49 protein-coding genes and 2 tRNA genes are annotated in these 50,712 nt (G+C 71.4%); 32 read left to right on the plus strand and 19 right to left on the minus strand.

Translation table 11 applies throughout. The features are described from left to right. Nucleotides 1-239 precede the first annotated feature (239 nt). Together ACWF79_RS27630 and ACWF79_RS27635 are read left to right on the plus strand one after the other, a co-directional pair. Nucleotides 240-374 (plus strand): DLW-39 family protein, encoded by a 135-nt coding sequence (locus ACWF79_RS27630; RefSeq protein ID WP_003958712.1) that lies wholly within the window; start codon nt 240-242, stop codon nt 372-374. A 429-nt stretch (nt 375-803) separates the two neighbouring features. After that, nucleotides 804-2,126, plus strand: a complete 1,323-nt coding sequence (locus ACWF79_RS27635; RefSeq protein ID WP_453730911.1) for a hypothetical protein — start codon at nt 804-806, stop codon at nt 2,124-2,126. A 9-nt stretch (nt 2,127-2,135) separates the two neighbouring features. On the opposite strand, the gene ACWF79_RS27640 is transcribed toward ACWF79_RS27635, so the two are convergent. Both ACWF79_RS27640 and ACWF79_RS27645 read right to left on the minus strand, forming a co-directional pair. Continuing rightward, nucleotides 2,136-3,476, minus strand: coding sequence for a protein kinase domain-containing protein (locus ACWF79_RS27640; RefSeq protein ID WP_453730871.1), 1,341 nt, complete (start codon nt 3,474-3,476; stop codon nt 2,136-2,138). 67 nt (nt 3,477-3,543) lie between these two features. Continuing rightward, nucleotides 3,544-4,092, minus strand: a complete 549-nt coding sequence (locus ACWF79_RS27645; RefSeq protein ID WP_362005411.1) for a helix-turn-helix domain-containing protein — start codon at nt 4,090-4,092, stop codon at nt 3,544-3,546. 129 nt (nt 4,093-4,221) lie between these two features. Between ACWF79_RS27645 and ACWF79_RS27650 the strand changes: the two genes are divergently transcribed. From ACWF79_RS27650 to ACWF79_RS27660, 3 genes are all read left to right on the plus strand, one after another. Next, nucleotides 4,222-4,294: transfer RNA gene (locus ACWF79_RS27650), tRNA-Ala, on the plus strand. Between the two features lie 151 nt (nt 4,295-4,445). After that, nucleotides 4,446-5,705: an MFS transporter gene (locus tag ACWF79_RS27655; protein WP_453730872.1), complete on the plus strand. Its 1,260-nt coding sequence runs from the start codon at nt 4,446-4,448 to the stop codon at nt 5,703-5,705. A 177-nt stretch (nt 5,706-5,882) separates the two neighbouring features. Next, on the plus strand, nt 5,883-6,257 hold the full coding sequence (locus tag ACWF79_RS27660) for a DUF6344 domain-containing protein (RefSeq protein ID WP_453730873.1): 375 nt from the start codon (nt 5,883-5,885) through the stop codon (nt 6,255-6,257). A gap of 71 nt (nt 6,258-6,328) precedes the next feature. Here ACWF79_RS27660 and ACWF79_RS27665 read toward each other — a convergent pair whose 3' ends face one another. Next, nucleotides 6,329-7,081, minus strand: a complete 753-nt coding sequence (locus tag ACWF79_RS27665) for a DUF5324 family protein (RefSeq protein ID WP_453730874.1) — start codon at nt 7,079-7,081, stop codon at nt 6,329-6,331. 168 nt (nt 7,082-7,249) lie between these two features. Between ACWF79_RS27665 and ACWF79_RS27670 the strand changes: the two genes are divergently transcribed. Continuing rightward, nucleotides 7,250-7,798, plus strand: coding sequence for a peptidylprolyl isomerase (locus tag ACWF79_RS27670; RefSeq protein ID WP_453730875.1), 549 nt, complete (start codon nt 7,250-7,252; stop codon nt 7,796-7,798). 157 nt (nt 7,799-7,955) lie between these two features. Further along, a complete protein-coding gene (locus tag ACWF79_RS27675) occupies nt 7,956-8,822 on the plus strand; it encodes a rhomboid family intramembrane serine protease (protein ID WP_453730876.1) in 867 nt (288 codons plus the stop codon). 283 nt (nt 8,823-9,105) lie between these two features. On the opposite strand, the gene crgA is transcribed toward ACWF79_RS27675, so the two are convergent. After that, nucleotides 9,106-9,360, minus strand: a complete 255-nt coding sequence (gene crgA, locus ACWF79_RS27680; RefSeq protein ID WP_362005428.1) for a cell division protein CrgA — start codon at nt 9,358-9,360, stop codon at nt 9,106-9,108. 151 nt (nt 9,361-9,511) lie between these two features. Here crgA and ACWF79_RS27685 point away from each other — a divergent pair, with 151 nt between their 5' ends. From ACWF79_RS27685 to ACWF79_RS27710, 6 genes are read left to right on the plus strand one after another with little or no spacing between them, the layout of a single operon-like run. Next, nucleotides 9,512-10,279 (plus strand): DUF881 domain-containing protein, encoded by a 768-nt coding sequence (locus tag ACWF79_RS27685; protein ID WP_453730877.1) that lies wholly within the window; start codon nt 9,512-9,514, stop codon nt 10,277-10,279. Between the two features lie 15 nt (nt 10,280-10,294). Then, nucleotides 10,295-10,966, plus strand: a complete 672-nt coding sequence (locus ACWF79_RS27690) for a class E sortase (protein ID WP_453730878.1) — start codon at nt 10,295-10,297, stop codon at nt 10,964-10,966. A 56-nt stretch (nt 10,967-11,022) separates the two neighbouring features. Beyond that, the gene (locus tag ACWF79_RS27695) at nt 11,023-11,193 is read left to right on the plus strand and encodes a hypothetical protein (RefSeq protein ID WP_361600656.1); all 171 of its coding nucleotides are present in this window, start codon (nt 11,023-11,025) and stop codon (nt 11,191-11,193) included. Beyond that, nucleotides 11,190-11,828, plus strand: coding sequence for an aminodeoxychorismate/anthranilate synthase component II (locus ACWF79_RS27700; RefSeq protein ID WP_453730879.1), 639 nt, complete (start codon nt 11,190-11,192; stop codon nt 11,826-11,828). Before ACWF79_RS27695 ends, ACWF79_RS27700 begins: the two co-directional genes overlap by 4 nt. Continuing rightward, nucleotides 11,825-12,988: a class E sortase gene (locus ACWF79_RS27705; protein ID WP_453730880.1), complete on the plus strand. Its 1,164-nt coding sequence runs from the start codon at nt 11,825-11,827 to the stop codon at nt 12,986-12,988. Before ACWF79_RS27700 ends, ACWF79_RS27705 begins: the two co-directional genes overlap by 4 nt. Nucleotides 12,989-13,033: 45 nt before the next feature. Continuing rightward, nucleotides 13,034-13,708, plus strand: coding sequence for a class E sortase (locus tag ACWF79_RS27710; protein WP_453730881.1), 675 nt, complete (start codon nt 13,034-13,036; stop codon nt 13,706-13,708). A 138-nt stretch (nt 13,709-13,846) separates the two neighbouring features. On the opposite strand, the gene pknB is transcribed toward ACWF79_RS27710, so the two are convergent. From pknB to ACWF79_RS27740, 6 genes are all read right to left on the minus strand, one after another. Then, the gene (pknB, locus tag ACWF79_RS27715) at nt 13,847-15,871 is read right to left on the minus strand and encodes a Stk1 family PASTA domain-containing Ser/Thr kinase (RefSeq protein ID WP_453730882.1); all 2,025 of its coding nucleotides are present in this window, start codon (nt 15,869-15,871) and stop codon (nt 13,847-13,849) included. Between the two features lie 153 nt (nt 15,872-16,024). After that, nucleotides 16,025-17,491 carry a peptidoglycan D,D-transpeptidase FtsI family protein gene (locus ACWF79_RS27720; protein WP_453730883.1) on the minus strand — a complete coding sequence of 489 codons (1,467 nt, stop codon included), beginning with the start codon at nt 17,489-17,491 and terminating at the stop codon, nt 16,025-16,027. Then, the gene (locus ACWF79_RS27725) at nt 17,488-18,918 is read right to left on the minus strand and encodes an FtsW/RodA/SpoVE family cell cycle protein (protein ID WP_453730884.1); all 1,431 of its coding nucleotides are present in this window, start codon (nt 18,916-18,918) and stop codon (nt 17,488-17,490) included. The genes ACWF79_RS27720 and ACWF79_RS27725 overlap by 4 nt, the downstream gene beginning before the upstream one ends. Nucleotides 18,919-18,944: 26 nt before the next feature. Continuing rightward, nucleotides 18,945-20,450 carry a Stp1/IreP family PP2C-type Ser/Thr phosphatase gene (locus tag ACWF79_RS27730; RefSeq protein WP_453730885.1) on the minus strand — a complete coding sequence of 502 codons (1,506 nt, stop codon included), beginning with the start codon at nt 20,448-20,450 and terminating at the stop codon, nt 18,945-18,947. A gap of 164 nt (nt 20,451-20,614) precedes the next feature. Continuing rightward, a complete protein-coding gene (locus ACWF79_RS27735; protein WP_453730886.1) occupies nt 20,615-21,136 on the minus strand; it encodes an FHA domain-containing protein FhaB/FipA in 522 nt (173 codons plus the stop codon). Between the two features lie 10 nt (nt 21,137-21,146). After that, nucleotides 21,147-22,013: an FhaA domain-containing protein gene (locus tag ACWF79_RS27740; RefSeq protein WP_453730887.1), complete on the minus strand. Its 867-nt coding sequence runs from the start codon at nt 22,011-22,013 to the stop codon at nt 21,147-21,149. Nucleotides 22,014-22,528: 515 nt separating this feature from the next. Here ACWF79_RS27740 and ACWF79_RS27745 point away from each other — a divergent pair. The 3 genes from ACWF79_RS27745 (at nt 22,529) to ACWF79_RS27755 (ending at nt 25,221) form a co-directional block, all read left to right on the plus strand. Then, nucleotides 22,529-22,615 (plus strand) — tRNA-Leu (locus tag ACWF79_RS27745). 227 nt (nt 22,616-22,842) lie between these two features. Further along, nucleotides 22,843-24,522: a sensor histidine kinase gene (locus ACWF79_RS27750; protein WP_453730912.1), complete on the plus strand. Its 1,680-nt coding sequence runs from the start codon at nt 22,843-22,845 to the stop codon at nt 24,520-24,522. Nucleotides 24,523-24,561: 39 nt separating this feature from the next. Then, nucleotides 24,562-25,221 carry a response regulator gene (locus tag ACWF79_RS27755; protein WP_453730888.1) on the plus strand — a complete coding sequence of 220 codons (660 nt, stop codon included), beginning with the start codon at nt 24,562-24,564 and terminating at the stop codon, nt 25,219-25,221. Here the strand turns inward: ACWF79_RS27755 and ACWF79_RS27760 are convergent. Then, a complete protein-coding gene (locus ACWF79_RS27760; RefSeq protein WP_453730889.1) occupies nt 25,218-25,745 on the minus strand; it encodes a MarR family winged helix-turn-helix transcriptional regulator in 528 nt (175 codons plus the stop codon). The genes ACWF79_RS27755 and ACWF79_RS27760 overlap by 4 nt on opposite strands. A 117-nt stretch (nt 25,746-25,862) precedes the next feature. Here ACWF79_RS27760 and ACWF79_RS27765 point away from each other — a divergent pair, with 117 nt between their 5' ends. The 4 genes from ACWF79_RS27765 to ACWF79_RS27780 all read left to right on the plus strand — a co-directional run bounded on the left by ACWF79_RS27765 (nt 25,863) and on the right by ACWF79_RS27780 (nt 29,968). Beyond that, nucleotides 25,863-26,948 (plus strand): hypothetical protein, encoded by a 1,086-nt coding sequence (locus tag ACWF79_RS27765; protein WP_453730890.1) that lies wholly within the window; start codon nt 25,863-25,865, stop codon nt 26,946-26,948. 116 nt (nt 26,949-27,064) lie between these two features. Then, nucleotides 27,065-28,513: a DUF2252 domain-containing protein gene (locus tag ACWF79_RS27770; RefSeq protein WP_453730891.1), complete on the plus strand. Its 1,449-nt coding sequence runs from the start codon at nt 27,065-27,067 to the stop codon at nt 28,511-28,513. A 234-nt stretch (nt 28,514-28,747) separates the two neighbouring features. Further along, nucleotides 28,748-29,569, plus strand: a complete 822-nt coding sequence (locus ACWF79_RS27775) for a hypothetical protein (protein WP_453730892.1) — start codon at nt 28,748-28,750, stop codon at nt 29,567-29,569. A gap of 54 nt (nt 29,570-29,623) precedes the next feature. Further along, nucleotides 29,624-29,968: a rhodanese-like domain-containing protein gene (locus ACWF79_RS27780; protein WP_453730893.1), complete on the plus strand. Its 345-nt coding sequence runs from the start codon at nt 29,624-29,626 to the stop codon at nt 29,966-29,968. A 35-nt stretch (nt 29,969-30,003) separates the two neighbouring features. Here the strand turns inward: ACWF79_RS27780 and ACWF79_RS27785 are convergent, their stop codons facing one another. The 6 genes from ACWF79_RS27785 to paaA form a co-directional block, all read right to left on the minus strand. Continuing rightward, a complete protein-coding gene (locus ACWF79_RS27785) occupies nt 30,004-31,137 on the minus strand; it encodes an acyl-CoA dehydrogenase family protein (RefSeq protein ID WP_453730913.1) in 1,134 nt (377 codons plus the stop codon). Nucleotides 31,138-31,228: 91 nt separating this feature from the next. Further along, nucleotides 31,229-32,317 (minus strand): 2Fe-2S iron-sulfur cluster-binding protein, encoded by a 1,089-nt coding sequence (locus ACWF79_RS27790; RefSeq protein WP_453730894.1) that lies wholly within the window; start codon nt 32,315-32,317, stop codon nt 31,229-31,231. After that, nucleotides 32,318-32,842, minus strand: a complete 525-nt coding sequence (gene paaD / locus ACWF79_RS27795) for a 1,2-phenylacetyl-CoA epoxidase subunit PaaD (protein ID WP_453730895.1) — start codon at nt 32,840-32,842, stop codon at nt 32,318-32,320. It abuts the gene before it with no gap. Further along, nucleotides 32,836-33,576: a 1,2-phenylacetyl-CoA epoxidase subunit PaaC gene (paaC, locus tag ACWF79_RS27800; RefSeq protein ID WP_453730896.1), complete on the minus strand. Its 741-nt coding sequence runs from the start codon at nt 33,574-33,576 to the stop codon at nt 32,836-32,838. Before paaC ends, paaD begins: the two co-directional genes overlap by 7 nt. Next, nucleotides 33,573-33,860, minus strand: coding sequence for a 1,2-phenylacetyl-CoA epoxidase subunit PaaB (gene paaB / locus ACWF79_RS27805; protein ID WP_362005482.1), 288 nt, complete (start codon nt 33,858-33,860; stop codon nt 33,573-33,575). The genes paaC and paaB overlap by 4 nt, the downstream gene beginning before the upstream one ends. Beyond that, the gene (gene paaA, locus ACWF79_RS27810) at nt 33,857-34,894 is read right to left on the minus strand and encodes a 1,2-phenylacetyl-CoA epoxidase subunit PaaA (protein ID WP_453730897.1); all 1,038 of its coding nucleotides are present in this window, start codon (nt 34,892-34,894) and stop codon (nt 33,857-33,859) included. Before paaA ends, paaB begins: the two co-directional genes overlap by 4 nt. A 113-nt stretch (nt 34,895-35,007) precedes the next feature. Between paaA and ACWF79_RS27815 the strand changes: the two genes are divergently transcribed. The 3 genes from ACWF79_RS27815 to ACWF79_RS27825 are packed head-to-tail and all read left to right on the plus strand — an operon-like array spanning nt 35,008 to nt 37,678. After that, nucleotides 35,008-35,763 (plus strand): DUF5819 family protein, encoded by a 756-nt coding sequence (locus ACWF79_RS27815; RefSeq protein ID WP_453730898.1) that lies wholly within the window; start codon nt 35,008-35,010, stop codon nt 35,761-35,763. Next, nucleotides 35,760-37,010 (plus strand): HTTM domain-containing protein, encoded by a 1,251-nt coding sequence (locus ACWF79_RS27820; RefSeq protein ID WP_453730899.1) that lies wholly within the window; start codon nt 35,760-35,762, stop codon nt 37,008-37,010. The genes ACWF79_RS27815 and ACWF79_RS27820 overlap by 4 nt, the downstream gene beginning before the upstream one ends. Then, complete coding sequence (locus ACWF79_RS27825; RefSeq protein WP_453730900.1) at nt 37,007-37,678, plus strand: TrmH family RNA methyltransferase; 672 nt, start codon at nt 37,007-37,009, stop codon at nt 37,676-37,678. Before ACWF79_RS27820 ends, ACWF79_RS27825 begins: the two co-directional genes overlap by 4 nt. 60 nt (nt 37,679-37,738) lie before the next feature. Here the strand turns inward: ACWF79_RS27825 and paaN are convergent, their stop codons facing one another. Continuing rightward, nucleotides 37,739-39,433, minus strand: coding sequence for a phenylacetic acid degradation protein PaaN (gene paaN / locus ACWF79_RS27830; RefSeq protein ID WP_453730901.1), 1,695 nt, complete (start codon nt 39,431-39,433; stop codon nt 37,739-37,741). 189 nt (nt 39,434-39,622) lie between these two features. On the opposite strand from paaN, the gene ACWF79_RS27835 reads away from it, so the two are divergent. After that, nucleotides 39,623-41,305 (plus strand): 3-hydroxyacyl-CoA dehydrogenase, encoded by a 1,683-nt coding sequence (locus ACWF79_RS27835; protein ID WP_453730902.1) that lies wholly within the window; start codon nt 39,623-39,625, stop codon nt 41,303-41,305. Then, on the plus strand, nt 41,302-41,895 hold the full coding sequence (locus ACWF79_RS27840; RefSeq protein ID WP_453730903.1) for a TetR/AcrR family transcriptional regulator: 594 nt from the start codon (nt 41,302-41,304) through the stop codon (nt 41,893-41,895). Before ACWF79_RS27835 ends, ACWF79_RS27840 begins: the two co-directional genes overlap by 4 nt. Before the next feature lie 33 nt (nt 41,896-41,928). Here the strand turns inward: ACWF79_RS27840 and ACWF79_RS27845 are convergent, their stop codons facing one another. Next, nucleotides 41,929-42,453, minus strand: coding sequence for an Lrp/AsnC family transcriptional regulator (locus ACWF79_RS27845; RefSeq protein ID WP_453730904.1), 525 nt, complete (start codon nt 42,451-42,453; stop codon nt 41,929-41,931). Nucleotides 42,454-42,630: 177 nt separating this feature from the next. Here ACWF79_RS27845 and pdhA point away from each other — a divergent pair, with 177 nt between their 5' ends. The 7 genes from pdhA to ACWF79_RS27880 all read left to right on the plus strand — a co-directional run bounded on the left by pdhA (nt 42,631) and on the right by ACWF79_RS27880 (nt 50,654). Beyond that, nucleotides 42,631-43,791 (plus strand): pyruvate dehydrogenase (acetyl-transferring) E1 component subunit alpha, encoded by a 1,161-nt coding sequence (gene pdhA / locus ACWF79_RS27850; RefSeq protein WP_453730914.1) that lies wholly within the window; start codon nt 42,631-42,633, stop codon nt 43,789-43,791. Further along, complete coding sequence (locus ACWF79_RS27855; protein ID WP_453730905.1) at nt 43,791-44,819, plus strand: alpha-ketoacid dehydrogenase subunit beta; 1,029 nt, start codon at nt 43,791-43,793, stop codon at nt 44,817-44,819. Before pdhA ends, ACWF79_RS27855 begins: the two co-directional genes overlap by 1 nt. Further along, on the plus strand, nt 44,819-46,171 hold the full coding sequence (locus ACWF79_RS27860; RefSeq protein WP_453730906.1) for a dihydrolipoamide acetyltransferase family protein: 1,353 nt from the start codon (nt 44,819-44,821) through the stop codon (nt 46,169-46,171). The genes ACWF79_RS27855 and ACWF79_RS27860 overlap by 1 nt, the downstream gene beginning before the upstream one ends. 141 nt (nt 46,172-46,312) lie before the next feature. Then, on the plus strand, nt 46,313-47,182 hold the full coding sequence (locus tag ACWF79_RS27865) for an NTP transferase domain-containing protein (RefSeq protein ID WP_453730907.1): 870 nt from the start codon (nt 46,313-46,315) through the stop codon (nt 47,180-47,182). Continuing rightward, entirely contained in the window at nt 47,179-48,585 is a 1,407-nt protein-coding gene (locus ACWF79_RS27870) for a molybdopterin molybdotransferase MoeA (protein WP_453730908.1), read from the plus strand. The genes ACWF79_RS27865 and ACWF79_RS27870 overlap by 4 nt, the downstream gene beginning before the upstream one ends. Continuing rightward, nucleotides 48,524-49,648 carry a potassium channel family protein gene (locus tag ACWF79_RS27875; protein WP_453730909.1) on the plus strand — a complete coding sequence of 375 codons (1,125 nt, stop codon included), beginning with the start codon at nt 48,524-48,526 and terminating at the stop codon, nt 49,646-49,648. Before ACWF79_RS27870 ends, ACWF79_RS27875 begins: the two co-directional genes overlap by 62 nt. Nucleotides 49,649-49,658: 10 nt before the next feature. Continuing rightward, entirely contained in the window at nt 49,659-50,654 is a 996-nt protein-coding gene (locus ACWF79_RS27880; RefSeq protein WP_453730910.1) for an NAD(P)H-quinone oxidoreductase, read from the plus strand. Nucleotides 50,655-50,712: the final 58 nt, after the last annotated feature.

The following is a 50,712-nucleotide window of genomic DNA, read 5'->3' on the forward strand; positions in this document are numbered from 1 at the left end:
CAGACGACGCGCGGAGCGTGTTGGGCGAGGTCCCGGAATCCCCATGATCGACCTGATAAGGATGAGGCCACAGGTTCAAATCCTGTTAGCCCCACATCGAAGATCGGCCCGGACGGTTCACCCGTTCGGGCCGATTGCTTTTGGCGGGACGTGCCCGGCCTAGGTCACCGATCGGTATCGGTCCATGTGTAGAGTGGGCGTCAGAAGTCTCCTACGTCAACGAAAGACGAGGTCGCGCGGTGAAGAAGCTTCTCCTGGTCGCACTGGCCGCCATCGGCGGGCTCCTCGTGTACCGCCAGATCCAGGCGGATCGCGCCGAGCAGGATCTGTGGACGGAGGCGACCGACTCCGTGCCCGCAGGTTCGGGTGTCTGAGTCGCACATTGCTTGAGGGCGAAGCCCCGGCCGCGTTCCAGCGGCCGGGGCTTCGCGCTGTTCCGGGGGTTCGGGCGCTGTTCCAGGACCGTGACGACGACACTCTTGAGTTCACCCGAGCAAATCACTACGTTGCGAGAGCAAAATCTGACTCGGGAGTCACGATCCTCCTGCGGATCGAGGTCGCTGTGGAGTCCACGGGGCCCGAGACAGCGGCGGGACGGGCGGGGCAGGATGGGCCGTCACCGAGGCCGCCGGAGCGGGCGGCGCAACGGTCGTACGGATCGCGGGGGCCGTGTTCCTCGTGAGGCGCGTACGGGGCGGGACAGCGACAGACACGAGGAGAGGCGCGTGAAGACGCAGCGCGTGGGGGTTCGGGCGGACGGGGCCGGCGGTTCGCCTCGGGCGGGTCGGCGTTGGGCGGCGGCGCTGGGCGCGACGGTGTGCGCGGCCGTGCTCACGGCCTCGGCGCTCCCCGGAACGGCGTGGGCGGCCGGTGAGGGTCCGTACGGGTTCGACGGTGGTGCCGAGCCGATCAAGGGCGCCGCCACCAGTGCGGACGCACGGCAGTTGACGGCGGGTCAGAGCTACCGGGACGCCATCAAGAAGGACGGCAAGCTCTACTACCGGGTCGACCTCGACGACAAGAAGAACGCGTACGTCTCCGTGGTGGCCGTGCCGAAGCCCGGCGGCAAGCCGGAGTACGGCGACGGCATCAAGGTGACCCTGCAGGACGGCTCCGGCGCGCAATGCGGCTACCAGGACTCCACCTTCGAGTCGGCCGCCTTCACCCGGCCGCTCGCCGCGTACGCCCACCGCACGATCGAGGCCGACAGCTCCACCTGCCAGCAGGCGGGCGCCTACTACGTGCTGGTCGAGCGGACCTCGAAGGCCGTCACCACGCCCGACGACTGGGAACTGGAGATCCGGTACGTCCCCGAGCCGGGCGTGAAGCAGACCGGCCCGACCACACTCCCCGAGAACTGGCCCTCCGCCACACCCCCGCCGCCGACGGGCGGGCCGCAGAAGCGGCAGGGCGGCGCCGGCTTCCACGACGCCACCTCGCTGCGCCAGGGCGAGTGGCGCGCCGACATCAAGCCCGGTCAGACGCTCTTCTACCGGGTGCCCGTCGACTGGGGGCAGCAGATCTTCGCCAGCGCGGAGCTCGGCAGCAGCCCCACCGGCGCCACCGGGTACGTACCCAACGCGCTGGTGCTCTCGCTCGACAACCCGGCCCGCGGCCATGTCGACCAGGACACCGTCAGCTACGACGGCAAGCCGGCCACGCTGGCGCTCGACCCGCACCGGCCGGTCGCCTTCGAGAACCGTTACGCCTCCAACAGCTACACCAACGCCCTGCGGTTCGCGGGCTGGTACTACCTGACGGCGACGCTCAGCCCGGAGATCGTCAAGGAGTACGGGGACAAGCCGGTGCCGCTGATCCTGCGGGTGAACGTCACCGGGACGGCGAAGGCGGGCCCCGCGTACGACGGTGACGCGGGCCCCTTCAAGGTCACCGCCGACGACCGGGACGCGGCCGCCAGCGGGGCGAGCGGGGCCGAGGCGCAGACGGACGACGGCATGGTCCTGGTCGCGGCGGCCGGGTTCGGCGCCGGAACGGTGCTGCTCGTCGGGCTCGGCGTCTGGACCCTCGCGGGGCGGCGACAGGCCAGGAGGGACGCGGCGCGGGGCGCGTCACAGGGTGGACCGCAGGGCGGGCCGCCGCAGTTCGGGCCGCCGACGGCCTGGTAGCCGCGCCGGTCAGGTCTGGGTGAGCGCCCAGATGCCGACGGCGAAGCAGACCAGCGCGAGGAACAGCACCGGGACCGCCACCTTCGGGGGCGGTCCCGGTCGCTTTGCCGGGGCCGCCGCGAGGACGGAGGGTGCCGGCTGGGTGGGAACCTGTCCGGCCTGAGCGGTGTACTGAACCGTGGAGGCGTGGGGGCGCGACACCGCGGCCGTCGGGGGGTGGGCGAAGTCCGTGGCGGCGGGAAGGGGGGAGCCCGCGTGGGCGGAGGAGGCGGGGGCCGGCTGTGCGGGCGGCGGGGGCAGGTGGAAGCTGCCCGTCTCTGAAGGGCTCGGCAGGGGCCGCTGGGGCTGATCCGGTGCCTGCTCCGGACCCTGGTGGGGGTGTGGTGGTACGTCCACGGGAGCGGCGGTCGGCGTGTGTGGGGGCGCGGCCGGGGCCTGGGGCTGTGGGGCCGGGTCCTTGGGGGCCGGAGTCTCGGGGCCGTTCGGGCCGAAGCCGGCGGGCAGCGGGCCGATCTGGTCGAAGACCTCGACCGGCTCCTCGTCCGGGCGGGGCTCGGGCAGCATCTCGATCGCCGCGGTCAGCGCCTTGCGTACGCCCGTGGCCGTCTTGAAGCGGGCCTGCGGGTCCGGCTGGAGCAGGCCGGCCAGGACCTGCCACAGCGGCTCGGGGATCCCCTGCGGGGCTCCCGGCGTCCCGTGCGTCATGAAGTACTCGATCAGGGCCCGGGAGTCCGGCTTCTGGCCCTGGAGCAGATAGAGCGCGACCAGGCCGACGGCGAAGAGGTCGGCCGGGAAGTCCGGCTCCGCGCCGAGCATCTGCTCGGGCGCGAAGTAACCGGGCGTCCCCACCACGTAGTTGGTCTCCGTGAGGCGGGGCTCGCCCTTGCGCATCGAGATGCCGAAGTCGGACAGCCGCAGATGCGGCCGCCCGGTTCCGGTGACGTCGAGCAGGATGTTCGCCGGCTTGATGTCGCGGTGCACGACCCCCTCCGCGTGCACCGCGGCAAGTCCGGAGAGCAGCTGGTCCAGCAGGGTGCAGACGAAGCGCGGCGGCAGCGGGCCGTAGTCGCCGATGACGTGCGCCAGAGACCCGCCGGCCACCAGATCCATGGTGAACAGCACCTTGTCGTCGTCGGCGGCCCAGCTGGCCGGGGCGAGGACGTGGGGGTGGTCGATCCGGAGGGCCTGCTCCCGGACGAAGCGGAGCAGCGTGTGGGCGTCGCTCTGCTGGAGCACCTTGGCCGCCACGTACCGGCGGCGCCGGTGGTCCCACGCCCGCCAGACCGCTCCGACACCGCCCCGTCCGATCGGGTCGACCAGTTCGTACCGACCAGCGAAGACCTCACCCATTGCGCTGCGCCCGCTCCCCGTCGTGCCTCGTCGGGCCGGCAGTGGACGCCGGACCGGCTGCTCTGCGTCAGTTCTGGTGCGACTCGTAGTGGGCGACCGCGTCGGCGGTGCGCCCGGCGCCGTACACCCGGAGGAACTCTGCCAGTTCCGGGTGGGCGGGGGCGAGGGAGTCGGCCGCATCGATGATGTCGCCGGCGGCCGCGACCGAGCGCAGCAGCGACTGGATCTCGCGGACCACCCGGCGCACGGTCGGCGCACCGGAGCTGGTGGTGGTCTGGCTGGTGCCGGTGAGCACGGAGCCGCCCTGGGACTTCTTGATCTCGTCCATGCGGTCGGTGGCCTCGGCGGCGCTGACACTGCCGTCGGCGACCTGGCCGGCGAGCTCCTGCAGAGCCTGGACACGCTGGACGACGGCCGGGTTGCCGATCTTGGCTCGCTGGCCGCTCATCAGCTGGGAGAGCATGGGTGCCGACAGTCCGAGCACAGCCGCGAGCCGGGCCTGATTGAGGCCGAGATCGTCGATCAGTCGACGGAAGAGCGCCCCCAGCGGCTCTCCGTACCAACTGCGCTGAAGCTCGCGGGCTCTTGCCGTGGCTTCTTGCTGCACTGCGTCCATTACGTCTCCCCATCCCTTAGGTTCGCCACTGCGAACCTCGATCAGCATCTTACGGAGCGTGGTCGCCGACCGGGAGTCCCAATCCTTTTGCGGGAAAGAGGGGGTGACCCGGTACTCTGTTCTCGTTCCGGGGCCTTAGCTCAGTTGGTAGAGCGCTGTCTTTGCATGGCAGATGTCAGGGGTTCGACTCCCCTAGGCTCCACCGGACAAGCCCCTCCGAGCCGTGGAAACGCGGCGCGGAGGGGCTTTTGTCCGTGCCCCGTCGACCCTGTCGTGCGCCCCTTGATTGGCCCACGATCAGGGGGCCGCATTGGACCTGCCCCGCTGGGCCACCGGGCCCTAGCGTCGTGTCCATGGCGAACCCTTCCTCCCCGGTACCGCAGGCTTCCCGGGCTCCCCGCGCGCTGCTCCTCGCCCAGCTGAGCAACGCGATCGGCGACGGCGCCTTCTACGTCACCTCCGCCCTCTACTTCAGCCAGATCGTCGGCCTGTCCGCCGCCCGGATCGGCATCGGCCTCACCCTCGCCTGGGCCGTCGGATCGGTCGCGGGAGTCTGGCTCGGGCACCTCGCCGACCGGCGCGGACCGCGCACCACCGCCGTCCTGCTCGCCCTCGCCACGGCTGCGGCCGTCGCCTCGTTCCTCCTCATCCGCTCCTTCGTGCCGTTCCTCGTCGCCGCCGCCGTGTACGCCACCGCCCAGAGCGGCCTCGCCGCCGCCCGCCAGGCGCTGCTCGCCGGGCTCGTCGAACCCTCGGCCCGTACGGAGGTACTGGCAAGGCTGCAGTCCACCCTCAACGCGGGGCTCGCCATCGGCGCGGGCCTGGGCGGGCTCGCCCTGCACGCCGGCACGCGCACCGCATACCTCTCCGTCTTCGCGCTGGACGCGGTCGGCTTCCTGGTCTGCGCCCTGCTGCTGCGCGGACTGCCCTGTGTGGCACCCGCCCCGGCGGCGGCCGTCGGCGAGCCGCGCCTGGCGGTGCTCCGCGACCGCCCGTACGCGCTGCTCACCCTCCTCAACGCGCTGATGCTGCTGCGGCTGCCGCTGCTCAGCCTCGCCCTGCCGCTGTGGATCGTGCAGCGCACCGCGGCGCCCGGCTGGATCGTGTCGGCGCTCTTCGTCCTCAACACCGGTGTCGTGATGCTCTTCCAGGTGCGGACGGCGCGGAAGGTCACCGGCCTTCCCCAGGCCACGCGCGCGGTGGGCCGGGCCGGTGTCGTCATGCTCGCCTCGTGCGCCGTCTTCGCCGCGACGGCCGCCGGCCTCGGGCCGTGGACGACCGTGGGTGTCCTCGTCCTCGGCGTGGCGCTGCAGGTGGTCGCCGAGATGCGCCACTCCGCGGGTTCCTGGCAGATCGGGTTCGCCCTCGCGCCCGCGGGCCGGATCGGCCAGTACCAGGGCTTCTACGGCACCGGCGTCCCCGTGGCGCGGACCCTCGGCCCGTTCCTGGTCACGGCGCTTCTGGTCACCTGGGGCGCGCCCGGCTGGCTGGTGCTCGGCGGGATCTTCCTGCTGGTCGGGGCGGTCACCGGGCCCGCCGTGCGCTGGGCCGAGCGGTCCCGCACGCAGGCGCCCGCGGCACGGGGCGCGACGGAGCTGCTCGGCGCGCATTGAGCCGGACGAGTGGTGTTCATCGGAAGAACTGCGCGCGGACGGCGTCGCTCCGGGACATCCGGATCCGCGTCCCCATCATGAGGAATGTACGAAAAACGCGCAATCCAAAATGAACCATCCGAGAACCTGACGAACACCACGACCGTCTTGAGCACCACGTCACGAAAGCGAGGGGCCATGGCCACCGCCAAGGTCAAGCAGTTCTGGACCGCCTTCATCTCCGTACTCTTCGCCCTGCTCGCCTCCGTCGGCCTGGCGTCCACCGCCGCCGCCGCGCAGGCCCCCGCCGTCCAGCAGCCGGAGGAGCCGGCCGCCGCCCCCGCCCCGGCCGGAGCGCGCAGCGCCGTCTCCGTACCGGCCCAACGGGCCGCGTATCAGTGGCCCACCACGGTGCGCGAGCGCTCGCTGCCGCCCACCATCAAGCAGCGCATCGGCGCCGAGGCGCACAACTCCTCGCCCTCCGTACGCCACCTGCGCGCCGACGCCCCGACCGAGACGACGCTCGCGGACCAGACGGAGCTGTCGGGCCTGGCGCTCGCCGCGGCGGCCTAGGGCGCGGGGAGTCGAGTCGCTCCTCCCCACGTCCACCGCCGCACGCCACCCGTACGCGGAGGAAGCCCCCGTCAGCGACGCTCGTCGCGATCCGGGTCCACCTCCCCCTCGGCTTCGGCCTCCTTGGCCTCCACCTCGGGATCGAGAGCTCCACTGCCGTCGACGGACGACAGCGGCGAGGTCCGGGACGACGGTTCCGCGAGACTCTCATCGACCTCGGTAGGAGCGGGCGGTTCGACCAGCCAGTCCGGGTTGGCCTGCTTGTCCCACCACTTCCACGCACAGAACGCGCCGGCGGCCACCACGCCCAGGACAGCGAGTCCCGTGGCGACACGTCCGGCCCTGGCACGGCGCTCGTGCTTGCGCACGAGCTTCTCGATCTCCCTCGGTGTCACCTGACCGCGCAGCGCGGCCCAGGCGGCCACCGAACGCGATCCGGCCTCGTCGAGAACGGGACCGGTGGCGGCCACCGCCTGCTCGACACGCGGAACGGTGTAGTCGGCCGCCTGACGGGCGGCCTTGCGGGTGACCTGCGCGGCGCGATGCGCGGCGTCGTCGACCCGCGGCGGTACATGAGGTGCGACATGGCATCGGTACTGCACACGAGCTTGCTTACGGGCCTGCTGAGCGGCCTGTGAGACCTTCGGCCCGAGCCGGACACGTGCCTCGTGCGCATAGCGCGCGGCCTGGTCCTTGGCTGTGCCGGCGTACTGAGCGGCCTGCTCCTTGGCCGTGTCCGCATAGGGCGCCACCACTTCCGCGGCGTGCAGCACGCTGTCCTTGGCCGAATCGGTCGCCGCGCGCACGCTGTCCATCCGGGTCACGGGATCCTCCTACTCGGTGGTGTCGCTTTTTCGCCTTTCCACCCTTTTCGAAATCATGCCTGCCCGATCGCGGTCCGGCATGCGGGGCGGGCATCCGGGGCATACCCACGACGCTTCCGTGCGAGGATGCGATGCGCGTCAGTGTGCAGACTTACGGGAAGGCGGGCCGTGGCCGAGCAGCTCTACGCCACTCTCAGGACCAGCAGGGGTGACATCGAGATCCGGCTGCTGCCGGACCACGCCCCCCACACGGTCAGGAACTTCACCGAACTCGCCCGGGGCGAGCGGGAGTGGACGCACCCGGCGACCGGCAAGGTCGCCGCGGACCGGCTGTACGACGGCACCGTCTTCCACCAGGTCATCGAGGGCTTCATGATCCAGGGCGGGGACCCGCTGGGGAACGGCACGGGCGGACCGGGCTACGAGTTCGCCGACGAGTTCCACCCGGAGCTCTTCTTCGACCGTCCTTATCTCCTGGCCATGGCCAACGCCGGGCCGGGCACCAACGGCTCGCAGTTCTTCATCACCGTCGGCGCGACGACCTGGCTGAACCGCAAGCGCACGATCTTCGGCGAGGTCCTCGACGCGAAGAGCAGGAAGGTCGTCGACGCGATCGCGTCGGTGCCGGTCAACCCGAACACCAAGCGGCCGCTGGACGACGTGGTCCTGGAGTCGGTCCTCATCGAGACCCGCACCCCCGCCGTACCGCCGAGCTGACCCCTCGGCCCACCTTGGCCGACCGGGCCCGCCGGCCCGTCCCCGTCGACCGGGCCGGCCGCCCCGCCGGTCGATCAGGGAACCTTTCCGCTCCGCCCGTCCGTACAGGTAAGGCGGGGCGCTGCCTCGCCGCCCCATCTCCTCGGGAGGGACCTCCATGGAGCCGCAGTCCGGCCTGCCGCGCTGTTACCGCCATCCGGACGTCGAGACAGGCATCCGCTGCACCCGCTGCGACAAGCCGATCTGCCCGCAGTGCATGGTCTCGGCGTCCGTCGGCTTCCAGTGCCCGGACTGTGTGCGCGGCGGCTCCGGCACGGGGCACGCGCCCGACGCCAACCAGCCCCGGACGCTCGCCGGCGGCCGGGTCGCGTCGGACGGACGTCTCGTCACCAAGATCCTCATCGCGATCAACCTCGCCCTCTTCATCGCCGTCCAGGTGGCCGGCGACCGGGTCGTGGACGAGCTGTCGCTGATCGGCTACGCCTTCAGCCCGCCGCTCGGCGAGGTGGTGGGGGTTGCCGACGGAGAGTGGTACCGGCTGCTGACCTCGACCTTCCTCCACCAGGAGGTCGCGCACTTCGTCTTCAACATGCTGGGACTCTGGGTCATCGGCGGCATCGTCGAACCGGAGCTCGGCCGGATCCGGTTCGCCGCGCTCTGTCTGCTCTCCGGACTCTCCGGCTCCGCCCTCGCCTATGCGGTGGCCGCGCCGAACCAGGCCTCGCTGGGCGCCTCCGGCGTCGTCTTCGGCCTGATCGGAGCCTGGGCGGTCCTCACCCGGCGACAGCGGTACGACATGCGGCCGGTGGCCCTCTTCGTCGCTCTGTCGCTGCTGCTGACCTTCACCCGACCCGGGATCTCCTGGGAGGCGCACATCGGCGGACTCGTCGGCGGAGCGCTGGTGGCCTACGGTCTGCTGCACGCGCCGAAGGCCCGGCGGAACGTCGTGCAGTACGGCGCCTGTGGACTGGTGCTCCTGATCGATCTGGGCATGGTCCTGGCTCGCTCAGCCGCGCTCACCTGAGCGACGAGGGCTGTGGACGAGCTTCTGGCGAAGCTTTCCCCAGAGTTATCCACAGTGCGTGGTGGATCTTGTGCACCTCGTGGAGAACGACCGCGCCCCCCGCTCCTGAGCTGGCCTTTTCCAGCAGGAGCGAGGGGCGTCGTGGATGCCGGGCGGCGCCGCCGCAGTCACACCGGCGTCAACCCGGCCTGAGTTATCCACAGATCTTCGTAAGTTATCCAGTGCTGTGCACAACGCTGTGGATAAGTTCAGGGCAAGGCTTGACGGGCGCGTCGGGCGCCCGCTACTTCCACTGCGTGGAGACGCCGAACCCGGCCGCGATGAACCCGAAGCCCACCACGATGTTCCAGTTGTTGAGGGACTTCACCGGCAGCGAGCCGTCGGTGACGTAGAAGACGACGATCCACACGAGCCCGATCAGGAACAGCGCCAGCATCACCGGAGCCACCCAGCTGCGGTTGGTCAGCTTGATGTTGGTGGCCTGCTTGGCGGGCGGGGGCGTGAAGTCGGCCTTCTTGCGGATACGTGACTTCGGCACGAGGGACTCTCCTGTCGATGCGCTGCGTGACCGCGCAGGGAACTGTGGCTGGCGCCGGGGTGGGACGGCTGGGTGACGTAGGAGGACCACTGCGTCCCCCGGGCGTCCGTTAGCGTAGTGCTTCCACGGCACCGAAGGGGATCAGGGTACGTTGAGCAATTCTGCCGACTCTTCCCCCGGGCCGGGTCGACCCACCAGGTGGCGCCCCGTCCGGGTGCTCACCGCTGCTGTCTTCGCGCTCGCCGGGCTCATCTTCGTGACCAGCTTCAACACCGCGAAGGGCACGAACATCCGGACCGACGCCTCCCTCCTCAGGCTCTCCGACCTGATCCAGGAGCGCAGCCACAAGAACGCCGGCCTGGACGAGTCCACCGCCGCCCTGCGTGACCAGGTCGACTCCCTCGCCGCCCGCGACGACGGCTCCACGAGCGCCGAGGACAAGCGGCTGCACGCCCTGGAGGCGGCCGCCGGGACCACCGAGACGTCCGGGGCGGGCCTCACCGTCACCCTCAACGACGCCCCGCCGAACGCCCAGGCCGCCCCCGGCTACCCCGAGCCGCAGGCCAACGACCTCGTCATCCACCAGCAGGACCTCCAGGCGGTCGTGAACGCGCTCTGGCAGGGCGGCGCCCAGGGCATCAAGGTCATGGACCAGCGGCTCATCTCGACCAGCGCCGTGCGCTGCGTGGGCAACACCCTGATCCTCCAGGGACGGGTCTACTCACCGCCGTACAAGATCACCGCCGTGGGTGACCGGGGAAAGCTGGCCAAGGCGCTCGCCGCTTCGCCGGCCGTGCAGAACTACCAGCTGTACGTGAAGGCCTACGGGCTCGGCTGGAAAGTCGACGAGCACAAGGCGGTGACTCTTCCCGGCTACTCCGGCACAGTGGATCTCCACTACGCGAAGCCGGTGAGCTGACGCCTGGGGGACCCGATGCGGCTGATCGTCAGGACGTTCAGCGAGCTGTGCCTCACCGTCGGGACCCTGATCGTCCTCTTCGTCGGGTACCTCATGTTCTGGACCGGCGTGCAGGCCCAGAGCGCGAGCGCCGGGCAGATCGACACCCTGGAACGGCAGTGGGTGGACCGCCCGGTGGCCGACACCGCCCCGGCACCGCCGGCTCCGAAGCCGTACACGGCCGGCCGGGGCATCGCCGTGATGTACGTCCCCCGGCTCGGCAAGGACTGGGAGTGGCCCGTCCTGGAGGGCACGTCCCCGGCCGTCCTCAAGAAGGGCCTCGGCCACTACGCCGCCACCGCCCGCCTCGGTGAGACCGGCAACTTCTCCGTCGCCGGCCACCGGCGCACGTACGGAGATCCGTTCAAGGACTTCCCCCGGCTGCGGCCGGGTGACGCGGTCGTCCTCACCGACGGCACCACCTGGTTCACGTACCGCGTCGAACGCGCCCCGTACCGGACCGTCCCCACCGACGTCGGCGTGATCGACCCCGTCCCGCGCAGGTCCGGCTTCGACGGTCCGGGGCGCTATCTCACCCTCACCACCTGCGAGCCGGAATGGGGCAGCAGCCACCGGCTGATCGTCTGGGCGCACCTCGACGCCACCCAGCCTGTGACGCAGGGCAAGCCACCGGCTTTGGCGGGCTGACCCCTCAACGATCCTTCGGACCCGTACTCTGGTGCCCGTAACGAACGGAAGGGGCAGTGGACGTCATGTACGGCTGGATCTGGCGGCATCTGCCGGGCAACGCGTGGGTCCGGGGCATCATCTCGCTCGTCCTCGTCCTGGGAGTCGTGTACGCCCTCTTCCAGTACGTGTTCCCCTGGGCGGAGCCTCTGCTTCCGTTCAACGATGTGACGGTGGACGGCCAGTGAGCGCGCGGATTCTCGTCGTCGACAACTACGACAGCTTCGTCTTCAACCTCGTTCAGTACCTCTACCAGCTCGGCGCCGAGTGCGAGGTGCTGCGCAACGACGAGGTCGAGCTGAGCCACGCCCAGGACGGCTTCGACGGCGTCCTGCTCTCGCCCGGTCCGGGCGCGCCCGAACAGGCCGGTGTCTGCATCGACATGGTGCGCCACTGCGCGGCGACCGGGGTGCCGGTCTTCGGTGTCTGCCTGGGCATGCAGTCGATGGCCGTGGCGTACGGCGGTGTCGTCGACCGCGCCCCCGAGCTGCTGCACGGCAAGACCTCGCTGGTCACGCACGAGGGCCAGGGGGTCTTCGCGGGCCTGCCGTCGCCGTTCACGGCGACCCGCTACCACTCGCTGGCCGCCGAGCCCGCGGCGCTGCCGGCCGAGCTGGAGGTCACGGCGCGCACGGAGGACGGCATCATCATGGGCCTGCGCCACCGCGAACTCGCGGTCGAAGGTGTGCAGTTCCACCCCGAGTCGGTGCTCACGGAGCACGGCCACCTGATGCTCGCCAACTGGCTGGAGCGGTGCGGCGACAAGGGGGCGGTGGGCCGGTCGGCGGGGCTCGCGCCGGTGGTGGGCAAGGCCGTCGCGTGACGGCGGGGTCGCCGTGGTTCCGGGCGACGAACCTGCCGGAAGAGGAGCAGGAGCCCGTACCGCCGCAGACGCAGGCGATACCGGGGCCCGTGGCGGGGTACGAGGCGCCGGTCCACGAGGACCCGGCGTACGCGTACCAGCAGGAGTACGCGTACGAGCCGATACCGGACGCCGGGGCCGTACCGGACCCGGTCGGTGGCCCCGCGCCGGCCCCCGAGAGTCCGTACGAAGCGCCGCAGGAGGCCTACGAGGCCCCGTACGAGCCTCGGGACGAGACGATGGCCCTGCGGACGGTGGAGTCCTCCGGGGCGCCTGAGACGCCCGTGACGCCGCTTCCCGGCCCCGGCAGGGCCGAACGCCGACGCGCCGCCAAGGGCAAGGGGAAGGGCCGCCGTGGTGGACCGGCGTCCGCGCCGCACGCCGAGGGCCCCGCCACGCCCGCCGCGCCGATGTCCCGCGTCGAGGCCCGGCGCGCCGCGCGCGCGGCCAAGGACAGCGTCGGCGTCGTCGCCAGCCGGGTCGTGGGCGAGCTGTTCATCACCTTCGGCGTCGTGATGCTGCTCTTCGTCACGTACCAGCTGTGGTGGACGAACGTACGCGCCGACCAGCAGGCGAACCAGGCCAAGGGGCAGATCGAGGACGCCTGGACCAAGGGCAGGGCGCCGGGCGCCTTCGAGCCGGGACAGGGCTTCGCCATCATGTACATCCCCAAGCTGGACGTGGTCGTCCCGGTCGCCGAGGGCATCAGCAAGCCCAAGGTCCTGGACCGGGGCATGGTGGGCCACTACAGCGAGGGCACGCTGAAGACGGCGATGCCCGGCGACAAGCAGGGCAACTTCGCGGTGGCCGGGCACCGCAACACGCACGGCGAACCGTTCCGGTACATCAACCAGTTGAAGCCCGGCGACCCGATCGTCGTGGAGACGCAGGACGCGTACTACACGTACGAGATGGCCAGCATCCTCCCGCAGACGGCGCCGTCGAACGTCGCGGTGATCGACCCGGTGCCCAAGCAGTCCGGCTTCAAGGAGCCGGGACGCTACATCACGCTGACGACGTGTACGCCCGAATTCACCAGTACGTACCGCATGATCGTGTGGGGCAAGATGGTCGAGGAACGCCCGCGCAGCAAGGGAAAGCCGGACGCGCTCCTAGGCTGAGAGCCGATCGACGAACGACCCCACACCTCAGGACAGGACGACGCAGTGGCACGTGCGCGCAACTGGATCGCCGGAGTCATCAGTGTCTTCGGTGAACTCCTCATCACCGCGGGCCTGGTGCTCGGTCTCTTCGTCGTCTACTCCCTGTGGTGGACGAACGTCCTGGCCGACCGGGCCGCCGACAAGGACGGCGACCAGGTCCGCGACCAGTGGGCGGCCGGCCCCGGCGCCCTGGACACCAAGGACGGCATCGGCTTCCTGCACGTCCCGAAGATGGGCGGCGACGAGATACTCGTGAAGAAGGGCACCGACAGCAAGACGCTGAACAACGGTGTCGCCGGCTACTACACGGAGCCGGTCAAGTCCGCCCTCCCCCAGGACAAGCAGGGCAACTTCACGCTTGCCGCGCACCGCGACGGGCACGGGGCGAAGTTCCACAACATCCACAAGTTGAAGAACGGCGACTCGATCGTCTTCGAGACCAAGGACACCTGGTTCGTCTACAAGGTCTACAAGAGCCTGCCGGAGACGACGAAGTACAACGTGGACGTCCTCCAGCCGGTCCCGAAGGAATCGGGCAAGTCGAAGCCGGGCCGCTACATCACGCTGACGACCTGCACGCCGATGTACACCTCGGACTTCCGCTACATCGTCTGGGGCGAGCTGGTCCGCACGGAGAAGGTCGACGCCGAGCGCACACCGCCGGCCGAACTGCGCTGACCCGGGCGGGTACGCGGAGAGCCCCGGCATCCTTCCGGATGCCGGGGCTCTCCCCTTGTGTGCTCGCGGCTGCGGCTTCAGGCCGAGGAACTGCCGACCAGTCGCAGGCCTGCCGACTGATCGCCGGCGCCCTGCCGACTAGTCGAAGAAGCCGCCGCCGTTGCCGCCGTTGTTGCCGTTGCCGTCGCCGCCACCACCGGTCGTGAAGACCGTGACGGTCTGCCCGGTGGTGACCTGGCTGCCCTCCGGCGGGTTCGTGCCGAAGACCGTGGCGTCGCCCTTGTCCGAGCCCTGCTGCTGCACGACCAGGCCCAGGGCCTCCAGCTGCGCCTTCACCTCGTCGAACTTCTTGCCCGTCAGACCCGTCGGAATGGTCGTCTGCGTCTGCTGCGGGCCCTTCGAGACCCTCAGCGTGATCTGGACGTCCTTGGGCTGGTTGGTGTTGCCGTTCGGCGTCATCCCGAGGACCGTGCCGGCGGGCTGCTGCGAGTCCTCGTCCTGGCGGGCGACGTTCTCGAAGCCGAGCGTCTTGAGGTCCTGGATGGCCTGGTCGACGTTACGGCCGGTGACGTCGGGCAGCAGCGACTTCCCCTGCTTCGCCACCGTGATCGTGACCTCGGAGTTCTGCTCCGCCTTGGAGCCGCCCGTCGGGTTCTGCTTCAGAACCTTGCCCGGGTCCTCGTCGGACTCCTCCTGCTTGACGACGACCTTGAAGCCCTTGTCCTTCAGGAGCTGCTCCGCGCTCTCCTGGGACTTCTCCAGCACGTCCGGGACCTCGATCTGCGGCGCGCCCTCGGAGACGACGACGGAGATCGTCTCACCGACGGTCATCTTCGCCGTGCCGTCGGCCGCCGGCGTCTGGCTGCAGATCTTGCCCTTCGGCTGCTCGCACCGGTCGGTGCTCGACTGGACGACCTTCACCTGGGCGTTGAGCGCCGCGTTGTTGGCCTCCGCCATCGTGTGACCGACCAAGGAGGGGACCGTCACCTGCTGCGGATCCTTCTCGGTGTCGAAGATCGAGCGGCCGATGAGGATCGCGCCGACCAGCACCAGGATGCCCGCGAGGACCAGCAGGATCGTCGAGGTGTTCGACTTCTTCTGACGGCGGCGGTCCGGGCGGTCGTCGTAGCCGTAGCCGCCGTCGTCCGGGTTCATCGGCGGCAGCATGGACGTCTGGCCCGCCGCGTCGGTCTGGCGCAGCGCGGTCGTCGGCTGGTCGTCCGGGGCGTAGCCGCCGTAGCCGTTGCCGTAACCGCCGCCGTACGCCGCCGCGCCCATCGCCGCGGCAGCCGCGACGGGCTGGCCGTCGAGGCAGGCCTCGATGTCGGCGCGCATCTCGTCGGCGGACTGGTAGCGGTAGTCGGGGTCCTTGACCAGCGCCTTCAGGACGATGGCGTCCATCGAGGGCGTGATCTCGGGGTCGAAGTTGCTCGGCGGCTGCGGCTCCTCCCGTACGTGCTGGTAGGCGACCGCGACCGGGGAGTCGCCGACGAACGGCGGCCGGACGGTCAGCAGCTCGTACAGCAGGCAGCCGGTGGAGTACAGGTCGGAGCGGGCGTCGACCTGCTCGCCCTTGGCCTGCTCCGGGGAGAGGTACTGGGCCGTGCCGATCACCGCGGCGGTCTGCGTCATGGTCATGCCCGCGTCGCCCATGGCGCGCGCGATGCCGAAGTCCATGACCTTGACCTGGCCGGTGCGCGTCAGCATGACGTTCGCCGGCTTGATGTCGCGGTGCACGATGCCGGCGCGGTGGGAGTACTCCAGCGCCTGGAGGATGCCGACGGTCATCTCGAGCGTCCGCTCGGGCAGCAGCTTGCGCCCGGAGTGCAGCAGCTCACGGAGGGTCGAGCCGTCGACGTACTCCATCACGATGTACGGGATGGAGACCCCGGAGCCCGCGCCGGCGCCGCCGTCGTACACCATGTCCTCGCCGGTGTCGTAGACCGCGACGATCGCAGGGTGGTTGAGCGAGGCGGCCGACTGGGCCTCACGGCGGAACCGGGCCTGGAAGGACGGGTCGCGGGCGAGGTCGGCCCGCAGCGTCTTCACGGCGACGGTGCGGCCGAGCCGGGTGTCGTGGGCGAGGTAGACCTCTGCCATGCCACCACGGCCGAGCACCGAGCCCAGCTCGTACCGGCCGCCGAGGCGACGCGGCTCTTCCATAACTGATCCAGCCCTCTCCGTCTGTCCCGACCGCACCCGTGTGTGGTCCGGCGGTGTGCTGTTCGCGCAAAGGCTACCGGCCACGGGAGGGCGATCCGCCCGTGACCGCTACCTGATACCTGACCGGTACCTGGCCGGTGCCAGGCCGCAAGGTCAGCTCCTGCTCTTCAGTACCGCCTTCATCACGTCCTTGGCGATCGGTGCGGCGAGGCCACCACCGGAGATGTCCTGGCGGTCCGTGCCCGCGGCGTCCTCGACGATGACGGCCACCGCGACCGGGGAGCCCTGGTCGGTCTTCGCGTACGAGATGAACCAGGCGTAGGGACGCTTGGCGTTCTTCTCGCCGTGCTGGGCCGTACCCGTCTTGCCGCCGACCTTCACGCCGTCCATCTTGACGTCGGCGTTGCCGCCGGTGCCGTCGCTGACGACGTTCTCCATCATCTGCTGGAGCTTTTGCGCGGTCTCCGCGGAGACCGGGCGGCTCATCTCCTCCGGCTCGTTCTGCTTGAGCACGTCGACGTTCGGGGACTCGAGCTTGTCGATCATGTACGGCTTCATCAGCTTGCCGTCGTTGGCGATCGCGGCCGTGACCATGGCCATCTGGAGCGGGGTGGTCGCGGTGTTGAACTGGCCGATGGAGGAGAGCGCGTTCTCGCTTCGCTCCATGTCCTTGTCGTAGACCGAGGCGGCCGAGCGGACGGGCGTGAACTGCTCGGCGTTGAAGCCGAACTTCTCCGCCATCTCCGTCATCTTCTCCAGGCCGACCTCGTCACCGAGCTTGGCGAAGACCGAGTTGCAGGAGACCTCCAGCGCCTGGTTCAGGCTGGCGTTCTCACAGCCACGGGCGTGGTTCTTCATGGGAACCCGGGTGAGCGGGAGGTTGTACGGCTCCGGCGTGTCCGTCGGCGCGTTGATGTCCGTGACCTTGCCGTTCTCCAGCGCCGCGGCCGCCGTGACGACCTTGAAGACGGAGCCGGGCGGGTAGATCTCGCGCAGCGCACGGTTCTGCTTCGGCTTGTTCTTGTCGTTCTCCAGGGCGACCCAGGCCTTCTCGTCCTTCGCGGAGTAGCCGGCGAAGGTCGAGGGGTCGTACGACGGAGTGGACGCGAGGGCGAGGATCTTGCCGGTCTTCGGTTCGATGGCGACGACCGCGCCCGTCTTGTTGCCGAGGCCCTCGAAGGCGGCCTTCTGAGCGGCGCCGCTCAGCGTCGTGACGACATTGCCGCCCTTCTTCTTGTCACCCGTGAACATCGACAGGGTGCGGTCGAAGAAGAGCCGGTCGTCGTTGCCGGTGAGGATGCCGTCCTCGATCTTCTCGATCTGGTTGGCGTCGTACGCCTGCGAGGCGTAGCCGGTCACCGGCGCCCACATCGGGCCGTCCGTGTAGGTGCGCTTGAAGCGGTAGTACGGGTCCTGGGAGTCGATCGAGCCCGTGATCGGCTTGCCGTCCACGATGATGTTGCCGCGCTCGTTGGCGTACCGCTCGATCTGCACCCGCTTGTTACGCGGGTGCGCGTTCAGCTCGTCGGCGCGGACGTACTGCAGCCAGTTGTCCCGGATGAGCAGGGCGAGGACCAGCAGGCCGCAGAAGATCGCGACCCGGCGCAGGGGCTTGTTCACGGACGGACCACCTGGGTCATCTCGGCGTCGGGGGACGGTGCGGGGGCGGGCGCGGGGCGGCGCGCGGTGTCGCTGATCCGGATCAGGATGCCGATCAGGGCCCAGTTGGCGATCACGGAGGAACCGCCGTACGCGAGGAACGGCATCGTCATACCGGTCAGCGGGATGAGCCCCATCACACCACCGGCGACGACGAAGATCTGCAGCGCGAACGCGCCGGAGAGGCCCATGGCGAGCAGCTTGCCGAACGGGTCTCGGGCCGCGAGGGCGGTGCGGACGCCGCGCTCGATGATCAGGCCGTACAGCAGCAGGAAGGCCATCACGCCCGTCAGACCGAGCTCCTCGCCGACGGTGGCGAAGATGAAGTCGGAGTTGGCGGCGAAGCCGATCAGGTCCGAGTTGCCCTGGCCGAGGCCGGTGCCGAGGATGCCGCCGGAACCGAACGACATCAGCACCTGGGACATCTGGTCACAGGCGGCGGCCATGTTCGATCCCTCGGGAGCCGTCTTGAGGCATCCGAAGGGGTCGCTCCACGCGGCCACACGGGACTGGACGTGTCCGGCGAACGAGGCCACGCCGACGGCGCCGGCGACGGACATCAGCAGACCCATGACGATCCAGCTGGTCCGCTCCGTCGCCACGTACAGCATGATCACGAACATGCCGAAGAACAGCAGCGACGTACCGAGGTCGTTCTCGAAGATCAGGATGAGGAGGCTGACGGCCCAGATCGTCAGGATCGGGCCGAGGTCACGCCCGCGCGGCAGGTAGAGGCCCATGAAGCGGCGGCTGGCCAGGGCCAGCGCATCGCGTTTGACCATCAGATAGCCGGAGAAGAAGACCGCCAGGACGATCTTGGCGAACTCACCGGGCTGGATGGAGAACCCGCCGACGCTGATCCAGATCTTGGCGCCGAAGACGTCCGCGCCGAGGCCCGGGACCAGCGGCAGCAGCAGCAGGACGAGCGCCGCGACCATCGAGATGTACGTGTAGCGCTGCAGGACGCGGTGGTCCTTCAGGATCAGCAGCACGCCCACGAACATGGCGATGCCGATCGCCGAGTACAGCATCTGGTTCGGCGCGTCCGGGCTGAACGTCTTGTACCGGGCGATGATGCGCGGCGACTGGTCGAGGCGCCAGATCAGCACCAGGCCCAGACCGTTCAGCAGCGTCGCGAGCGGCAGCAGCAGCGGGTCGGCGTACGGGGCGAACTTGCGCACCACGAGGTGCGCGACGGAGGCGAGCAGGCCGAGGCCGAGGCCGTAGCCGAGCATGCCGGAGGGCACCTCGCCGTCGATCGCCAGGCCGACGTTGAGGTACGCGAAGACCGGGATGACGACGGCGAACGCGAGCAGCGCCAGCTCGGTGTTCCGGCGGCTCGGCGCCTCGATCGCGCCGATGGTGGTCGTGTTGGTGACAACGCTCATGGTGGTGAAAGGCCCCCTACGGGTGCTTACTGCTTGCCGCAGTTCGAGGCCAGCTTCTGCTCGTCCTCCGTGAGGGTGGGGCCCGGGGAGGGAGCGGCTGTGGTGGGCTTGGAGTCGGGGGTCGAACCGTCGGCGGGCGGCTTGCTCGCCTGGTCGGCGGCCTTCTCGGCGGCCTCACGGCGCTGCTCGGTCTTCTTGCAGGCCGAGGCCTGCGCCGAGAGCTCCGCGATCTTCGTCTCGGCCTTGCCGAGGCTGCCGCCGGCGATGGTCTCCTCGACCTGCTTCCGCTGGTAGGGCGGGAGGTACTTGAGTTCGATCTCGGGGTGGTCCTTCTCCACGTCCGAGAGCGAGACCCACGCCAGGTCCTGGCTGATGCCCCGGTAGAGCGCGACGTGCTGGTCCTTGGAGCCGACGTAGTACTGCGTCTGCGTCCAGCGGTAGCCGCCGTACAGACCGCCGCCGACCACCGCGAGCGCCAGGGACAGGAAGAAGATCCGCTTCAGCCACTTCAGGCCGGTGCGCGGCTTCTCGAACTTCTCGTACTTGTCGAAGTCCTCGTCCGTGTACTGCCCGAACGAGCCCTGCGGCGGCATCCCGCCGTACTCGTGGTCGTCTCCACTGCCGGGCGGACCGAAGCCCTGGGGCGGCTGACCGCCGGGCTGCTGGTGCGGCCCCGTGCGGCCCAGGCCGGAGGCCCGGCCGGCCGGGGTCTGCATCGCGCCGCCGTCGGACTGCTGCACCTGGTTCTCGGCGACCGCGCCGACGATGACCGGGGTGTCGCTGAGCTGTCCGGCGAGGGTGTCGCCGCCGTCGACGTCGAGGACGTCGGCGACGATCACCGTGATGTTGTCGGGGCCGCCGCCGCGCAGCGCGAGCTGGATCAGCTCCTGCACGGTCTCCTGCGGGCCCTGGTAGCTGGCGAGGGTGTCTTCCATCGTCTGGTGGGAGACGACTCCGGACAGCCCGTCGGAGCAGATCAGATAGCGGTCGCCGGCCCGGACCTCACGGATCGACAGATCCGGCTCGACGTGGTCGCCGCTGCCGAGCGCGCGCATCAGGAGCGAGCGCTGCGGGTGCGTCGTGGCCTCTTCCTCGGTGATCCGGCCCTCGTCGACGAGCCGCTGCACCCACGTGTGGTCCTGGGTGATCTGCGTGAGCACCCCGTCCCGCAGGAGGTAGGCGCGCGAGTCGCCGACGTGCACGAGACCGAGGCGCTGGCCCGTCCACAGCAGGGCGGTGAGCGTCGTGCCCATGCCCTCCAGCTGGGGGTCCTCCTCGACCATCAGCCGCAGCTGGTCGTTGGCGCGCTGCACCGCGGCGCCGAGGGAGGTGAGGATGTCGGAGCTGGGCACGTCGTCGTCGAGGGTGACCAGCGTCGAGATCACCTCGGAGGAGGCGACCTCACCGGCGGCCTGGCCGCCCATGCCGTCGGCGATGGCGAGCAGCCGCGGACCGGCGTAGCCGGAGTCCTCGTTGCCCTCGCGGATCATGCCCTTGTGCGACCCGGCGGCGAAGCGCAGTGACAGGCTCATGCGCACCTGCCCTGTCGCCGCTGCCTCGGGGTACAGCCGGTCTCGAGCCACACTGCCCACCCTCCGGTCGGGAGCCCGTGCCGGGACGTGGCCCGGGCCTGACGGTCCGCCGCGCGGTCCGTCCCGGCCCGCTCGCTCCGCTCGCGCTCATTCATGACGTAGCACTACTTCCGCAGCTCGATGACGGTCTTGCCGATGCGGATCGGCGCGCCCAGCGGAATCGGCGTGGCGGTGGTGAGACGGGTCCGGTCGAGATACGTGCCGTTGGTGGACCCGAGATCCTCGACGATCCACTGGCCGTCCCGGTCCGGGTAGATCCTGGCGTGCCTGCTGGAGGCGTAGTCGTCGTCCAGCACGATCGTCGAGTCGTGGGCGCGCCCGAGCGTGATGGTCTGCCCCTGCAGGGCGACCGTCGTGCCGGTCAGCGTCCCCTCGGAGACGACGAGTTTGGTCGGGGCGCCGCGGCGCTGGCGGCCGCCGCCCCCGTTCTGCTGTCCGCGCTGCTGCGGCGGCTGGGCCGCCTGGCGCGCGTTCTGCTGCGGACGGGCGTCCTGGCGGCGCGAACCGCGCTGCGTGACACGCGTGCCGAACAGGTCGCTGCGAATGACCTGGACGGCCACGATCACGAACAGCCACAGAACGGCCAGGAAACCCAGCCGCATGACCGTCAGGGTCAGCTCTGACATTGCCCCCGCTTCACCCTTCGGCTTGCCGGTAAACGATGGTGGTGCTGCCCACGACGATCCGCGAGCCGTCGCGGAGCGTAGCGCGGGTGGTGTGCTGCCCGTCCACCACGATGCCGTTGGTGGACCCGAGATCCTGGATCGTCGAGGGCGTTCCGGTCCGGATCTCGCAGTGCCGGCGGGAGACGCCGGGATCGTCGATCCTCACGTCCGCGTCGGTGCTGCGGCCAAGGACCAGAGTCGGGCGGGAGATCTGATGGCGGGTGCCGTTGATCTCGATCCACCGGCGCACCTGTGCGCCGGAGGCAGGCATGGGGCCGGGGCCACCGGCCGCGGGACGGCCGACGGAGGGCGCCTGGCCGGGCGTGTGGCCGGGCCGCTGGCCGGCCGCGCCCGGCGGCGGGGCCGCGGGCATCGGCGGAGCGCCGACCGGGGGGTAGCCGTAGCCGCCCGGCGCGTGGCCGCCCGGCTGGGGGCCCGCGGAGGGGGACTGCTGCTGTGACGAACTCGACGCGAGCGTGCGACTGCGGACCCGGTACAGACCGGTGTCGAGGTCGTCGGCCTTCTCCAGGTGGACCTTGATCGGCCCCATGAAGGTGTACCGCTGCTGCTTCGCGTAGTCGCGGACCAGACCGGCGAGCTCGTCACCGAGCTGGCCCGAGTACGGGCTGAGGCGATCGAAGTCCGGCGTGCTCAGCTCGACGATGAAGTCGTTGGGGACGACGGTCCGCTCGCGGTTCCAGATCGTCGCGTTGTTGTCGCACTCACGCTGGAGAGCGCCCGCGATCTCGACGGGCTGGACCTCGGACTTGAAGACCTTGGCGAAGGTGCCGTTGACCAGACCTTCGAGCCGCTGTTCGAAACGCTTCAGGACTCCCATGGGGCACCTCCTCCGTCGTTGTCGTCCTGGTACTGCTTACTGATCGTATCCACGCGTCGGGAAATCGGCTGGTTCCCCTTCTCTGCCCTGTGGACGAGTGTCACCTCTCACAGACCTTCCCCACGGATCGTAGAGGCGGCCCCTGGACAGTGTCCCGCACCCGGGGAGCAAGCAGGAGGAGTGGGGCCGGGCGGTGGGGTCGGTCCGTCCCGTTCCTCCCGTTACCCGTCCACTCTTCGTCTTCTCTTCGCCCGGCCGCTTCTCCCCGTCCTCGGCCGCCCGTCCCTTCCTCGTCCCTTTCTCCCCTTTCCTCGCGCCTCCATCCCGTCTCCATCGCGTCTCCCTCCCGTCTCCCTCCCTGCGTCCTTCTCCCTTGCTCCTCCGCTCCCTGTGTCCCTGTTCGTTCGCGGAGGGGGTCAAACAACGGATGTGAATCCACCGTCTGCGACGTGCTAATCTTCAGATGTCGCCAGGCGATCGCACCGAAAGGTGAGGGAGCCCGGAGCACACCCAATGCGCGGGTGGCGGAATAGGCAGACGCGCTGGATTCAGGTTCCAGTGCCCGCAAGGGCGTGGGGGTTCAACTCCCCCCTCGCGCACCAGACGGAAGCCCCGTAGGTCATCGACCTACGGGGCTTCCGCGTTGTCCGCCTCACTGTTGCGCCGGGTGGGGCGGGGCGGTGTGAGTGATGCGACGTTCGTCGTTGGGGAGCGCGACGAAAGAGAGCCGCGGGTGAGGTGCGCCGCTGCCTAAGGTGCGAGCGTGGACGCGACTTCGAAGATCAGGGCAGGGATCGGCGCCGCGTGGGACTGGTTCGCGGCACCCGGGATGTGGTCGCGGCGCAGGACCGCCGGCGAGGCGGTGCTCGCCGTCGTGATGGGGCTGCTCGCCGCAGGCACCGACGAACTGCTGGGCGGCGAGGGGTGGCGGCTCGCGGTGGTGGGCCTGGCGGCCGCCGCGCTGTCGCTGCTGCGCCGCCGGCTGCCCGTGGCTGTGCTCATCGTCACGGGAGGCTGCGCACCGGTCGTGCCCGGCTTCCTCGTCCTGCTGATACTCGTCGGCTGGTCGTCCGGCCGGTACATCGCCGGGGCCGGACGGGCGCTGATCGCCTACACCGTCGCGTACGTGTTGAACGTCTCGGCGAGCCTGGTCGAGATCTGGGACCTGCACCGGACGCTGACCATCGTCTTCATGTCGACGCTCTACTTCCTGGCGACGACCCTGGCGCCCGGCCTCGCCAACCGGTACTGGACGCAGCGCAGGACCCTGCTCCACGCCCTGCAGGAGGGCAACGCCCAGCTGCTGCGCGAGCGCGCGATGGTGGTCGGGCAGGCCCGGCTTCTCGAACGGCAGCGGATCGCCCAGGACATGCACGACAGCCTCGGGCACCAGCTCGCGCTGATCGCCGTCCACACCGGCGCCCTGGAGGTCGACCGGGAGCTGACCGACCGCCAGCGGGAGGCCGTGGGGGTGCTGCGCAACGCGTCGGTGACCGCGATGCACGAGCTGCGCGAGGTCGTCGGCATCCTGCGCGACGGCGTCCACGCCGGGCCGGAGACGGCGGCGGCCCTGCCGGCGGGGGCGGGCGACGGGTCGGGACGGGCGGCGCGGGGAACCGCCGGTATCGAGGGGCTCGTCCACGCGTCGCGGGCCGCGGGGAACCGGGTGGAGCTGCGGCGGCGCGGGGAGCACCGGCCCCTGCCGCCGGCCGCCGACCACGCCGCGTACCGGATCGTCCAGGAGGCGCTGACCAACGCCTACAAGCACGCGCCGGGCGCGCTCATCGACGTCGAAGTGCGCTACGAGCCGGACTCCCTGGTCGTGGAGATCGTCAACGAGGCGGCCGAGAAAGCCCCGGAGGGGGTGGTCAGCGGGGGACAGGGGCTGACCGGGCTGCACGAGCGGGCCCGGCTCGTCGGAGGCATCGTCCACGCGGGGCCGGTGGACGGCGGGGGGTTCCGGGTCGCCGGGATGCTGCCCTACGGGGTGGTGGAGGCAGCGCCTTTGGTCGATGCGGCCGACGACTTCCGGCAGCAGTCGACGAAGCCCCTGGTCGGCCACCGTGGTGGGGTCGCGGTCGGACAGGCCGACTGGACGGTCACGGAACGGGAGCTGGCGATGGCGATGCGCGGGGGCAGGAACACGGGCGGCGGGGTCGCGCTGGGATGCGGGATAGCGTTCGCGGCTCTGGTGCTGCTGCTGGTGGCGGGCGGCTTCGGCATCTACTTCCTGGTCGGATCCGTGGAGAAGGGCATGATCGAACCGGCCGAGTACGACGCCGTCACGGTCGGCGCCCCCGAGCAGGAGGTACGCGACCGGCTGCCGTCCGGCGACACCATCGCCACCACCGGACTGCACGGCAAGGGCCCCAAGGAGCCCGAAGGATCGAAGTGCCTGGTACTGATGTCCTCCGAGATGGGGAGCGACATGGAGTCCGAGCCGGTTTTCCGGTTCTGCTTCAAGGACGGCAAGCTGATCGAAAAGAAGTCGTACGAGGTCACGCGCTAGTGCTGACCCGCCCGAACCGGTAGCCGTTGGGGAGTAGCTGTGGCAGGGCAGCGCATCAGGGTCGTGATCGCCGATGACGAGCCGCTGATCAGGGCCGGGATCCGGATGATCCTCACCTCGGACGAGGCCATCGAGGTGGTCGCGGAGGCGGCGAACGGCAGGGAGGCCGTCGAGCACGTGCGCGCGCACGTCGCCGACGTCGTGTTGCTCGACATCCAGATGCCAGTGCTCGACGGACTGTCCGCGCTGCCGGAACTGCGCCGCGTGGCGCCCTCGACGAGGGTGATCGTGCTGACGACGTTCGGCGAGCGGGAGAACGTGCTGCGGGCCCTGGAGCACGGGGGCGCCGGGTTCCTGCTCAAGGACACGGCACCGGCCGAGCTGATCCGCGCGGTACGGGCCGCGGCGGCGGGAGACGCGTATCTCTCGCCCGCCGCCACCCGTCACGTCGTGGAACAGCTGGCCTCGGGCCGTGAGGTGGCCCGCGCGGAGCAGGCCCGGGGGCGGGTCGCGGCGTTGAGCGAGAAGGAGCGTGAGGTCCTCGCCCTTCTCGGCGAGGGGTTGTCCAACGCGGACGCGGGGCGCCGCCTGCACATGAGCGAGGCCACGGTGAAGACGTACGTCAGCCGGATCCTGGCGAAGCTGGGCTGTGAGAACCGGGTGCAGGCGGCGCTGCTGGCACGGGACGCCGGGCTCTAGGCCTCGGTCGTCGAGGCGCGCCGGTCGCTCGGGTCGCTCGGGGCACTCGAGGCGCCAAGGGCGCTGGGGCCGGTGGTGGGGAGGACCGCGGTGCCCGCGGCGTTGTAGCGGAGCAGGTACGAGGCGAAGCGGGCGAGGTCCTCGGCCGACCAGTCCTTCAGACGCTCCTGGTAGGCGGCATGACGGCTCGCCTGAGTGGCCGCGAGCACGCGGCTGCCCGCCGCGGTGGGATGCAGGACCTGGACCCGGTGGTCCTCCGGGTCCGCTCGGCGTTCCACCAGGCCGAGCTTCTCCAGGCTGCCGATCTGACGGCTGACCGTCGACTTGTCCAGCAGGTAGTGGGCGGCGAGGTCCGTGGCCCGGCAGCCCTGCTGGTCGTCGATGTGGGCGAGCAGGGTGTACGACACGAGCGGCAGGTCCGGATGGAGCCGGGCGGCCGTGGCGCGGGCGCGCCGGGCGAAGGCCGTCAGCTCCCGCTGGATGGTGTCGACGGAGGCCTCGCGCGGGCCGTCGCCGTCGGTCATGGTGCGCTCCGGGGGTCGTTCACCGGTTCTGTGGGTTCAGTTGCAGAGTACAACCTCCAATTCTAGGTGTATGGTACAAGCGTATTCAGTTGTAAAAACCAACCATGGAGGTGCTCGGTGTCCGCAGGACTCCCCTCCGCATCCGCGGGAACGGCGTCGACAGGTGCGCTGCGCCATGTGCTCGGACATCTGCTCACCCCGCTGCTGATGTGCGTCGGCATGGGGCTCGCCTACCTCGGCGCGTTCCACGCCCCCCACCCCCACGACCTGCGCGTCGACGTCGTCGGCTCCGGGCCACCCGCCCAGGTCCTCGCCCAGACCCTCCACGACAAGGGCGACGGCGCCCTCGACGTCCGTACCGTCCCCGACCGGGCGACCGCCGTCGCCGCCCTGCGCCGGCAGACCTCCTACGGCGCCTACCTCCCCGGCACCCGCCCCGAACTGCTCATCGCCTCGGCCTCCTCCGACACCAGCGCCATGGCCGTCGAGAAGGTCTTCACCCAGGTCGCCGCCGGACAGGACGCACCCCTGAAGGTCACCGACGTGGCCCCCGTCTCGGACGGCGACCCCACCGGACAGGGCGTCTTCTTCCTCCTGGTCGCGCTCAGCATCGGTTCGTACGCGTCCGTCGCCGTCATCGGCGGCGCGGGCGCCGTCCTGCCCCTGCGCGTCCGCGCCCTGCTCGCCGCCGGAATGTCCCTCGTCGTGAGCGTCGTCGGCGCTGCCTTCGCCGGACCCCTCTTCCACCTCGTCGACCAAGGACTCGGCGGACTCTGGGCGATGTCCTGGCTGTACTCGGCCGGCATCCTGCTGATCGGCGTCGGACTCCACACCTTCCTGCGCCGCTGGACCACCCTCGGCGTGATGGTCCTCTTCGTCATGCTCAACTTCACCAGCTCCGGCGGGATCTACCGACCCGAGCTGCAGCCCGGCTTCTTCGGCGCCCTGCACGCCTTCTGGAACGGCGCCGGATTCGTCGAAGGCGTCCGCAGCCACGTCTACTTCGACGGCAACGCCCTGGGCGGACACCTCCTGGTCCTCGTGCTCTGGCTGCTCGCCGGCGTGGCTATCACGGTGTGCGCGGGCCTCGCCGAGGCACGCCGCCGCCCCGCAGCGGAGCCCGAGGCCGAGGCCGAGCAGGAACGTGAGCGCGGAATGGAGCAGGAACGGGAGCAGGAAATGGAGGAGGCCGTCGCGGTCTGAGCGTTGTCCACAGGCCGTTGTCCACAGGGGAAGACGGGCCGTCGAACCCGGCGGTACCGTCATCCCCGTTGATGTTGAACAGCACAGGACAGCACGAAGTCGGGGGAGGGCGTCTCATGGGCGAGATCCGGTCAGCGGTACCGGGACAGCGAGACACGGACGGCGGGCGCGTTCCACACGTGCCCGGATTCGCCCGGCGAGCCGCAGCGGGGGTCACCAACTCCCCGAAGAAACAGGGCAAGCACCTGCGCACGCGCGTCCCGCGCGCCACCCACGACACCCTCGCCCTCGCCGCGGACCGGCCCGACGCCCTCCGCGCCGTCGAGGACTCCAGCCGCGACCGCGTTCCGGAGCTCGCCCCCATACGCGTCGGACGCATGGCCGCGAGCCCCTTCGCGTTCCTCCGCGGCTCCGCCGGACTCATGGCCCACGACCTCACAGGCTCCCCGGTCACCGGCGTCGCCGCCCAGATCTGCGGCGACGCGCACGCCGCCAACTTCGGCCTCTACGGAGACGCCCGCGGAGGTCTCGTCATCGACCTCAACGACTTCGACGAGACCGTCGTCGGCCCCTGGGAATGGGACCTCAAGCGACTGGCCACCTCCCTGGTGCTCGCCGGACGGGAGACAGGCGCCGACGAGGACACCTGCCGCGCCGCCGCTTTCGACGCCGTCGGCGCCTACCGGCGGACCATGCGCCTGCTGGCCAAGCTCCCCGCCCTCGACGCCTGGAACGCCATCGCCGACGAGGAGCTCGTCTCCCACACCGACGCCCGCGACCTGCTCGGCACCCTCGAACGCGTCTCGGCCAAGGCCCGCAACAACACCAGCGCACGCTTCGCCGCCAGATCCACCGAGTCCGTGACCGACGCCGACGGCGGAGGCCGCCGGTTCGTGGACGCGCCGCCCGTCCTGCGCCGGGTCCCCGACGAGGAGGCGGCCGCGGTCGCCGCAGCGCTCGGCTCCTACCTGCACACCGTCTCGGAGGACCGGCTGCCGCTGCTCGCGCGGTACGCCGTCCACGACGTCGCCTTCCGCGTCGTCGGCACCGGCAGCGTCGGGACCCGCTCGTACGTGGTGCTGCTGCTCGACCACCGCGGCGAAGCGCTCGTCCTCCAGGTGAAGGAGGCGCGTGCCTCCGCCCTGCTCCCGCACCTGCCGGCCGTCGGCTTCACCGTCCCGGACGCGGGGCACGAAGGCCGGCGCGTGGTCCTCGGGCAGAAGCGGATGCAGGTCGTCAGCGACATCCTGCTGGGCTGGACCACGGTCCAAGGACGACCGTTCCAGGTGCGCCAGTTCCGTAACCGCAAGGGCAGCGTCGACCCGGCCGCGCTCACTCCCGACCAGCTCGACGACTACGGCCGCATGACCGGCGCGCTGCTGGCCCGCGCCCACGCCCACAGCGCCGACCCGCGCCTCATATCGGGCTACTGCGGCAAGAGCGAGGAGCTCGACGAGGCCATCGCGTCCTTCGCCGTCGCCTACGCCGACCGCACCACGGCGGACCACACCGACCTGGTGACGGCGATACGCGACGGTCGGATAGCGGCCGAACTCGGAGTGTGACGGCTCGGTGACGGCGGCCCAGTGACGGGTCGACCTGCTCGGGCGCCGGTCTGTCCGGAGGCCGGCCTGCCCGGAGGCCGGGACGCCGGGCGGGCGGGACGTCGGGCGGGCGGGACGCCGGCCTGCCCGGGCGACGGGTAGACCCGGGCGACGGGCCACGGGGGTGGGGCATCGGGGGTGGGGGAGGGGGGAGGGAGGGGGGAGGCCCCCCCCGAGGGACCGTAGGCTGGTGGGGTGACCGACCGGAGCGAGGACGTGGGCGTGGACCAGGACGAGCGGCCTGAGGCTCGGCTGGAGAAGGCCGTGCGGGTGGCCGAGCAGGCGCTGATCGAGTTCGAGATCGCCGTGGAGACCTTCCGCGTCGAGGTCGACAACTTCTCCCGGCTGCACCACCAGAAGCTCGGGCCGATGTATGCGCGGCTCGACGAACTGGACGCGCAGATCGCCGAGGCGCGGGCGGCCCGGACTGGAGACCCCGAAGATCTGCGGCGGGCGCAGGAGGCGCGGGCGGTCGTCATGCCGATGCCCGGCGTCGAGGAGCTCTTCCACGACTGGATCGACTCCGAGGGGCTCTCCCCCGAGGCCGCGGCGATGCTGACCGAGCAGCCCGTGCAGCCGCCCAAGCGGGTCCGGCCCGGTGAGGAGGCCCGGAAGCTGTATCGCGAGCTGGCCCGGCAGGCTCACCCGGACCTGGCGCGCGAGGAGGACGAGCGCAAGCGGCGCGAGGAGTTCATCACCCGGGTGAACGCCGCCTACGCCCGAGGTGACGTGGCGTTGCTGCGCGAGCTGTCCGCCGAGTGGGCGGCCGGTCCGGTGACCGAGGCGGAGCGGCTCAGCGAGAGCGAGGAGCTGTACGCGCGGCTGGAGTGGCTGTCGCAGCGCAAGGAGCTGCTGACCCTTGTCGCGCGGGAGCTGGAGGAGAGCGCGATCGGCGCGATGCTGAAGATGGCGCCCGACGACCCCGATCAGCTCCTTGAGGAGATCGCCGAGCAGCTGCTCGCGCAGGTCTCCGAGCGGGAGGGCGAGCTGGCCGCGCTGGCGCGGCCGGTGCAGTAGGTTTCCACAAGGCTCGATCCCTTCGAGCCGTTCGTACGAGAGAAGGCCTGTCCCATGAACTTCGCCCCGCTCCCCTCGGTGGACGTGGCTTCCGTGCCGGCCGACGCCCTGGTGCTGGACGTCCGTGAGGACGACGAGTGGGCGGCCGGGCACGCCGAGGGTGCGCTGCATGTGCCGATGAGCGACTTCGTGGCGCGCTTCGGTGAAGTGACCGAGGCGGTGGCCGACGGGCGTCGGGCGTATGTGATGTGCCGGGTGGGTGGCCGGTCGGCGCAGGTCACGCAGTATCTGGTGCAGCAGGGGATCGACGCGGTGAACGTCGACGGCGGCATGATCGCCTGGGACGAGGCCGGTCGGCCGGTGGTGACGGAGGCCGGATCCCCGGGCTTCGTGGCCTGATCCGTTTCCGGCCCGGGGCTCGGTCCTGGGGCTGATCAGCCGAGGGGGTGGGCGGCCAGCAGGTCGCCCAGGGCTTCTTCGTGCGCGGCGGCCGGGCCGAGGGCGAGTTCGAGCTGTTTGGCCCAGGCGTGGTAGCGGTGCAGCGGGTAGTCGGTGTCGGCGCCGAAGCCGCCGTGGAGGTGCTGGGCGGTCTGCACCACGCGGCGTACGCCTTCCGAGGCCCAGATCTTGGCGACCGCGATGTCCGCGGCGGGCGGGAGGGGGCCGCCTGCTCCGGTGCTGATGCGCCAGGCGGCCTGCCAGAGGGTGACCTCCATGGCGCGCAGGTCGATGTAGCGGTCGGCGGCCTGGACGGCGACGGCCTGGAAGGTGGCCACGGGGTGGCCGAACTGTTCGCGTTTGCCGGTGTATTGGCTCGTCATGGCGAGGACGTTCTCGCCGAGCCCGAGGGCGAGGGCACAGGTGCCGGTGGCGAGGACGCCGCGGAGCCAGTCCCAGGCGCCGTCGGTGTCGATGACGTCGGCGGTGTCGAGGCGTACGGAGTCCAGGTGTAGTTCGGCGAGGAGTTCGCCGCTGGTGGAGAACTGCGCGGCCAGGGTGAGGCCGGGCTGGGTGCGGGGGACCAGGGCGAGGACGGTCTGTCCTTCGGCGGTGTGGGCGGGGACGGCGATCCTGTCCGCTCCGTGGGCCCAGGGGACGGCGCTCTGCAGGCCGTCGAGGATCCAGTGGGTGCCGTCGAGGTGGGCGGTGACGGCGAGTTCGGCGGGGTCGTGGCCGGTGTGCCCGTTGGAGGCGGCGGTGAGGACGAGTTCGCCGCGGCCGACGCGGGGGAGGAGTTCTGCCGCGGTGCGCGGGTCGGCGTAGCGTTCGACGGTCATGGCGACCGCGCTGGTCTCCAGGAGGGGGACGCGGGCGAGGACGCGGGCGGATTCGCGCAGGACGAGGCAGAGGGCGATGGTGTCGAGTCCGGCGCCGCCGTGTTCGGGGGCGAGGACGAGGCTGAGCAGGTCGGCGCCGGCGAGGCGGGACCAGAGCGGGCGGTCGAAGTCGTCGGCGACGGCTCCGGGGGTGAGCGCGGGGCTCGGTACGGCGTCGGGGGTGACGCCGGAGAAGACCGCTTTGGCCGCCTCGACGGCCGCCTGCTGTTCCTCGGTGAAGGTGAAGTCCACGGCCATGCCCTCCCGTTGCCTGTCTGACGGATCGTCAAGATAGAACAGGTTCTAGTGGAAGGGAATGGGTGCGGGGGACGGTCAGGGACGTTCAGCGGTCGAAGTCCAGCTCCACTTCGGAGGTGGCCGGGTGGGACTGGCAGGCCAGGACGTATCCGGCTTCGGTCTCCTCCGGTTCCAGCGCGAAGTTCCTGTCCATGCGCACCTCGCCGCCGACGAGGAAGGCGCGGCAGGTGCCGCATACGCCGCCCTTGCAGGCGTAGGGGGCGTCGGCGCGGGCGCGGAGCACCGTTTCGAGGAGCGTCTCGCCTTCCTGTACGGGCCAGTTGCCGGAGCGGCCGTGCAGGGTGGCCGTCAGCGTGGCGTGGACGGGCGCGGCGGTGGTGGAGGCCGGGGCCGGTGCCGATCCGTCGTCGACGTGGAAGATCTCCTGGTGGATCCGGGAGCGGTCGACGCCGAGTCCGCGCAGGGTGCGTTCGGTGGCGGTGACGAGGCCGAAGGGGCCGCACAGGAACCAGCCGTCGATGTCGTCGACGGGCAGCAGCGCGGGGAGCAGTTCGGTCAGCCGCTCCTGGTCGAGGCGTCCGGAGGGGAGGCCTGCCTGCTGTTCCTCGCGGGAGAGGACGGTGACGAGCTGGAAGCGGTCGGGGAAGCGGTCCTTGAGGTCGGCGACCTCGTCCAGGAACATCGTGGAGGAGGCGGTGCGGTCGCTCCGGACGAGGCAGAACCGGGCGTCCGGTTCCTGGGCGAGGAGCGTGGCCGCCATCGACAGGACCGGGGTGATCCCGCTGCCGCCGACGACGGCGGCGAAGTAGCCGGGGCGGGGCGTGAGGGTGAAGCGGCCCTTGGGCTCCATGACCTCGACGGTGTCGCCGACGGCCAGTTCCTTCAGGGCGTAGGTGGAGAACTCTCCGCCGTCGACGAGCCGGATGCCGACGCGCAGGACCGGGTCTTCGCCGATGGGGGCCGCGGGCGTGCAGATCGAGTACGTGCGGCGGATCTCCTCGCCGTCCCGGGCGGTGCGGCGCAGGGCGAGGTGCTGGCCGGGGGTGTGGCGGTAGGCGTCGCGCAGCTCGGGCGGTACGGCGAAGGTGACGGCGACGGAGTCGTCCGTGAGCTGCTCGACCGCACTCACCCGCAGAGGGTGGAACCCGGCCCGTCCGGCGCCTTGGGACACCATCTACAACTCCTTGAAGTGGTCGAACGGTTCGCGGCAGGCCGTGCAGCGGCGCAGCGCCTTGCACGCGGTGGAGGAGAAGCGGCTGAGCAGCTCGGTCTCGGTGGAGCCGCAGTGCGGGCAGCGGATCGCCAGGGTGAGGGGGACGGGGCCGCCGGCCGGGCCTTGGGGGCGGGGCGGGGCGATGCCGAATTCGGCGAGCTTGCGCCGTCCTTCGTCGCTGATGTCGTCGGTGGACCAGGCGGGGGTGAGGACGGTGACGACGGAGACCTCGGGGACGCCGTGTTCGTGCAGGGCGTGCTCGATGTCGGACGACATCGCCTCGATGGCGGGGCATCCGGTGTAGGTCGGGGTCAGCTCGACCTCGACGCGGCCGGGGCCGAGGATCTGGACGCCGCGCAGGACGCCGAGTTCTCCGAGGGTGAGGACGGGCAGCTCGGGGTCGGGGACGGCGCCGGCGATCCGGCTCAGCTCCCGCTCCAGGTCGGTGGTCTCCCGGTCGGTCAGGTCGGTCACGGTGGTCACCATGTCGCCCCCGGGTGGCTGCGGTGCAGATGCTGCATCTCGGCGAGCATCCGTCCGAAGGGCTCGGTGTGCAGGCCCTGCCGGCCGGCTCCCGCGCGCCAGCCGCCGGTGTGGGGGCCGCTCGGGACGGTGAGGGTGGCCTGCGTGAGGACGGCGGTGACGGACTCCAGCCAGGCGGCCCGCAGGGCCTCGTGGTCCACGTCGAGACCGGCGACGGGCTGGAACAGCTCGCCGGTGTAGCGCCAAAGGGCGTCGCAGGCGCGCTGCATGCGGTCGTGGCTCTCGGGGGTGCCGTCGCCGAGGCGGAGGGTCCAGTGCTCGGCGTGGTCCTGGTGGTACGCGACTTCCTTGACGGCCTTCGCCGCGAGCCCGCTCAGGGGGCCGTTCCCGGCCGCCAGCCGGCCGTAGAGGAGCCGCTGGTAGGTGGAGAAGTAGAGCTGGCGGGCGATGGTGTGGGCGAAGTCGCCGTTGGGCTGTTCGACGAGCTGGGTGTTGCGGAAGGCGCGTTCCTCGCGGAGGTAGGCCAGTTCGTCCTCGTCACCGACGAGGGAGAGCAGGACGCGGGCCTGGCCGAGCAGGTCGAGCGCGATGTTCGCGAGGGCGACCTCCTCCTCCAGGACGGGGGCGTCGCCGGCCCACTCCCCCAGGCGGTGGGAGAGCACGAGGGCGTCGTCGCCGAGGGCCAGGGCGGCTTCGGCGATCCCAGCGGTGTCGGTGGTGTCGATGGTCCCGCTCACAGGTGCTTCACCCCCTCGGGGATCTCGTAGAAGGTCGGGTGGCGGTAGGGCTTGTCGGCCGACGGCTCGAAGAACGGGTCCTTCTCGTCGGGCGAGGAGGCGGTGATCGCGGTGGAGGGCACCACCCAGATCGAGACGCCTTCGCTGCGGCGGGTGTACAGGTCGCGGGCGTTGCGCAGCGCCATTTCGGCGTCCGGCGCGTGCAGGCTTCCGGCGTGGGTGTGGGACAGTCCGCGGCGCGAGCGCACGAACACCTCCCACAGGGGCCATCCGTCGGTGGTCATGCCCGTGCCTCCCCGTGCTTGCCGGCGTATGCCGCCGCTGCTTCTCTGACCCAGGCTCCGTCTTCGTGGGCCCGGCGGCGCCGGTCGAGCCGCTGCTCGTTGCAGGGGCCGTTGCCCTTCAGGACGTCCTGGAACTCGGCCCAGTCGATGGGGCCGAAGTCGTAGTGCCCGCGCTCCTCGTTCCACCGCAGGTCCGGGTCCGGGAGGGTGAGTCCGAGGGCCTCGGCCTGGGGGACGGCGATGTCCACGAACCGCTGGCGCAGCTCGTCGTTGGAGTGCCGCTTGATCTTCCAGGCCATGGACTGCGCGGAGTGCGCCGACTCGTCGTCGGGCGGGCCGAACATCATCAGCGAGGGCCACCACCAGCGGTTCACCGCGTCCTGGGCCATGGCGTGCTGGGCCTCGGTGCCCCGGGAGAGGGCGAGGAGGGCTTCGTACCCCTGCCGCTGGTGGAAGGACTCCTCCTTGCAGATGCGGACCATCGCGCGGGCGTACGGGCCGTACGAGCAGCGGCAGAGCGGGACCTGGTTGGTGATGGCCGCGCCGTCGACGAGCCAGCCGATGGCGCCGACGTCGGCCCAGGTCAGCGTGGGGTAGTTGAAGATCGAGGAGTACTTCTGGCGGCCGGAGTGGAGCTTGTCGAGGAGCTCGTCGCGGCTGGTGCCGAGGGTTTCCGCCGCGCTGTACAGATACAGCCCGTGGCCCGCCTCGTCCTGGACCTTGGCCATGAGGATCGCCTTGCGGCGCAGCGAGGGCGCGCGGGTGATCCAGTTGGCCTCGGGCTGCATGCCGATGATTTCGGAGTGGGCGTGCTGGGCCATCTGGCGGACGAGGGATGCGCGGTAGGCGTCCGGCATCCAGTCGCGAGGTTCGATGCGCTCGTCGGCGGCGACGGCGGCGTCGAACACCGCCTCGTAGGCCGCCTGCGCCGCTGCCTCGGCCGCAGCCGTGGCAGCGTCCGGCGCACTCTGCGCGGCCGCCTGCGTCTTCTGTGCGTCCGCGGTCACTGCGGTCGCTGCCGTCCCTGCGGTCATCGGACTCCCTACCGACCGATCGTTCGGTTGAATGACTTCAATGGTCGGTCGGCGGCCCGTATGGTGTCAACCCTGTGGATAACCGAGGGTGGACGGATCGGGATCGGGGCGGGATGGAAGCACACGTCGAGGCGGACGCACACGAGGAGCAGCCACCGCCCGGGCCGACGCCGCAGGACCGCCGCGGCCAGGGCGTCGGTATCGCCTCTCTCTCGCTTCCGTACCAGGTCGCCGCGGCGGTCGCCCTCGCCGCTGTCGCGGTCTTCACCTGCGTCCACCTCGCGATGGTGTTCCTGCATGTCGCGCCGTCGAACACGCTGACCAAGCAGCACGGCGCGGCGGTGGACGAGTGGGTCTACCCCGAGTTCGAGCAGAACTGGAAGCTCTTCGCCCCCAACCCGCTCCAGCAGAACGTCTCGGTCCAGGTCCGCGCCGAGGTCGCGGGCGTCGGCGGCACCCCGCGCACCACCGCCTGGATCGACCTGACCGCGCAGGACGCGGAGGCGATCCGGGGCAGCCTCGTGCCCAGCCACGCCGAGCAGAACCAGCTCCGTCGGGCGTGGGACTTCTACGTGAACACCCACACCGACGACCACCGGCCGAACGGTCTGCGCGGGAGGCTCTCCGAGGAGTACGTCCGCCGGCTCGTCATGCTGCGTCTCGACAGCGTGACGCTCGACGGTGAGAAGATCGCCGGCAAGGTGGAGCGGATCCAGCTGCGCTCCAGCACGCGTGTCGTTCCCGCCCCGCCGTGGAGCACCGAGAAGACGAACACGGACCCCGTCCACCGGGAGCTTCCGTGGTGGAAGGTGAGCGCCGCCGATCTGCCGGGTGGGGCACGCGACGACCGCACGGAGGCGGGCCGGTGAACCGATCATCCACACCCCTGGAGCCCGGGAACGCCGCCGCCTCCGCGCGTCCCGAGCCGTTCGAGCGGCGGCTCGCGCGGGGCGTCCAGCGGGTCACCGCCTCGGCCCTCGGCCCGTACCAGACCGCGATCGTCCGAATCGGCTTCTCGCTCACCTGGCTCCTCTTCCTGCTGCGCGAGCTGCCCCACCGGCACGAGCTCTACGGCCCCGACGGCCCCTGGGCGTGGGGGATGGGCCGGCAGCTGATCGCCCAGAACGACGCGTTCACGGTGATGATGTGGTCGGACAGCGCGCTCTGGTTCGAGACCGTCTACGCGCTCGCCGTGCTCTCCGCCCTCCTTCTGCTGCTCGGCTGGCGCACGCGTGCCATGTCGGTGGTCTTCATGGTCGGCGTGCTGTCCCTGCAGAATCGCTCCGTCTTCGTGGGTGACGGCGGCGACAACGTCATCCATCTCGCAGCGGTCTACCTCGTCCTGACCCGCTGCGGTCAGGTCTGGTCCCTGGACGCCCGCCGGGCCGCCCGCGAGGCCGAGCGCGCGGGCGCACCCCGCCGGGACGTCGTCGGGCCGCTGCTGTGGACGGTGCTCGGCGGCCTCCTGCTCGCCGCCACGTACTTCTCCGACACCAACGGCTCGGCCTGGCTGCTGGTGCTGCTGTGGGTGCTGTGGCTCGGACAGGCGCTGTGGTGGCTGGTGTGCCGCTACGCGCCGGGCGAGCCGCGCACCCTCCTCGACGTCCTCGCCAACCTCACGCACAACGCCGCCCTCGTCGTGATCATGGCCGAGGTCTGTCTGATCTACGCGACGGCCGGCTGGTACAAGATCCAGGGTTCGCGCTGGCAGGACGGGACCGCGCTCTACTACCCGCTCCAGCTGGACTACTTCTCGCCCTGGCCCGTCCTGTCCGACCTGCTGGGCTCCAGCGGCGTGATGGTGATGCTGCTGACCTACGGCACCGTGCTGATCCAGGTCGCCTTCCCCTTCGCTCTGTTCAACCGGAAGGTCAAGAACGTCCTGCTGGTCGCGATGATGCTGGAGCACGCCGGCATCGCCGTGCTCCTCGGGCTCCCCCTCTTCTCGCTGGCGATGATCTCCGCGGACGCGGTCTTCCTACCGACGGCGTTCCTGGTGTGGCTGGGCGCACGGGTGGGGCGCGGCAAGGACCGGCTGCTGTCCCGGCCGCGTGGCGCGGTGCCCGACCAGCGCCGTACGGATGAGGAGGCCGCCCCCCGTACCCTCGTGGGGTGAGCACCGCTGAACAGTCCGAGCCGATCCAGTACGACGACGGGTACGCCCCCGAGGTCGGCGTGGGGCCGCATCCGCTGCCCTGGCCGGACGGTGAGCTCTACGACCGGGAGCTGCTGGCCGACGGGGACCGGCGCAACGTCGTCGACCGGTACCGGTACTGGACGCGCGAGGCGATCGTCGCCGACCTGGACACCCGGCGGCACGACTTCCATGTCGCGGTCGAGAACTGGGGCCACGACTTCAACATCGGATCGGTGGTGCGGACCGCCAACGCCTTCCTGGCGAAGGAGATCCACATCGTCGGGCGGCGCCGCTGGAACCGGCGCGGGGCGATGGTCACCGACCGCTACCAGCACGTGCGCCACCACCCGGACACCGAGTCGCTGACGGCGTGGGCGGCGGCCGAGGGCGTGCCGATCATCGGCATCGACAATCTGCCGGGCGCCGTCCCGCTGGAGCGGACGGTCCTGCCGCGCCGCTGCGTGCTGCTCTTCGGCCAGGAGGGTCCGGGCCTCACCGAGGAGGCCCGGAACCACGCGGAGATGGTCTGCTCGATCGCCCAGTTCGGCTCGACCCGTTCGATCAACGCGGGCGCCGCCGCGGCGATCGCGATGCACGCGTGGGTGCAGCGGTACGCCGAGATCTCGGAGACCACCCCGGGCGAGTGAGCCGGAGCGGCCTCGCGAAGGCCCCGGAGGGCCCCCGCGAGGGCCGTGGATCGCCGTACGTCACGCCTGGCGGCGGACCTCCACCACACGGAAGCGGTTGGCGACGAACGCTCCGTCGCACAGGGCCGCGTTCGCCGCCGGGTTTCCGCCGGAGCCGTGGAAGTCGGAGAACGCCGCCGTCTGGTTGACGTACACCCCGCCCGTCAGGTTCAGCGAGAGCTGGGCCGACTCCTCCAGGCAGACCTCCTCGACCGCGCGCTCGGTCTCGGGCGACGTCGTGTACGCCCCGACCGTCATCGCGCCCTTCTCACGGACCGTGCGCCGCAGCAGCTCCAGCGCGTCGGCCGTCGAGTCGACGGAGACGGCGAAGGAGACCGGGCCGAAGCACTCGGAGAAGTAGGCCGCCTCCGGGTCCGGCTTCGAGGCGTCCAGCTTGACGATGACCGGCGTACGGACGACGGCGTCCGGGAAGTCCGGGTTCGCCACCTCGCGGGAGGCCAGCGCCACCTCGCCGAGACCGGCGGCGGCCTCCAGGCGCGCCTTCACGTCCGGGTTGACCAGGGCGCCGAGCAGGGCGTTCGCCCGGGCGTCGTCGCCGAGGAGACCGCCGACGGCCGCAGCGAGGTCGGCGACGACCTCGTCGTACGACTTGGGGCCCGCGTCGGTGCTGATGCCGTCGCGGGGAATCAGCAGGTTCTGCGGGGTGGTGCACATCTGGCCGCTGTACAGCGACAGGGAGAACGCCAGGTTGGAGAGCATTCCCTTGTAGTCGTCGGTGGAGTCGACGACCACCGTGTTGACGCCGGCCTTCTCCGTGTACACCTGCGCCTGGCGGGCGTTGGCCTCCAGCCAGTCGCCGAAGGCGGTCGAGCCGGTGTAGTCGATGATCCGGATCTCCGGGCGGACGGCCAGGGTCTTGGCGATGCCCTCACCGGGCCGCTCGACGGCCAGCGCGATCAGGTTCGGGTCGAAACCGGCCTCGGCGAGGACCTCCCGGGCGACGCGGACGGTGAGCGCCAGCGGGAGGACGGCGCGCGGGTGCGGCTTGACCAGGACGGGGTTGCCCGTGGCGAGAGAGGCGAAGAGGCCCGGGTACCCGTTCCACGTGGGGAAGGTGTTGCAGCCGATGACGAGCGCGATGCCGCGGGCGACAGGGGTGAACGCCTTGGTCAGCTCCAAGGGTTCCCGCTTGCCCTGCGGCTTGGACCAGTCGGCGCCGCCGGGGGTGCGGGTCTGCTCCGCGTACGCGTAGGCCACGGCCTCCAGGCCGCGGTCCTGGGCGTGCGGGCCGCCGGCCTGGAACGCCATCATGAACGCCTGGCCGCTGGTGTGCATGACGGCGTGCGCGAACTCGTGGGTGCGGGCGGAGATGCGGGCGAGGATCTCCAGGCAGACCAGGGCCCGGGCCTCGGCGCCGGCGTCGCGCCAGGCGGCCATGCCGGCGCGCATCGCGGGCAGCAGGACGTCGATGTCGGCGTGCGGGTACTCGATGCCGAGCGCCGGGCCGTACGGCGAGGTCTCCTCGCCGGTCCAGCCGTCCGTGCCGGGCTGGTCCAGCTCGAAGCGGGTGTTCAGCAGGGCCTTGTACGCCTCGAGGCCCGCGGCGGCGTCCAGCGAGCCGTTCTCACCGTAGGCCTTGGGGTGCTCGGGGTGCGGGGACCAGTAGGCACGGGTGCGGATCGTGTCGAGTGCTTGGTCGAGTGTGGACCGGTGCTTCTCGGCCAGAGCGTCGGTGGTCAGCTGAGCGGCGGCCATGGCGGGACCAACTCCTCGTCGAGCTAGATCGGTTCGGCGCGTGTGACGCCTGCGCGGAGCTTCCACGACGGGTGGTCGCGGAAGACGGGTGGGCAGGGACGAGCGGACAGAGTTAGAGTAACCGAACGATCGGTCGGGACAAGGGGGTCTGTCGAAGCTGTGGACAACCCATCGGGGAGGATCAGTCGTATGACCGCCAATGTGAGCGACTCCGCGCCGGACGCCGCCCCGGCCACGGCCCCGGATCTGGGTGCCGAAGCCCTCGACCGGAGCCGTACCGTCGCCGTCGTCGGCACGGGGACCATGGGCCAGGGGATCGCACAGGTCGCCCTGGTCGCCGGGCATCCCGTACGGCTCTACGACAGCGCCCCCGGCCGGGCCGAGGAGGCCGTGACCGCCCTCGCCGCCCGACTGGACCGGCTGGTCGAGAAGGGGCGCCTCGACGCGGCAGGACGCGACGCCGCCGTGGCCCGGCTGCACGCCGCGGCCGAGCTGACGGAGCTGGCCGACGCGGCCCTGGTCGTCGAGGCGATCGTCGAGCACCTCCCGGTCAAGCAGCAGCTGTTCGCCGACCTCGAGAAGATCGTCGGCGACGACACCCTCCTCGCCACCAACACCTCCTCCCTCTCCGTCACCGCGATCGCGGGAGGGCTGCGACTGCCCGGCCGGTTCGTCGGACTGCACTTCTTCAACCCGGCGCCGCTGCTGCCGCTCGTCGAGGTCGTCAGCGGCTTCGCCACCGACGCCTCGGCCGCCACGCGCGCGTACGAGACCGCGAAGAGCTGGGGCAAGACGCCGGTGCGCTGCGCCGACACCCCCGGATTCATCGTCAACCGCATCGCTCGGCCCTTCTACGCGGAGGCGCTGCGGGTGTACGAGGAGGGCGCGGCCGACCCCGCCACCATCGACGCGGCCCTGCGCGAGAGCGGCGGCTTCCGCATGGGCCCGTTCGAGCTGACCGACCTCATCGGTCAGGACGTCAACGAGGCCGTCACCCGGTCCGTCTGGGACTCCTTCTTCCAGGACCCCAAGTTCACCCCCTCGCTCGCCCAGCGGCGCCTGGTCGAGTCGGCGCGGCTCGGCCGCAAGTCGGGGCACGGATGGTTCCCGTACGGGGACGGCGCGACGGCCCCCGAGCCGCACACGGCGCCGCCCGCCGAGGCGCCGGCCTCGGTCACCCTCCAGGGAGACCTTTACCAGGCGCGGGCGCTGGTGGGGCTCTTCGAGGAGTCCGGGATCGCCGTCGAGCGCGCCGACGACGCCGTACCCGGCTACCCGGGCTGGATCGAGCTGCCCAGCGGGACCCGGCTCTTCCTCGCCGACGGAACCGCCGCCGACGACGCCGAGATGCCGGTCATCCACATCGACCTGGCGCTGGACTTCGCCACCTGCGAGCGGATCGTCCTGGCGCCCGCGGCGACGGTGGAGGACGTCTCTCTCCAGGAGGCGATCGGCCTGTTCCAGGCCGCGGGCAAGAAGGTCAGCGTCATCCGCGACGTCCCCGGCATGATCGTCGCCCGTACGGTCGCGATGCTCGCCGACTTCGCGTACGACGCCGCCACGCGCGCGGTGGCGGACGCCGACGACATCGACACCGCGATGCGGCTCGGCGTGAACTACCCGCGCGGCCCCCTCGCCTGGGCCGAGGAGCTGGGCGCGGGCTGGGTCCTGGAGACGCTGTCCAACCTCCACGAGGAGTACCCGACGGGCCGCTACGCCCCCTCGCAGGCCCTGCGCCGCCGCGCCGCCGCGGAGCAGGCGGCGGCCGACCGGCGCGACCGGGACGCGGACGCGGCCGACCGGCGCGACCGGGACGCGGACGCGGCGGACCGGCGCGACCGCGACGCGGCCGGTGAGGAGGCCTCGGCATGACGACCCCGAAGCGGGACACCTACACCCCCGAGTCCCTGCTCTCCGTCGCCGTGGGCGTCTTCAACGAGCGGGGCTACGACGGCACGTCCATGGAGCACCTCTCCAAGGCCGCGGGGATCTCCAAGTCCTCGATCTACCACCATGTCGCGGGCAAGGAGGAACTGCTGCGCAGGGCCGTCAGCCGCGCGCTCGACGGGCTCTTCGGGATCCTCGACGAGCCGGGCGCCGGGCGCGGGCGTGCCATCGAGCGGGTCGAGTACGTCACCCGGCGCACCGTCGAGGTGCTGATCGCCGAGCTGCCGTACGTGACGCTGCTGCTGCGGGTCCGGGGCAACACCGACACCGAGCGCTGGGCCATGGAGCGGCGCCGGGAGTTCGACCACAAGGTGGCCGATCTGCTGAAGGCGGCGGTGGCCGACGGGGACCTGCGGGCCGACGTGGACATAAAGCTCGCCACCCGGCTGCTCTTCGGCATGATCAACTCACTGGTGGAGTGGTACCGGCCCCTGCCGGGCGCCCATGGCGACCGGGAGCAGCTCGCCGACACCGTCGTCCACCTCGCCTTCGACGGGCTGCGGACGGCCCGCTGAGGCCTGTCCGCGGGCCCGTCCCGGTGCGGACCGTCAGTGGTGCGGGTCGAGGTCCGTCTCCTCGAAGACCAGCAGTGTGCGGGTGGAGAGCACCTCCGGGATGGACTGGAGCTTGGTCAGCACCAGCTCGCGCAGCGTCCGGTTGTCCGGCGTGTGCACCAGCAGGAGGACGTCGAAGTCCCCGCTGACCAGGGCGATGTGCGCGGCGCCCGGCAGTGCCTGGAGCTGCTCGCGCACGGTCCGCCAGGAGTTCTGGACGATCTTGAGCGTGATGTACGCCGAGGCGCCGTGGCCCGCCCGCTCGTGGTTGACCCGCGCGCTGAAGCCGCGGATCACCCCGTCGTCGATCAGCCGGTTGATCCGCGCGTAGGCGTTGGCCCGGGACACATGGACCCGTTCGGCCACGGAGCGTATCGACGCGCGACCGTCCGTCTGCAGGATGCGCAGGATGTCCCGGTCGATCGCGTCGAGCGGGCGCGCGGGCGTGCCCTGGGGGGCTCCGGCCGGGCTCTGGGGCAGCGCCTGCTCCCAGCCGTCGGCCATTTGTTCATCCGCCATGTCCCCCCACCTCTCATCCATGGACGACATGTCTCCATCCCAGGCTGTGGAGAACCGATTGTCCACAGGCTGAGGGTGCCTGTAGCCAAAATGCCTCCACGACCGAACAATCGGTAGGTGAGGCGCACCACATTCGCGCCACCCGCCTTCGGGTCTTATGCCCGCTCCCACGAGGAGGTGGACTCGTTGCAACAGCGCAGTTCGACAGTCCAAGAGCCGCCCGGTGCCGCGACCGCCTACCGGCCCACCCCGCCCCCGGCGTGGAAGCCGCGCACCGACCCCGCCCCGCTGCTGCCCGACGCCGAGCCCTTCCGGGTCCTCGGCACGGACGCGGCGGCCAAGGCCGACCCCGAGCTGCTGCGGCGGCTCTACGCGGAGCTCGTGCGCGGCCGTCGGTACAACACGCAGGCCACGGCGCTCACCAAGCAGGGCCGACTGGCCGTCTACCCGTCGACCACCGGGCAGGAGGCCGCCGAGGTCGCGGCCGCCCTGGCCCTGGAGGACCGGGACTGGCTCTTCCCCTCGTACCGCGACACCCTGGCGGCCGTCGCCCGCGGCCTGGACCCGGTGCAGGCGCTGACGCTGCTGCGCGGCGACTGGCACACCGGGTACGACCCGCACGAGTACCGCGTCGCACCGCTGTCCACCCCGCTCGCCACGCAGCTCCCGCACGCGGTGGGGCTGGCCCACGCGGCCCGGCTCAAGGGTGACGACGTGGTCGCCCTCGCCATGGTCGGCGACGGCGGCACCAGCGAGGGCGACTTCCACGAGGCGCTGAACTTCGCGGCCGTCTGGAAGGCCCCGGTGGTCTTCCTCGTGCAGAACAACGGCTTCGCGATCTCCGTGCCGCTCGCCAAGCAGACCGCGGCCCCCTCGCTGGCCCACAAGGCCGTCGGGTACGGCATGCCGGGCCGGCTCGTCGACGGCAACGACGCCGTCGCCGTCCACCAGGTGCTGACCGAGGCCGTGGCACGCGCGCGGCGGGGTGGCGGACCGACGCTGGTCGAGGCCGTCACGTACCGGATCGACGCCCACACCAACGCCGACGACGCGACCCGCTACCGCGGGGACAGCGAGGTCGAGACCTGGCGGGCGCACGACCCGATCCTCCTCATGGAGAGGGAGCTGACGGAGCGTGGCCTGCTCGACGAGGACGGCAGGCGGGCGGCGGCCGAGGCCGCCGAGACGATGGCGGCGGAGCTGCGTGAGCGGATGAACGCCGATCCGGTCCTGGACCCGATGGATCTGTTCGCGCACGTCTACGCCGAGCAGACGGCACAACTGCGTGAGCAGGCGGCGCAGCTGCGGGCCGAGCTCGACGCCGAGAGCGAGGCGTGATGACCACCGCGCAGAAGCCTGCGGAGAAGAAGGTCGCGGCCAAGCCCGCCACCATGGCGCAGGCGCTCCAGCGGGCGATGCGCGACGCGATGGCCGAGGACCCGACCGTCCATGTCATGGGCGAGGACGTCGGCACGCTCGGCGGCGTCTTCCGGGTCACCGACGGGCTTGCCAAGGAGTTCGGCGAGGACCGCTGCACGGACACCCCGCTGGCGGAGGCCGGCATCCTCGGTACGGCCGTCGGCATGGCGATGTACGGGCTGCGGCCGGTCGTCGAGATGCAGTTCGACGCCTTCGCCTACCCGGCGTTCGAGCAGCTGATCAGCCATGTCTCCCGCATGCGGAACCGCACGCGGGGCGCGATGCCGATGCCGCTGGTGATCCGGGTGCCGTACGGCGGCGGGATCGGCGGTGTGGAGCACCACAGCGACTCCTCCGAGGCCTACTACATGGCGACGCCGGGCCTCCACGTCGTCACCCCGGCGACGGTCGAGGACGCGTACGGACTGCTGCGGGCGGCGATCGCCTCGGACGACCCGGTCGTCTTCCTGGAGCCCAAGCGGCTCTACTGGTCGAAGGCCGACTGGCGGCCCGAGGCGCCGACGCCGGTGGAGCCGATCGGCAAGGCCGTGGTGCGGCGCGCCGGCCGCAGCGCGACGCTGATCACGTACGGTCCTTCGGTGCCGGTCTGCCTGGAGGCGGCCGAGGCGGCGCAGGCAGAGGGCTGGGACCTGGAAGTGGTCGATCTGCGCTCGCTGGTGCCGTTCGACGAGGAGACGGTCTGTGCGTCGGTGCGGCGCACCGGGCGGGCGGTCGTCGTGCACGAGTCGGCCGGGTTCGGCGGGCCGGGCGGGGAGATCGCGGCGCGCGTGAGCGAGCGCTGCTTCCACCACCTGGAGGCGCCGGTGCTCCGGGTCGCCGGGTTCGACATCCCGTACCCGCCGCCGATGCTGGAGCGGCACCACCTGCCGGGCGTGGACCGGGTCCTCGACGCGGTGGCGCGGCTGCAGTGGGAGGCGGGGAACTGATGGCCCAGGTCCTTGAGTTCAAGCTGCCCGACCTCGGCGAGGGGCTGACCGAGGCGGAGATCGTGCGCTGGCTGGTGGACGTCGGCGACGTCGTCGCCATCGACCAGCCGGTCGTGGAGGTCGAGACGGCGAAGGCCATGGTGGAGGTGCCGTGCCCGTACGGGGGCGTGGTGACCGCCCGCTTCGGCGATGAGGGCAGCGAACTGCCCGTCGGGGCGCCGCTGCTGACCGTCGCGGTCGGCGGGGCTGCGGGCTCGGGTTCGGCTTCGGGGTCGGCGTCCGTGGCTGTGGTGGACGCGGCAGGCGCGGCCGAGTCCTCGGAGTACTCCGGCAACGTGCTCGTCGGGTACGGCACGGCGGGACCGGCGGCCAGGCGTCGCCGGGTGCGGCGCGAGAGCCCGGCGGCCCCGGCCGTCGCTCCGGCCCCCGTCCCGGTTCCGGCCGCGGCTCCGGCCGCCGTCGACGGGCCGGTGCCGGTGATCTCGCCGCTCGTGCGGAAGCTGGCCCGGGACAAGGGACTCGATCTGCGCACGGTACGGGGGTCGGGCCCGGACGGGCTGATCCTGCGGGCCGACGTGGAGTCCGCCCTGGCCGCCGCCGAGCCGGCCGCCACGAGTCCGGCTCCCGCCGTGGCCGCGGGGGCGGGCGTGGCAAGCGTGGCCGCTGGTGACCGTGTGCCGCTGCGCGGAGTCCGGGGCGCCGTCGCCGACAAGCTCTCCCGCAGCCGTACGGAGATCCCGGACGCGACCTGCTGGGTCGACGCCGACGCGACCGAACTCATGGCGGCGCGGGCCGCGATGAACGCGGCCGGCGGCCCGAAGGTCTCGCTCCTCGCGCTGCTCGCCCGGATCTGCACCCATGCGCTCGCCCGCCACCCGGAGCTCAACTCCACGGTGGACATGGCGGCGCGGGAGATCGTCCGCCTGCCGTCCGTGCACCTCGGGTTCGCGGCGCAGACCGAGCGCGGTCTGGTCGTTCCGGTGGTCCGGGACGCGGGCACGCGGTCGGCGGAGTCGCTGACGGAGGAGTTCGCGCGGCTGACGGAGTCGGCGCGGAAGGGAACGCTGACGCCGGGGGACCTGACCGGCGGGACGTTCACGCTGAACAACTACGGGGTGTTCGGGGTCGACGGCTCCACGCCGATCATCAACCACCCGGAGGCGGCGATGCTCGGGGTGGGCCGGATCATCCCCAAGCCGTGGGTCCACAACGGCGAACTGGCGGTCCGCCAGGTCGTCCAGCTGTCGCTGACCTTCGACCACCGGGTCTGCGACGGAGGCACGGCGGGCGGCTTCCTCCGCTACGTCGCGGACTGCGTCGAACACCCGGCGGTGCTGCTCCGCACCCTCTGACCCACCGAGGCCCGGCGGCCGGCCAAGGACACCCACGCCGCCGCCGGGCCCGGCGCGCCCCTGCGCGGGGCGGAGCGCCCGTCGTCTTCCTCCTTGAGACGGCTGGGGGCTCTTGGGCCGGGCGCAGCTCATACTGCTGGGGTGACGACCTTGTATGACGCTGTCGTGCTGGCCGGCGGGGCTGCCAAGCGGCTGGGTGGGGTGGACAAACCCGGGCTGCGGGTCGGAGGGCGGGCGCTGCTCGACCGGGTGCTCGGCGGATGCCGGGGAGCCGGTCGGACCGTGGTCGTCGGGGCGCGGCGCGAGACCGTACGGCCCGTGGTGTGGGCGCGGGAGGAGCCGCCCGGTGGGGGGCCGCTGGCCGCGCTCGACGCCGGGGTGCGCGAGGTCGCGGCCGGTGCGGTGCTCGTCCTCTCCGCCGACCTGCCGTTCCTCGACGAGGGGACCGGCCTGCGGCTCCTGGACACCCTGACCGCCGCGCCCGACGCCGACGCGGCCCTCCTGGTCGATGCCGACGGCCGCGACCAGCCGCTCGTCGCCGCGTACCGCACCGAGGCCCTCCGCCGTGAGCTGGCTCACCTCACCACCGCGCACAGCACCCTCTCCGGGCTCCCGCTGCGTCTCCTCACCGAGGGACTGCGGCTCGTCCGGGTCACCGCAGGCCCCCTCGCCTCCTTCGACTGCGACACCTGGGAGGACATCGCCGCGGCCCGGGCCAGGATCAGGGAGCATGGGAACGTGCTGGACGAATGGATCACCGCAGTCAAGGACGAACTGGGCATCGAGATCGACGTCGACACCGGCGTGCTGCTCGATCTGGCCCGGGACGCCGCCCACGGGGTCGCCCGCCCCGCCGCGCCGCTGACCACCTTCCTGGTCGGGTACGCGGCGGCGAAGGCGGCCGCCGAGGGTGCTGTCGCCGGCTCCGAGGCCGTCGCGGAGGCGTCCCGCAAGGCCGCCGCCCTCGCCAACCGCTGGGCCGCCGAGGCGGAGCGGGACACGGCCGGATGACACCCCATGACGAAGGCGACGACGACGGCGTCGACGAGGTCCTTGCCCTCGTCGCCCCGCAGCGCGGCGCGGAGCTCCCGTCGACCACCGACGAACCGCACCGCGCCACCGCCTGGCCCGCCGCGCGGGCCCTCGCCGCCCGCGCCGGGGCCACCGTGGGCGCCGCGCGCCCGCCCCTCCGTACGCCGCTCGACCAGGCCCTGGGCCAGGTGCTCGCCCAGCCGCTTCACGCGCTCACCGACCTGCCCTCCTTCGACACCTCGGCCATGGACGGCTGGGCGGTCGCCGGGCCCGGGCCCTGGGAGATCCGCGCGCACGACACCGTGCTCGCCGGCCACGCCCCCGCCGCCCCGCTGGAGGACGGCGCCGCTGTACGGATCGCCACCGGCGCTCGCGTACCGCCCGAGACCTCGGCGGTCATCCGCAGCGAGCACGCCCGCACCGACGCGAGCGGCCATCTGCACGCCCGGCGCGAGGTCGTGCCCGGCCAGGACATCCGCCCCCGGGGCCAGGAATGCCGCGCCGGTGACCGGCTGCTGCCCGCCGGGACCCAGGTGACCCCCGCCGTCCTCGGTCTCGCGGCCGCCGCCGGGTACGACGAGCTGCCGACCCGCGTCCGTCCCCGCGTGGAGGTCCTCGTCCTCGGAGACGAGCTGCTGACCTCCGGACTCCCCCACGACGGGCTGATCCGGGACGCCCTCGGCCCCATGCTCGGCCCCTGGCTGAACGCGCTGGGCGCCGAGGTGCTCGCCACCCGACGGATCGGCGACGACGCCGAAGCCCTCCTCGCGGCCGTCACCCGCTCCCCGGCCGATCTGGTGATCACCACCGGCGGCACGGCCTCCGGCCCCGTCGACCACGTCCACCCCGTGCTCGCCAAGGCGGGAGCGACCCTGCTCGTCGACGGGGTGAAGGTCCGCCCCGGCCACCCGATGCTGCTCGCGCGCCTCGACGCCGACCGGCATCTCGTCGGGCTGCCCGGCAACCCCCTCGCCGCCGTATCGGGTCTGCTCACCCTGGCCGAGCCGCTGCTGCTGGCCCTCGCGGGCGCCGCGCTCCCGCCGCCGTACCGGGGCCCCATGGCGGACGAGGTGCAGGGCCATCCCCACGACACCCGGCTCGTTCCGGTCGTCCACCGTGACGATCAGGTCGTCCCTCTGCGCTACCACGGTCCCGCCATGCTCCGGGGGATCGCGGCGGCGGACGGGATGGCCGTCGTACCGCCCGGCGGCGCGCGGCCCGGCGACGCTCTGGAAATCCTCGACCTCCCCTGGCCGGGCTCTCTCTCGTCGCCCGGACCCCTCGCCTCGCCGGGTTCCCTCACCGGCGGAAGCCCGCGCCATGTCCAGGGACAGCCCGAAGCCCGGAAGGAGGGTGTTTCACGTGAAACTTCCCAGCCGTGACGTGATGGCCCGCCACGCGGACGAGAAGGTGTCCCCCAGCCGGGTCCGGATGCCCCGCCGTGTCGTCGAGAAGCCCCTACGGCAGGTGACCAAGCGCCTGTTGATGGCTCTGGGCGTGCTGGCCCTGACGACGCTCATCGTCTATGTCGACCGCGACGGCTACCACGACAACGCCAACGAGACCCTCGACTTCCTCGACTGCGCCTACTACGCGACCGTCACCCTCTCCACCACGGGTTACGGCGACATCGTCCCGTACAGCGACTCGGCGCGGCTCGTGAACATCCTGTTCGTCACGCCCCTGCGCGTACTGTTCCTGATCATCCTGGTCGGCACCACTCTTGAGGTCCTCACCGAGCGGACCCGGGAGGAGTGGCGGCTGAACCGTTGGAGGTCCACCTTGCGTGACCACACCGTCGTCGTCGGCTTCGGCACCAAGGGCCGTTCCGCGATCCAGACGCTCTGCGCGACAGGGCTGCGCAAGGACCAGATCGTCATCGTCGACCCGTCCACCAAGGTCATCGAGACGGCGAACGCGGACGGGTTCGTCGGCGTGGTCGGCGACGCGACTCGTAGCGATGTGCTGATCCGCGCCGAGGTGCAGAAGGCACGTCAGATCGTCATCGCCACCCAGCGCGACGACACCGCCGTCCTGGTGGCGCTCACCGCCCGGCAGCTCAACAGGGGCGCGAAGATCGTCGCCGCCGTACGGGAGGAGGAGAACGCGCCGCTGCTGCGCCAGTCCGGAGCGGACGCCGTGATCACCAGTGCCAGCGCCGCCGGACGGCTGCTCGGCCTCTCCGTGCTCAGCCCCAGTGCCGGCACGGTCATGGAGGACCTCATCCAGCAGGGTTCGGGCCTCGATCTTGTGGAGAGGCCGGTCATAAAGTCCGAGGTGGGCAAGAGCGTACGGGAGACCGAGGACCTCGTGATCAGCGTGTTGCGCGGGCACCGGCTGCTCGGTTACGACGATCCGGCCGCCAGTCCCCTGCAGTTGACGGACCGTGTGATCACCATCGTGCGCGCGGCGCCCGTCACCCCGCTGTCCACGCCGCCCGAGTAGCCTCGCCGCCATGCATGCGATCACGATTCCGGAACCCGGTGGTCCCGAGGCCCTCGTCTGGGCCGAGGTGCCCGATCCCGTGCCCGCCGAGGGCGAGGTCCTCGTCGAGGTGGTGGCGAGCGCCGTCAACCGTGCCGATCTGCTCCAGCGACAGGGCTTCTACGACCCGCCGCCGGGCACCTCTCCATACCCCGGCCTCGAATGTTCCGGCCGGATCGCCGCGTTGGGCCCCGGAGTGTCCGGCTGGTCGGTCGGCCAGGAGGTGTGCGCGCTGCTGGTGGGCGGCGGCTACGCGGAGAAGGTCGTCGTCCCCGTCGGTCAGCTGCTGCCGGTACCGGAGGGCATGGACCTCGTGACGGCCGCGGCGCTGCCCGAGGCGGTCTGCACCGTCTGGTCGAACGTGTTCATGGTCGCCCATCTGCGGCCCGGCGAGACGCTGTTGGTGCATGGTGGCGCGAGCGGCATCGGCACGATGGCGATCCAGCTCGCCAAGGCGGTGGGTGCGAAGGTCGCGGTCACCGCGGGCGGCCCGGAGAAGCTCGCGCGCTGCGCCGAGCTGGGCGCGGACATCCTGATCGACTACCGCGAGCAGGATTTCGTCGAGGAGCTGCACAAGGCCACGGACGGCGCCGGGGCGGACGTGATCCTGGACATCGTCGGAGCGAAGTACCTGGAACGCAACGTGAAGGCGCTCGCGGTCAACGGCCGGCTGGCCGTGATCGGTCTGCAGGGCGGCGTGAAGGGCGAGTTGAACCTCGGCGCGCTGATGTCCAAGCGGGCCGCGATCGCGGGGACGACGCTGCGCGCCCGCCCGACGCACGAGAAGGCGGCCATCGTCGCGGCGGTGCGCGAGCACGTCTGGCCGCTGATCGGCTCCGGCACGGTACGCGCGGTGGTCGACCGCACGGTGGAGATGCGGAACGCCGCCGAGGCGCACCGGGCCCTGGACTCCGGCTCCCACGTCGGCAAGGTGCTCCTGCTGGCGCCCGAGCGGCCCGAGGCCTGACGCCCGCTCGGCGCCCCGCCTCCCGCGGACGCGTCAGGGCCCGGCACACCGTGGGTGT

It is taken from the genome of Streptomyces sp. NPDC054975, from assembly GCF_053609105.1.

What these genes read in the sequence shown, in the direction of transcription:
- ACWF79_RS27725 (WP_453730884.1), bottom strand. Translation starts at nt 18,918, where the DNA reads ATGAGCGTTGTCACCAACACGACCACCATCGGCGCGATCGAGGCGCCG.
- ACWF79_RS27770 (WP_453730891.1), top strand. Translation starts at nt 27,065, where the DNA reads ATGGGCGAGATCCGGTCAGCGGTACCGGGACAGCGAGACACGGACGGC.
- ACWF79_RS27875 (WP_453730909.1), top strand. Translation starts at nt 48,524, where the DNA reads ATGTCCAGGGACAGCCCGAAGCCCGGAAGGAGGGTGTTTCACGTGAAA.
- paaN (WP_453730901.1), bottom strand. Translation starts at nt 39,433, where the DNA reads ATGGCCGCCGCTCAGCTGACCACCGACGCTCTGGCCGAGAAGCACCGG.
- ACWF79_RS27860 (WP_453730906.1), top strand. Translation starts at nt 44,819, where the DNA reads ATGGCCCAGGTCCTTGAGTTCAAGCTGCCCGACCTCGGCGAGGGGCTG.
- ACWF79_RS27845 (WP_453730904.1), bottom strand. Translation starts at nt 42,453, where the DNA reads ATGGCGGATGAACAAATGGCCGACGGCTGGGAGCAGGCGCTGCCCCAG.
- paaA (WP_453730897.1), bottom strand. Translation starts at nt 34,894, where the DNA reads ATGACCGCAGGGACGGCAGCGACCGCAGTGACCGCGGACGCACAGAAG.
- ACWF79_RS27835 (WP_453730902.1), top strand. Translation starts at nt 39,623, where the DNA reads ATGACCGCCAATGTGAGCGACTCCGCGCCGGACGCCGCCCCGGCCACG.
- paaD (WP_453730895.1), bottom strand. Translation starts at nt 32,842, where the DNA reads ATGGTGACCACCGTGACCGACCTGACCGACCGGGAGACCACCGACCTG.
- ACWF79_RS27730 (WP_453730885.1), bottom strand. Translation starts at nt 20,450, where the DNA reads ATGAGCCTGTCACTGCGCTTCGCCGCCGGGTCGCACAAGGGCATGATC.
- ACWF79_RS27780 (WP_453730893.1), top strand. Translation starts at nt 29,624, where the DNA reads ATGAACTTCGCCCCGCTCCCCTCGGTGGACGTGGCTTCCGTGCCGGCC.
- pknB (WP_453730882.1), bottom strand. Translation starts at nt 15,871, where the DNA reads ATGGAAGAGCCGCGTCGCCTCGGCGGCCGGTACGAGCTGGGCTCGGTG.
- ACWF79_RS27655 (WP_453730872.1), top strand. Translation starts at nt 4,446, where the DNA reads ATGGCGAACCCTTCCTCCCCGGTACCGCAGGCTTCCCGGGCTCCCCGC.
- ACWF79_RS27675 (WP_453730876.1), top strand. Translation starts at nt 7,956, where the DNA reads ATGGAGCCGCAGTCCGGCCTGCCGCGCTGTTACCGCCATCCGGACGTC.
- ACWF79_RS27880 (WP_453730910.1), top strand. Translation starts at nt 49,659, where the DNA reads ATGCATGCGATCACGATTCCGGAACCCGGTGGTCCCGAGGCCCTCGTC.
- ACWF79_RS27640 (WP_453730871.1), bottom strand. Translation starts at nt 3,476, where the DNA reads ATGGGTGAGGTCTTCGCTGGTCGGTACGAACTGGTCGACCCGATCGGA.
- ACWF79_RS27760 (WP_453730889.1), bottom strand. Translation starts at nt 25,745, where the DNA reads ATGACCGACGGCGACGGCCCGCGCGAGGCCTCCGTCGACACCATCCAG.
- ACWF79_RS27750 (WP_453730912.1), top strand. Translation starts at nt 22,843, where the DNA reads ATGTGGTCGCGGCGCAGGACCGCCGGCGAGGCGGTGCTCGCCGTCGTG.
- ACWF79_RS27790 (WP_453730894.1), bottom strand. Translation starts at nt 32,317, where the DNA reads ATGGTGTCCCAAGGCGCCGGACGGGCCGGGTTCCACCCTCTGCGGGTG.
- ACWF79_RS27740 (WP_453730887.1), bottom strand. Translation starts at nt 22,013, where the DNA reads ATGGGAGTCCTGAAGCGTTTCGAACAGCGGCTCGAAGGTCTGGTCAAC.
- ACWF79_RS27815 (WP_453730898.1), top strand. Translation starts at nt 35,008, where the DNA reads ATGGAAGCACACGTCGAGGCGGACGCACACGAGGAGCAGCCACCGCCC.
- ACWF79_RS27855 (WP_453730905.1), top strand. Translation starts at nt 43,791, where the DNA reads ATGACCACCGCGCAGAAGCCTGCGGAGAAGAAGGTCGCGGCCAAGCCC.
- ACWF79_RS27645 (WP_362005411.1), bottom strand. Translation starts at nt 4,092, where the DNA reads ATGGACGCAGTGCAGCAAGAAGCCACGGCAAGAGCCCGCGAGCTTCAG.
- ACWF79_RS27690 (WP_453730878.1), top strand. Translation starts at nt 10,295, where the DNA reads ATGCGGCTGATCGTCAGGACGTTCAGCGAGCTGTGCCTCACCGTCGGG.
- ACWF79_RS27660 (WP_453730873.1), top strand. Translation starts at nt 5,883, where the DNA reads ATGGCCACCGCCAAGGTCAAGCAGTTCTGGACCGCCTTCATCTCCGTA.
- paaB (WP_362005482.1), bottom strand. Translation starts at nt 33,860, where the DNA reads ATGACCACCGACGGATGGCCCCTGTGGGAGGTGTTCGTGCGCTCGCGC.
- ACWF79_RS27735 (WP_453730886.1), bottom strand. Translation starts at nt 21,136, where the DNA reads ATGTCAGAGCTGACCCTGACGGTCATGCGGCTGGGTTTCCTGGCCGTT.
- ACWF79_RS27840 (WP_453730903.1), top strand. Translation starts at nt 41,302, where the DNA reads ATGACGACCCCGAAGCGGGACACCTACACCCCCGAGTCCCTGCTCTCC.
- ACWF79_RS27870 (WP_453730908.1), top strand. Translation starts at nt 47,179, where the DNA reads ATGACACCCCATGACGAAGGCGACGACGACGGCGTCGACGAGGTCCTT.